General features: G+C 59.9%; 40 protein-coding genes and 1 pseudogene (2 of these 41 running past the window's edge). 16 read left to right on the top strand and 25 right to left on the bottom strand.

Translation table 11 applies throughout. The features are described 5' to 3' along the window. The 7 genes from B0D71_RS04065 to B0D71_RS04040 all read left to right on the top strand — a co-directional run. Positions 1-1,599, top strand: partial view of an MdtB/MuxB family multidrug efflux RND transporter permease subunit gene (locus B0D71_RS04065; RefSeq protein WP_103393589.1) — the 3' portion only. It extends 1,506 nt beyond the left edge of the window; 1,599 of the gene's 3,105 nt are visible here — the last part of the coding sequence; its start codon lies beyond the left edge, outside the window; the stop codon is at positions 1,597-1,599. Beyond that, the gene (locus B0D71_RS04060) at positions 1,596-4,703 is read left to right on the top strand and encodes an efflux RND transporter permease subunit (RefSeq protein WP_103393588.1); all 3,108 of its coding nucleotides are present in this window, start codon (positions 1,596-1,598) and stop codon (positions 4,701-4,703) included. Before B0D71_RS04065 ends, B0D71_RS04060 begins: the two co-directional genes overlap by 4 nt. Further along, positions 4,700-6,187: an efflux transporter outer membrane subunit gene (locus B0D71_RS04055; RefSeq protein ID WP_103393587.1), complete on the top strand. Its 1,488-nt coding sequence runs from the start codon at positions 4,700-4,702 to the stop codon at positions 6,185-6,187. The genes B0D71_RS04060 and B0D71_RS04055 overlap by 4 nt, the downstream gene beginning before the upstream one ends. A gap of 276 nt (positions 6,188-6,463) precedes the next feature. Continuing rightward, the gene (locus B0D71_RS04050) at positions 6,464-8,581 is read left to right on the top strand and encodes a putative bifunctional diguanylate cyclase/phosphodiesterase (protein WP_103393586.1); all 2,118 of its coding nucleotides are present in this window, start codon (positions 6,464-6,466) and stop codon (positions 8,579-8,581) included. Between the two features lie 85 nt (positions 8,582-8,666). Beyond that, on the top strand, positions 8,667-9,413 hold the full coding sequence (locus B0D71_RS04045) for an SDR family oxidoreductase (protein ID WP_103393585.1): 747 nt from the start codon (positions 8,667-8,669) through the stop codon (positions 9,411-9,413). A gap of 267 nt (positions 9,414-9,680) precedes the next feature. Next, on the top strand, positions 9,681-9,842 hold the full coding sequence (locus tag B0D71_RS31400) for a hypothetical protein (RefSeq protein WP_165798686.1): 162 nt from the start codon (positions 9,681-9,683) through the stop codon (positions 9,840-9,842). A 1-nt stretch (position 9,843) separates the two neighbouring features. Further along, positions 9,844-10,482, top strand: a complete 639-nt coding sequence (locus B0D71_RS04040; RefSeq protein ID WP_103393584.1) for a hypothetical protein — start codon at positions 9,844-9,846, stop codon at positions 10,480-10,482. Between the two features lie 83 nt (positions 10,483-10,565). Here the strand turns inward: B0D71_RS04040 and mapR are convergent, their stop codons facing one another. The 3 genes from mapR to B0D71_RS04025 form a co-directional block, all read right to left on the bottom strand. Further along, on the bottom strand, positions 10,566-11,975 hold the full coding sequence (gene mapR, locus B0D71_RS04035) for a GntR family transcriptional regulator MpaR (protein ID WP_103393583.1): 1,410 nt from the start codon (positions 11,973-11,975) through the stop codon (positions 10,566-10,568). Between the two features lie 80 nt (positions 11,976-12,055). Beyond that, positions 12,056-13,468: a cytochrome c oxidase accessory protein CcoG gene (ccoG, locus tag B0D71_RS04030; RefSeq protein ID WP_103393582.1), complete on the bottom strand. Its 1,413-nt coding sequence runs from the start codon at positions 13,466-13,468 to the stop codon at positions 12,056-12,058. Between the two features lie 195 nt (positions 13,469-13,663). Beyond that, positions 13,664-13,897 carry a DUF3203 family protein gene (locus B0D71_RS04025; RefSeq protein WP_103393581.1) on the bottom strand — a complete coding sequence of 78 codons (234 nt, stop codon included), beginning with the start codon at positions 13,895-13,897 and terminating at the stop codon, positions 13,664-13,666. 121 nt (positions 13,898-14,018) lie between these two features. On the opposite strand from B0D71_RS04025, the gene B0D71_RS04020 reads away from it, so the two are divergent. Further along, positions 14,019-14,519: an MgtC/SapB family protein gene (locus B0D71_RS04020; protein ID WP_103393580.1), complete on the top strand. Its 501-nt coding sequence runs from the start codon at positions 14,019-14,021 to the stop codon at positions 14,517-14,519. Between the two features lie 457 nt (positions 14,520-14,976). Here the strand turns inward: B0D71_RS04020 and B0D71_RS31395 are convergent, their stop codons facing one another. Beyond that, entirely contained in the window at positions 14,977-15,141 is a 165-nt protein-coding gene (locus tag B0D71_RS31395) for a hypothetical protein (protein ID WP_165798685.1), read from the bottom strand. 203 nt (positions 15,142-15,344) lie between these two features. On the opposite strand from B0D71_RS31395, the gene B0D71_RS04015 reads away from it, so the two are divergent. From B0D71_RS04015 to glgB, 3 genes are all read left to right on the top strand, one after another. Further along, entirely contained in the window at positions 15,345-17,342 is a 1,998-nt protein-coding gene (locus tag B0D71_RS04015) for an alpha-1,4-glucan--maltose-1-phosphate maltosyltransferase (RefSeq protein ID WP_103393579.1), read from the top strand. Positions 17,343-17,541: 199 nt separating this feature from the next. After that, positions 17,542-20,883 (top strand): maltose alpha-D-glucosyltransferase, encoded by a 3,342-nt coding sequence (treS, locus tag B0D71_RS04010; RefSeq protein WP_103393578.1) that lies wholly within the window; start codon positions 17,542-17,544, stop codon positions 20,881-20,883. Between the two features lie 2 nt (positions 20,884-20,885). Next, positions 20,886-23,123 carry a 1,4-alpha-glucan branching protein GlgB gene (gene glgB, locus B0D71_RS04005; protein WP_103393577.1) on the top strand — a complete coding sequence of 746 codons (2,238 nt, stop codon included), beginning with the start codon at positions 20,886-20,888 and terminating at the stop codon, positions 23,121-23,123. A 95-nt stretch (positions 23,124-23,218) separates the two neighbouring features. Here glgB and B0D71_RS04000 read toward each other — a convergent pair whose 3' ends face one another. Beyond that, entirely contained in the window at positions 23,219-25,915 is a 2,697-nt protein-coding gene (locus B0D71_RS04000; protein ID WP_103393576.1) for an RHS repeat domain-containing protein, read from the bottom strand. Between the two features lie 113 nt (positions 25,916-26,028). On the opposite strand from B0D71_RS04000, the pseudogene B0D71_RS03995 reads away from it, so the two are divergent. Next, positions 26,029-26,268: pseudogene (locus B0D71_RS03995) on the top strand (alpha amylase C-terminal domain-containing protein); the annotation flags it as partial. 137 nt (positions 26,269-26,405) lie between these two features. Here B0D71_RS03995 and B0D71_RS03990 read toward each other — a convergent pair. The 10 genes from B0D71_RS03990 to glgA form a co-directional block, all read right to left on the bottom strand. After that, the gene (locus tag B0D71_RS03990; RefSeq protein ID WP_240635664.1) at positions 26,406-29,327 is read right to left on the bottom strand and encodes an RHS repeat-associated core domain-containing protein; all 2,922 of its coding nucleotides are present in this window, start codon (positions 29,325-29,327) and stop codon (positions 26,406-26,408) included. Positions 29,328-29,408: 81 nt separating this feature from the next. Next, a complete protein-coding gene (locus B0D71_RS03985; RefSeq protein WP_103393575.1) occupies positions 29,409-30,476 on the bottom strand; it encodes an autotransporter domain-containing protein in 1,068 nt (355 codons plus the stop codon). A 358-nt stretch (positions 30,477-30,834) separates the two neighbouring features. After that, positions 30,835-31,635 (bottom strand): endonuclease/exonuclease/phosphatase family protein, encoded by an 801-nt coding sequence (locus tag B0D71_RS03980; RefSeq protein ID WP_103393574.1) that lies wholly within the window; start codon positions 31,633-31,635, stop codon positions 30,835-30,837. A gap of 78 nt (positions 31,636-31,713) precedes the next feature. Continuing rightward, a complete protein-coding gene (locus tag B0D71_RS03975) occupies positions 31,714-32,472 on the bottom strand; it encodes a PIG-L deacetylase family protein (RefSeq protein WP_103393573.1) in 759 nt (252 codons plus the stop codon). Positions 32,473-32,688: 216 nt separating this feature from the next. Further along, entirely contained in the window at positions 32,689-34,851 is a 2,163-nt protein-coding gene (gene glgX, locus B0D71_RS03970; protein ID WP_103393572.1) for a glycogen debranching protein GlgX, read from the bottom strand. Between the two features lie 247 nt (positions 34,852-35,098). After that, positions 35,099-35,434 carry a DUF2934 domain-containing protein gene (locus B0D71_RS03965; protein WP_103393571.1) on the bottom strand — a complete coding sequence of 112 codons (336 nt, stop codon included), beginning with the start codon at positions 35,432-35,434 and terminating at the stop codon, positions 35,099-35,101. Positions 35,435-35,454: 20 nt separating this feature from the next. Further along, complete coding sequence (locus B0D71_RS03960) at positions 35,455-38,250, bottom strand: malto-oligosyltrehalose synthase (RefSeq protein WP_103393570.1); 2,796 nt, start codon at positions 38,248-38,250, stop codon at positions 35,455-35,457. Further along, positions 38,247-40,325 (bottom strand): 4-alpha-glucanotransferase, encoded by a 2,079-nt coding sequence (gene malQ, locus B0D71_RS03955; RefSeq protein ID WP_103393569.1) that lies wholly within the window; start codon positions 40,323-40,325, stop codon positions 38,247-38,249. Before malQ ends, B0D71_RS03960 begins: the two co-directional genes overlap by 4 nt. After that, positions 40,318-42,117: a malto-oligosyltrehalose trehalohydrolase gene (gene treZ / locus B0D71_RS03950; RefSeq protein WP_103393568.1), complete on the bottom strand. Its 1,800-nt coding sequence runs from the start codon at positions 42,115-42,117 to the stop codon at positions 40,318-40,320. The genes malQ and treZ overlap by 8 nt, the downstream gene beginning before the upstream one ends. A gap of 12 nt (positions 42,118-42,129) precedes the next feature. Continuing rightward, positions 42,130-43,713 (bottom strand): glycogen synthase GlgA, encoded by a 1,584-nt coding sequence (glgA, locus tag B0D71_RS03945; RefSeq protein WP_103393567.1) that lies wholly within the window; start codon positions 43,711-43,713, stop codon positions 42,130-42,132. Between the two features lie 560 nt (positions 43,714-44,273). On the opposite strand from glgA, the gene B0D71_RS03940 reads away from it, so the two are divergent. Continuing rightward, positions 44,274-45,086 carry a crotonase/enoyl-CoA hydratase family protein gene (locus B0D71_RS03940; protein WP_103393566.1) on the top strand — a complete coding sequence of 271 codons (813 nt, stop codon included), beginning with the start codon at positions 44,274-44,276 and terminating at the stop codon, positions 45,084-45,086. A gap of 6 nt (positions 45,087-45,092) precedes the next feature. Next, positions 45,093-45,923: an NAD(+) diphosphatase gene (gene nudC / locus B0D71_RS03935; RefSeq protein ID WP_103393565.1), complete on the top strand. Its 831-nt coding sequence runs from the start codon at positions 45,093-45,095 to the stop codon at positions 45,921-45,923. Here the strand turns inward: nudC and B0D71_RS03930 are convergent. From B0D71_RS03930 to B0D71_RS03920, 3 genes are all read right to left on the bottom strand, one after another. Further along, complete coding sequence (locus B0D71_RS03930) at positions 45,891-46,670, bottom strand: TSUP family transporter (RefSeq protein ID WP_103393564.1); 780 nt, start codon at positions 46,668-46,670, stop codon at positions 45,891-45,893. The two genes, nudC and B0D71_RS03930, sit on opposite strands and share 33 nt — an antisense overlap. Positions 46,671-46,861: 191 nt before the next feature. Next, positions 46,862-47,338 (bottom strand): nuclear transport factor 2 family protein, encoded by a 477-nt coding sequence (locus tag B0D71_RS03925; RefSeq protein WP_103393563.1) that lies wholly within the window; start codon positions 47,336-47,338, stop codon positions 46,862-46,864. Between the two features lie 55 nt (positions 47,339-47,393). Continuing rightward, a complete protein-coding gene (locus B0D71_RS03920; protein ID WP_103393562.1) occupies positions 47,394-47,957 on the bottom strand; it encodes a TetR/AcrR family transcriptional regulator in 564 nt (187 codons plus the stop codon). Positions 47,958-48,172: 215 nt separating this feature from the next. On the opposite strand from B0D71_RS03920, the gene pssA reads away from it, so the two are divergent. Next, positions 48,173-49,516, top strand: coding sequence for a CDP-diacylglycerol--serine O-phosphatidyltransferase (gene pssA / locus B0D71_RS03915; RefSeq protein WP_103393561.1), 1,344 nt, complete (start codon positions 48,173-48,175; stop codon positions 49,514-49,516). 103 nt (positions 49,517-49,619) lie between these two features. On the opposite strand, the gene efeO (B0D71_RS03910) is transcribed toward pssA, so the two are convergent. Genes efeO (B0D71_RS03910) through efeU form a run of 4 tightly spaced genes read right to left on the bottom strand, consistent with a single transcriptional unit; the run spans position 49,620 to position 53,847 of the window. Then, the gene (gene efeO / locus B0D71_RS03910) at positions 49,620-50,444 is read right to left on the bottom strand and encodes an iron uptake system protein EfeO (protein ID WP_103393560.1); all 825 of its coding nucleotides are present in this window, start codon (positions 50,442-50,444) and stop codon (positions 49,620-49,622) included. Positions 50,445-50,471: 27 nt separating this feature from the next. Continuing rightward, positions 50,472-51,782, bottom strand: coding sequence for an iron uptake transporter deferrochelatase/peroxidase subunit (gene efeB, locus B0D71_RS03905; protein ID WP_103393559.1), 1,311 nt, complete (start codon positions 51,780-51,782; stop codon positions 50,472-50,474). Positions 51,783-51,799: 17 nt separating this feature from the next. Further along, a complete protein-coding gene (gene efeO / locus B0D71_RS03900; protein ID WP_103393558.1) occupies positions 51,800-52,999 on the bottom strand; it encodes an iron uptake system protein EfeO in 1,200 nt (399 codons plus the stop codon). Positions 53,000-53,007: 8 nt separating this feature from the next. Further along, positions 53,008-53,847 (bottom strand): iron uptake transporter permease EfeU, encoded by an 840-nt coding sequence (gene efeU / locus B0D71_RS03895; protein ID WP_103393557.1) that lies wholly within the window; start codon positions 53,845-53,847, stop codon positions 53,008-53,010. Between the two features lie 503 nt (positions 53,848-54,350). Here efeU and B0D71_RS03890 point away from each other — a divergent pair. After that, entirely contained in the window at positions 54,351-55,367 is a 1,017-nt protein-coding gene (locus B0D71_RS03890) for an AraC family transcriptional regulator (protein WP_103393556.1), read from the top strand. Between the two features lie 2 nt (positions 55,368-55,369). On the opposite strand, the gene B0D71_RS03885 is transcribed toward B0D71_RS03890, so the two are convergent. The 3 genes in view from B0D71_RS03885 to B0D71_RS03875 are tightly spaced (at most 58 nt apart) and all read right to left on the bottom strand, a layout consistent with a single transcriptional unit that may run on beyond the window. Then, complete coding sequence (locus B0D71_RS03885) at positions 55,370-55,915, bottom strand: GNAT family N-acetyltransferase (protein WP_103393555.1); 546 nt, start codon at positions 55,913-55,915, stop codon at positions 55,370-55,372. A gap of 27 nt (positions 55,916-55,942) precedes the next feature. Then, positions 55,943-56,413: an LEA/WHy family protein gene (locus tag B0D71_RS03880; RefSeq protein ID WP_103393554.1), complete on the bottom strand. Its 471-nt coding sequence runs from the start codon at positions 56,411-56,413 to the stop codon at positions 55,943-55,945. A 58-nt stretch (positions 56,414-56,471) separates the two neighbouring features. After that, positions 56,472-57,671, bottom strand: the 3' portion of a protein-coding gene (locus tag B0D71_RS03875) for a nucleobase:cation symporter-2 family protein (RefSeq protein WP_103393553.1). The gene runs 273 nt beyond the window's last position; 1,200 of the gene's 1,473 nt are visible here — the last part of the coding sequence; the start codon falls outside the window, past its right edge; it ends in the stop codon at positions 56,472-56,474.

The following is a 57,671-nucleotide window of genomic DNA, read 5'->3' as shown; positions in this document are numbered from 1 at the left end:
TACCGTGCCAGCGGTGCATTCATCGACTGGATGATCGCCGCCTACGGACGCAAGTTGCAGTGGGTACTCAAGCACCAGCCGCTGACCTTGATGGTGGCCATTGGCACGCTGGCGCTGACGGTGTTCCTGTACATGGTGGTGCCCAAGGGCTTCTTCCCGGTGCAGGACACCGGCGTTATCCAGGGCATTTCCGAAGCGCCGCAATCGATTTCCTTCGCCGCCATGAGCGAGCGACAGCAGGAGCTGGCCAAGGTCATTCTGACCGACCCGGCCGTCGAGAGCCTGTCTTCCTACATTGGCGTGGATGGCGACAACTCGACCCTCAACAGCGGCCGCTTGCTGATCAACCTCAAGTCTCACCACGACCGTGACCTGAGCGCTACGCAAGTGATCGCCCGTCTGCAACCGGAACTGGACAAACTGGTCGGTATCCGCCTGTTCATGCAGCCGGTGCAGGATTTGACCATTGAAGACCGGGTCAGCCGTACGCAGTACCAGTTCAGCATGTCGTCGCCGGACTCGGCGCTGCTGAGCCTGTGGAGCGGGCGGCTGGTCGATGCCTTGGCCGAACGGCCGGAGCTGACTGACGTCGCCAGCGATTTGCAGGACAAGGGCCTGCAGGTCTATCTGGTGATCGACCGCGATGCGGCGTCGCGGGTCGGTGTATCGGTGTCGAACATCACCGATGCCCTGTACGACGCCTTCGGCCAGCGGCAGATTTCCACGATCTACACCCAGGCGAGTCAATACCGCGTGGTGCTGCAATCGCAGGCCGGTGAGAAGATCGGCCCGCAGGCGCTGGACCAGATTCACGTCAAGACCACCGATGGCGGCCAGGTGCGCCTGTCTAGCCTGGCGCATATCGAGGAGCGCCAGGCGCAGCTGGCGATTACTCACATCGGCCAGTTCCCGGCGGTGATGATGTCCTTCAACCTGGCACCCGGCGTGGCGCTTGGGCATGCGGTCGAGATCATCGAGCAGGTGCAGAAGGACATCGGCATGCCGATTGGCGTGCAGACCCAGTTCCAGGGCGCGGCGGAGGCTTTCCAGGCTTCGTTGTCGAGCACCTTGCTGCTGATTCTGGCGGCGGTAGTGACCATGTACATCGTGCTCGGCGTGCTCTACGAGAGCTATATCCACCCGATCACCATTCTGTCGACCTTGCCTTCGGCGGCGGTCGGCGCCTTGCTGGCGTTGATTTTGAGCGGTAATGACCTGGGCATGATCGCGATCATCGGCATCATCCTGCTGATCGGTATCGTGAAGAAGAACGCAATCATGATGATCGACTTCGCCCTCGACGCCGAACGCAATCAGGGCATGGACCCGCAAACAGCGATCTATCAGGCGGCCTTGCTGCGTTTCCGGCCGATTCTGATGACCACCCTGGCGGCGTTGTTCGGTGCCGTGCCGTTGATGCTGGCCACCGGTTCCGGCGCAGAACTGCGCCAGCCGCTGGGTCTGGTGATGGTGGGCGGTTTGCTGCTGAGCCAGGTTCTGACGCTGTTTACCACACCGGTGATCTACCTGTACTTCGACCGACTCGGTCGGCGCTGGGGGCGCAAGCCTGAGTCCGTGGAAGCGGTAGAGCAGCCATGAACCTTTCGGGACCTTTCATCAAACGCCCGGTCGCGACCATGTTGCTGAGCCTGGCGATCATGCTGCTGGGCGGCGTGAGCTTCGGTTTGCTGCCCGTTTCGCCGCTGCCGCAAATGGATTTTCCGGTGATTGTGGTCCAGGCCAGTCTGCCCGGGGCCAGTCCCGAGGTGATGGCCTCGACCGTGGCCACGCCGCTGGAGCGCTCCTTCGGCACCATCGCCGGGGTCAACACCATGAGCAGCCGCTCCAGCCAGGGTTCGACCCGGGTGATCCTGCAATTTGACCTGGACCGCGACATCAATGGCGCGGCGCGGGAAGTGCAGGCGGCCATCAATGCCTCGCGAACCCTGCTGCCGAGCGGGATGCGCAGCATGCCGACCTACAAGAAGGTCAACCCGTCCCAGGCGCCGATCATGGTGCTGTCGCTGACGTCGGATGTTCTGGAAAAAGGCCAGCTCTATGACCTGGCCTCGACGATCCTGTCCCAGAGCCTGTCCCAGGTGCAGGGCGTGGGTGAGGTGCAGATCGGCGGCAGTTCCTTGCCAGCGGTGCGTATCGAACTCGAACCACAGTCGCTGAACCAATACGGCGTGGCCCTGGACGATGTGCGCAACACCATCGCCAATGCCAACGTGCGCCGGCCCAAAGGCTCGGTGGAAGATGACCAGCGGCTGTGGCAGGTCCAAGCCAACGACCAGTTGGAAAAAGCCAAGGACTACGAGTCGCTGATCATCCACTACAACGGCGGCGCGGCCCTGCGCCTGAAGGATGTGGCCAAGGTCAGCGACGGCGTCGAAGACCGCTACAACAGCGGTTTCTTCAACGACGACGCGGCAGTGCTGCTGGTGATCAACCGCCAGGCCGGTGCCAACATCATCGAGACGGTCAACGAGATCAAGGCGCAGTTGCCGGCGTTGCAGGCCGTGCTGCCAGCCAGCGTCAAGCTGAACCTGGCCATGGATCGCTCGCCGGTCATCAAGGCGACGCTGCACGAAGCGGAAATGACCCTGCTGATCGCCGTGGCGCTGGTGATTCTGGTGGTGTTCCTGTTCCTCGGTAACTTCCGCGCCTCGCTGATCCCGACCCTGGCGGTGCCGGTGTCACTGGTCGGCACCTTTGCCGTGATGTACCTCTACGGCTTTTCGCTGAACAACCTGTCGCTGATGGCGCTGATCCTGGCCACCGGGCTGGTGGTGGACGATGCCATCGTGGTGCTGGAGAACATTTCCCGCCACATCGACGAAGGCGTGCGGCCGATGAGGGCCGCGTACCTTGGTGCCCAGGAAGTCGGCTTTACCTTGTTGTCGATGAACGTGTCGCTGGTGGCGGTGTTCCTGTCGATCCTGTTCATGGGCGGGATCATCGAAAGCCTGTTCCGCGAATTCTCCATCACCCTGGCAGCGGCCATCGTGGTCTCGCTGGTGGTGTCGCTGACCCTGACGCCGATGCTTTGCGCCCGCTGGCTCAAGCCGCACACGCCGGGGCAGGAGAACCGTCTGCAACGCTGGAGCCAGCAGGTCAACGAATGGATGGTCGGCAAATATGCCACCAGCCTCGACTGGGTGCTGCGTCACAAACGCCTGACGTTGCTCAGTCTGTTTGTGACAATTGGCGTGAACGTTGCGCTGTATGTTGTTGTTCCTAAAACATTTATGCCTCAACAAGATACAGGGCAACTGATCGGTTTCGTACGCGGCGACGACGGCCTGTCGTTCAGTGTGATGCAGCCGAAGATGGAAATTTTCCGCCGGGCTGTGTTGAAGGACGAGGCGGTGGAAAGCGTCGCCGGGTTCATTGGTGGCAACAACGGCACCAACAACGCCTTCATGCTGGTGCGCCTGAAACCGATCAAGGAACGCAACATTTCCGCGCAGAAAGTCATCGAGCGCCTGCGTAAGGAAATGCCGAAGGTTCCCGGCGCACAACTGATGCTCATGGCGGACCAGGACCTGCAATTCGGTGGCGGCCGCGAGCAGACCACCTCGCAATACTCGTACATCCTGCAAAGCGGGGATCTGGGGGCGTTGCGTGAGTGGTATCCGAAAGTCGTCACGGCGCTCAGAGCCTTGCCGGAGCTGACGGCGATCGACGCGCGCGAAGGCCGGGGTGCCCGGCAAGTGACCCTGATCGTCGACCGCGACCAGGCCAAGCGCCTGGGTGTCGACATGGACATGGTCACGGCGGTGCTGAACAATGCCTACAGCCAGCGGCAGATTTCGACCATCTACGACAGCCTCAACCAGTATCAAGTGGTGATGGAGGTCAATCCGAAATACGCCCAGGACCCGATCACCCTCAAGCAGGTCCAGGTCATTACCGCTGATGGCGCGCGGATCCCGCTGTCGACCATCGCCCATTATGAAAACAGCCTGGAAGACGACCGGGTCAGCCACGAGGGCCAGTTTGCATCGGAAAGCATTTCCTTCGACATGGCCGAAGGCGTGACCGTGGAGCAGGGCACCGCCGCCATCGAGCGGGCGATTGCCAAGGTGGGCTTGCCCGAAGACGTCATCGTGAAAATGGCCGGTACCGCCGATGCCTTTGCCGCCACGCAAAAAAGCCAGCCGTTCATGATTCTCGGCGCGTTGGTGGCGGTGTATCTGGTGCTCGGCGTGTTGTACGAAAGCTACATTCACCCGCTGACCATTCTGTCGACACTGCCGTCGGCCGGGGTCGGCGCGTTGCTGTCGATCTATGCGCTGGGCGGCGAATTCAGCCTGATTTCGTTGCTGGGGCTGTTTCTGCTGATCGGCGTGGTGAAGAAAAACGCCATTCTGATGATCGACCTGGCGTTGCAGTTGGAGCGACATCAGGGCATGGCACCGCTGGAGTCGATTCGCAGTGCCTGCCTGCAACGTTTGCGACCGATCCTGATGACCACCCTGGCGGCGATTCTCGGTGCCTTGCCGTTGCTGCTCAGCCGCGCCGAAGGGGCGGAAATGCGTCAGCCACTGGGCCTGACGATCATCGGCGGGCTGATCTTCAGCCAGGTGCTGACGCTTTACACCACCCCGGTGGTTTACCTCTATCTCGACAAACTGCGCCATCGCTTCAATAAATGGCGTGGGGTGCGTACCGATGCTGCTCTGGAAACTCCGCTATGACTGAACGTTCGCTTTTCAACCTGGCTGCACCGCTGATCACGGCTCGAGGCTCGCGTCTGTTGAGCCTGTCACTGTGCGTGGCGATGCTCAGTGCCTGCGCCGTTGGCCCGGATTACCAGCGCCCGCAAACTGCCGAGCCGGCGCAGTACAAGGCCGCAGAGGGCTGGCGTCAGGCCAATCCGAGCGATGCCCTGGCACGCGGCGCATGGTGGGAGTTGTACGGTGACCGGCAGCTCAACGAGCTGATCGAAAAACTCAATAGCTCGAACCAGACCGTCGCCCAATCCGAAGCCCAGTACCGCCAGGCCCAAGCCTTGGTGCGCAGTGCCCGTGGGGCTTTTTTTCCGACGGTCGACCTGACTGCCGGCAAGACCCGCTCCAGCCAAGGCACTGGCAGCAGCAACTCCAGCCTCAGCAGCTCTTCCAGCGGTATCCGCGACACCTATACCGCCCAGGCCGGGGTCAGTTGGGAGGCCGACATCTGGGGCAAACTGCGTCGTGGCCTCGAAGCCGATACCGCCAATGCCCAGGCGAGCTTTGCCGACCTGGCGGCCATGCGCCTGAGCCAACAGTCGGAACTGGTGCAGAACTACCTGCAATTGCGGGTGATCGATGGCCAGAAGCGCTTGCTCCAGGACACGGTCGAGGCCTATCAGCGTTCGCTGAAAATGACTGAAAACCAGTACCGCGCCGGGGTTTCCGGCAAGGACGCCGTGGCCCAGGCGCAGACCCAGCTCAAAAGCACCGAAGCCGACATGATCGACCTGATCTGGCAACGCGCGCAGTTCGAGAACGCCATTGCCGTGCTGATCGGCCTGCCGCCGGCCGAATTCAGTCTGGCGGAAAGCACCGACATTCCGCAGTTGCCGCAAGTGCCGTTGGCACTGCCGTCGCAGTTGCTGGAGCGTCGGCCGGACATCGCTTCGGCCGAACGCTCGGTGATCGCCGCCAACGCCAACATCGGGGTGGCCAAGGCTGCCTATTACCCGGACCTGACCCTGAGCTTGAACGGTGGTTACAGCAGCAGTACCTCGAAAGACTTGTTCAGCTTGCCGAACCGCTTCTGGTCGGTCGGACCACAATTGGCCATGACCTTGTTCGACGGCGGCCAGCGCTCGGCGGAAGTCGACCGCAGTGAAGCGGCCTATGACGAAACGGTGGCCAAGTACCGCCAGACCGTGCTGGACGGATTCCGCGAGGTGGAAAATTTTCTGGTGCAGCTCAAGGTGCTTCAAGACGAGGCGGTCGTTCGGCAACAGGCTTTGGACGCGGCCCGTGAGTCCTTGCGCCTGACCCAGAACCAGTACAAGGCCGGATTGATTGCCTATATCGATGTGGTCGTGACCCAGGCCGCGGCACTGAACAATGAGCGCAGCAACCTGGACCTTTTGCAAAGCCGCCTGATTGCCAGCGTGCAATTGATTGCCGCATTGGGCGGTGGCTGGGATGGGCAGCTTCAGGTGAGCGATAGCCAAAACGATTGACCGCTGCAATCCCTGTAGGAGCTGGCTTGCCAGCGATAGCGTTGTGTCAGGCGAGAATAATGTTGGGCGTACTGTCCTCTTCGCTGGCAAGCCAGCTCCTACAAGGTTGTTGCTGTCGATGCGAGTTAATGTAAATCCTTAAAACAAGCGTTCCATCGGACTGGTGGCCTTTTGCTTATTTTGTGGGTGCGTTCTCATTTGGAATCAGTACAATCTCCGCATTTGCCCCCCAGCGAGAATCAATACCATTAATGGGGGCATGTGCGAGAAGTCCCCATGCTCATCGGTAGCTATTCCCCCACCCTGGTTATCATTTCGCTCTGTGTAGCGATTCTCGCTTCCTATACCGCACTCGACCTCACCGGACGCATTGCCACCGCCAAAGGCCGCGCCGTGCATTTGTGGACCGCGGGCGGGGCCATTGCCATGGGCGTTGGCATCTGGTCGATGCACTTTATCGGCATGCTTGCGTTCAACTTGCCGATCGATCTGGGGTACGACGGCACGATCACCCTGTTGTCGCTGCTGATTGGCGTTCTCTCCAGCGGTTTTGCGCTGTGGCTGGTCAGCCAGCCGCAACTGCCGGCCTGGCAATTGGCTTTTGGCGCGTTGGTCATGGGCGCCGGCATCAGCGCGATGCACTACACCGGCATGGCTGCGATGCGCATGCAGCCGGGCATCGATTATGACCCGACGCTGTTCAGCGCTTCGCTGGTGATCGCTGTCGGTGCATCGGGCGCGGCATTGTGGATCGCTTTCCATTTACGCCAGCAGACGCCTTATGTGCGCCTGATCCGTGGCGGTGCTGCCGTGATCATGGGCATCGCCATCGTCGGCATGCACTACACCGGCATGGCCGCCGCACGTTTTGCCGATGGCAGTTTTTGCGGGGCGGCGGTCAATGGCCTGAGCGGCAATGGCCTGGACAACCTGGTGCTGATTACAACGTTGGCGGTGCTGTGCATCGCCTTGCTGACCTCGATCCTCGATGCACGTCTGGAGGCGCGTACCGCGAGCCTGGCCCTGTCGCTGACCGAGGCCAACCGTGAACTGACCCAACTGGCCCTGCATGACACCCTCACCGGGCTGCCGAACCGGACGTTGCTCGCTGACCGTATCGAACAGGCGATGTCGCGGGTTCGGGAAGAGGGGGGCTGCTTTGCCCTGATGTTCATCGATCTGGACGGTTTCAAACCGGTCAACGATGCCTTCGGCCACCACATGGGTGATTTGCTGTTGCGCGAAGTGGCCTTGCGACTGCGCGAGGACCTTCGCAGCCAGGACACCCTGGCGCGGATCGGTGGCGATGAGTTTGTATTGCTGGTGCAATTGAGCGAACAGAACGACGCCTTGAACCTCGCGGCCCGTCAGGTCGGGTTGATCGCGCGGGCGTTTCGGGTTGCCGAACATGATCTGCATATTTCCGCCAGTGTCGGCATTGCGGTCTACCCGGGTAACGGGCAGTCCGCCCATGAGTTGCTGATGAACGCTGACGCGGCGATGTATCACGCCAAGGGTGCGGGTAAAAACGGTCACAGCTTTTTCGATGCGTCGATGAACAGCAACGCGCGCAAACAGTTGCAATTGCTGCAGGACCTGCGCAATGCCGTGGAGCATCAGGAGTTCAGCCTGTATTACCAGCCCAAGTTCGATGCCGCCAATGGTCGGCCAGTGGGCGCCGAGGCCTTGTTGCGCTGGGAGCACCCGACGCAAGGGATGCTGTTGCCCGACAAATTCATCGAACTGGCGGAAAAGACCGGACTGATCATTCCGATCGGCGAGTGGGTGCTCAACGAAGCCTGCCGCCAGATGCGCGAGTGGTACGTACTGGGCTACACCGATTGGCGCATCGCGGTGAACCTGTCGGCCATCCAGTTTTGCCATACGGGGCTGGTCCAGAGCGTCGCCAAGGCGTTGGCGACTCACCATCTGCCGGCCAACAGCCTGACCCTGGAGATCACTGAAACTACCGCCATGAGCGATGCCGATGCGAGTATGGCGGTGCTTCAGGAGCTCTCGGAAATGGGCGTTGACCTGTCCATTGACGATTTTGGCACCGGCTATTCGAGCTTGATGTACCTCAAGCGCCTGCCGGCCAATGAGCTGAAGATCGACCGTGGTTTTGTCCGCGACCTGGAGCGCGACAGCGATGACGCCGCCATCGTTTCGGCCATCGTCGCCCTCGGCCAGGCGTTGGGGTTGCGCATCGTTGCCGAAGGTGTGGAGACGGGCTCGCAGCAGGACTTCCTGACGCAACTCGGTTGCGATTCGTTGCAGGGTTACCTGCTGGGGCACCCGCTGCCGGCCGCAGGTTTCATGGTGGAAATCCATCGCGGGGAGCAATTGCTCGAGCAGATGAAAGCCAGTGCCGAGCGCGAACTGTCGATGACATGACAACTGATCTGAATCCATGCAAAAGCCGTCAATGACGGTTATTCTTGCCCCCGACCGCTTAAGCTTTGATTGGGAGAAAGCTCGCATGGATAAAGTCATCGTCATCACCGGCGGAAGCCGCGGCATTGGGGCCGCCACCGCCTTGTTGGCCGCCGCGCAGGGCTACCGGATCTGTATCAACTACCAGGCCGACGAACAGGCAGCGCTAGGCGTGCTGGAGCAAGTGCGTGCCCTCGGTGCACAAGCTATTGCGGTACGTGCCGACGTCAGCATCGAAGACGAAGTCATCGCGCTGTTCAATCGAGTAGACAGTGAACTGGGCCGGGTCACTGCGCTGGTGAACAACGCCGGCACGGTCGGGCAAAAGTCTCGGGTCGACGAGATGTCCGAGTTCCGCATTCTCAAAATCATGAAAACCAACGTCCTGGCGCCGATCCTCTGCGCCAAGCACGCGATCCTGCGCATGTCGCCCAAGCACGGCGGGCAGGGCGGCAGCATCGTCAACGTGTCTTCGGTGGCCTCGCGTTTGGGCTCACCCAACGAATACGTCGACTACGCGGCCTCCAAAGGCGCGCTGGACTCGTTCACCATCGGTCTGTCCAAGGAAGTGGCGGGCGAGGGAATTCGGGTCAACGCCGTACGCCCGGGTTTTATCTATACCGACTTCCATGCCTTGAGCGGTGACCCGGACCGGGTCAGCAAACTGGAATCGGCGATCCCGATGGCGCGTGGGGGCCGTCCGGATGAGGTGGCCGAGGCGATTGTCTGGTTGCTGTCGGACAAGGCTTCCTATGCGACCGGGACTTTTGTTGATCTGGGGGGCGGCCGCTAAAGTCAGACACGTCATTGCGAGCCACCGCTATGACACGCCTTTCGTTTTGCGTTCGCGAAACATTTAAGGATTTAACTCTCAAAAGTTACGCGCTTCGCTGAAAGAGGCGCGTTGATTATTGCGTTAAGGTTTTTAGTTAAATGCGAGTGGATATATTGCGTATTATATGTGCGAGTTACGTGCATTGAGTATGCGAAGTGTTGCAGTTATTGTTGGTCTTACTTCGCGGATTGTGAAGTTACTATTAAATCATGGAGGGTTAAGTGGATGGATATTTACAAGGATGAAGTCTCGTTTTGGGATGATTTTGTTATACGTTATTTGCACAAAAATTTCAGTCCCTCGTCGCCTATTGATTATTTGGCAAACGCGGCCCATCTGGCTGATCAGATGATTCTGGAACGTCGCAAGCGCAATGTGGTGGATTAACATGAGCCAGGATGATTTGAACAACTCCGTTGTCGGCCATCTTTTCCTGGCAGGAAAACCACTGGTGTTGAATTATCAGCTCATGGAGAACCGGCTCGCACGGCCGCGCCTCACACCGGCTCAGCGGGCGGAATATAACCGTCAGCTTAATGACGAAGGTGGCTTTTTAACCGTGGCGGATCGTGAGGGCGATGATCCATTGTTAATTCACTTTCGTTGGGAAAATCATCGATATACCTTGCGCGTGGCCACACCAGGAAGGTTTTTTGGTTATTTTCTGAGTATGGAGAAAATGCAAAACGCAGTGGGGGAGGAAACGGCAGTCGGAAACCTCATGGTCTTGCAAGAAGGCAACCCAACACGCTTTTATCTGGATGTGGCGGCCCCAGGTAATCATCGGTTGATGAATGTTTCTCGAAAGCCGGTTGAAAGTGCAAGTCAATCGCTCAATGTAGAGCAGGATCGGATATTGGGACCTACTTATCTTTACAGTCATGAAACACGACTCAGGAACGATGCGCAGCAATATTTTTCCGACACATTCCTGAAGTCTCAACACGTTATATGGGATCCCGTAGCCGTAGAACTTGGTGTGCAAGTCAGGGGCGCCGGTGTTCTGGAGTTCAGCGATATCGGCTGAGCGTGATCAAGCAACAGTGAACCGAGCATCGCCGCTCAGTTCACTGTTGCTGCGCAGTCCCGATAGGGATCAGGTCGGGGGTATCAGAACGACCTGACGATGCGCCCCAACGTCTCCATCGCCTTCTCCGAATCCTCGGTCCACGGGCTCCCATAATTCAACCGAATACAATTTCTGAACCGCTGCGCCGGCGAAAAGATCGGCCCCGGTGCGATGCTGATCCCCTGCGCCAACGCCATCTGAAACAGCTTCAACGAATCCATCTGCTCCGGTAATTCCAGCCACAAAAAGTACCCGCCCGCCGGTTGGCTGACCCGCGTCTGCGTCGGGAAATAGCGGGCGATGGCGGCGAGCATGGCGCTTTGCTGGTCTTCCAGTGCGTGGCGCAATTTACGCAGGTGGCGGTCGTAGCCCCCGTGTTGCAGGTAATCGGCGATAGCTGCCTGAGCCGGCATCGAGGCGCACAGCGAGGTCATGAGTTTCAGCCGTTCGATCTTTTGCGCAAAACGCCCGGCAGCGACCCAACCGATGCGGTAGCCGGGAGCCAGACTCTTGGCGAACGAGCCGCAATGCATCACCAACCCTTCGGTATCAAAAGCCTTGGCCGGTTTCGGTGCTTGCTGGCCGTAATACAGTTCGGCGTAGACATCGTCTTCGATCAACGGCACCTGGTGGCGTCGCAACAATTCCACAAGCTGCTGTTTCTTGGCCTCGGGCACCGTCGCGCCCATGGGGTTCTGGAAACTGGTCATGCACCAGCAGGCCTTGATCGGATGGCGCTGCAGGGTTTGCTCAAGCACGCCGAGGTCGATGCCGTCGCGCGGGTGCACGGGGATTTCCACGGCCTTGAGTTTCAGGCGTTCGAGCACCTGCAGGCAGGCATAGAACGCCGGGGCTTCGATGGCCACCAGATCGCCGGGCTCCGTCACCGCTTGCAGGCAGAGGTTGAGGGCTTCCAGCGCGCCGTTGGTGATCAGCAGTTCTTCCATGGGCAGCATCAGCCCACCGACCATGTAGCGCAGCGCGATTTGCCGGCGCAGTTGCGGGTTGCCCGGCGACATGTCGGTGACGACCATGCGCGGGTCCATTTCGCGGCTGGCGCTGGCCAGTGAACGGGACAAGCGTTGCAGGGGAAACAGGGTCGGGCTGGGGAACGCCGAGCCAAAAGGTACGGTGTTCGGGTCCTTGATCGAGTCGAGCACCGAAAACACCAGTTCACTGACGTCGACTTCGGTGGATTCATTGACCTGACTGCTGATCACCGGCTCGGAAAACGGCCGTGGTGCATGGGCATTGACGAAGTAGCCGGAGCGCGGGCGAGCACGGATCAGTCCGCGACGTTCCAGCAGGTAGTAGGCCTGGAACACCGTCGACGGGCTGACGCCGTAGGTCTGGCTGGCGTAGCGCACCGACGGTACACGTTGGCCTGGGCCGAGGACGCCGGAGCGGATCAATTCTGCGATGTCGTCGGCGAATTTTTCGTAGCGTTTCATCGGTATCCCGTTATGGAACTCATTCAATCAGCTTTTGTGGCGAGGGGGACCGCACTTCACAAGGACCGCAGTGTAAAGGCTCAGCGATTGATTGGCGCCACAAACCGGCTCTTCGCCACGCTGTAGACGCCAGGCTCATCGCTGTCGATCACCTTGAAACTGATGCTCTGCGAACTGCTGGCCGGACGCTCGCTCAGCATCGCCACAGACACCGGCACATCGACAATTTCGCCCGGCGCCAGGCTCAACTCAGTCTTGCCTTGCAACTCGAAATCATCGGCGTCGACAAGGCGCAGTTGGTAGTCCTGACGCTGCTGGGTTTTGTTGATTACTTTCAGACTGTAGATGTTTTCGATCTGCCCCTGGCTGTTCTCGCGGAACAGGCCCCGGTCCTTGCTGACGTCGAGGGACACCATCGGCCGTTCCACCAACGCCACCACCAGGGCGGCGATCATCACCAGCAGCACGACGGTGTAGCCGATCAGGCGCGGGCGCAACAGGTGTGTCTTGCCCCCCTGCAACTGATGCTCGGAGGTATAGCTGATCAATCCCCGGGCGTAGCCCATTTTGTCCATGATCGAATCACAGGCATCGATACAGGCGGCGCAACCGATGCACTCCATCTGCAAGCCATCACGAATGTCGATGCCGGTCGGGCAGACCTGTACGCAGAGCTGGCAATCGATGCAATCGCCCAAACCGACTTCGGCGGGTTTGACTTCGCGTTTGCGCGCGCCACGGTTTTCACCCCGGGCCACGTCGTAGGAAATGGTCAGGGTGTCCTTGTCGAACATCACGCTCTGGAAACGCGCGTAGGGGCACATGTGCATGCACACCGCCTCACGCAGCCAGCCGGCATTGATGTAGGTGGCGCCGGTAAAAAACAGCACCCAGAACAGGCTGACGCCGCTCATTTGCAAGGTCAGCAGTTCTTCGGCCAACGGCCGGATCGGCGTGAAGTAGCCAACGAAGGTCAGGCCAGTGAGCAGGCTGATGGCCAGCCACAAGGTGTGCTTGGCCGAGCGGCGCATCAGTTTGTTCACCCCCCACGGCGCGGCCTGCAATTTGATCCGCTGATTGCGTTCGCCTTCGGTGATCTTCTCGCACCACATGAAGATCCAGGTCCAGGAGCTTTGTGGGCAGGTGTAGCCGCACCAGACCCGACCGGCGAACACGGTGATCGCAAACAGGCCGAAGGCGGCAATGATCAGCAGCGCCGAGAGCAGGATGAAATCCTGCGGCCAGAAAGTGGCGCCGAAGATGTGGAATTTGCTTTCGGATAGGTCCCAGAGCACCGCCTGGCGGCCGCCCCAGTTCAACCACACAGTGCCGAAAAACAGCAAAAACAGAAAACCCGCGCCGCTGATGCGCAGGTTGCGAAACAGTCCGGTGAAGCTGCGGGTGTGGACCAGGTTGTCACTGGTTTTGGCCTTCATCTTTGGGCGTGAAGGCTCGAATGTTTCTACGGTTCGGACGGGGATTCTCTCGCTCATGGTCTTTCGCTCATCAGCCTCCATCAGGCATGAGCACTATGAGCGGCGATCTGTTTGCATAACAGACTCAGGTATTGCATTAAAAAGCGGATCAGATGGTACTGGGCGCCCGGCCTGCGACAACTTGAAGCACCCGCCGCGCAAGGGCGAAAACACCTGGCCAAAACAGCGGCGGAGGAAGTAGATCAATGCCAGTCAAATCACCGAACCACTGTCGGTGGCTTTCAGGTGCCGGCGTCCATCCACTGCACCGGCGACGGTCAAGGCGTCGGCCTCAGCTTCGGTGATGTAGATGCGGTGACCTTCGATGTCCACTGCCGACATGGCTTTGCGGCCATCGGTGACGATGGTCACGTCGGGACACAGACGAATGTATTCGCCATTTTCGGTGGTGAAAAAGCCGGTCTGGTTCTCGATGCGCACAGTCATGACGGAATCCTTTTTCCAGTGAAGTCTAAAGACTCAGGCCGCAACCGCCGGTCATCGTTCTGTGCAACCGATTAGTGGTCGCTGCGGTCCACCTTCCATGGCCCTTCACAAGGACAACCCCATGAACGCCTGGTGGCACGAAGTCTGGGTGACCCTGCAAGCCGAGTTCGCCGACATCACCGATGCCTCGCAACTGACGCGGATGACCGTGCGTCTGTTGATGGCCGCCGTGCTGGGCGGGATTCTCGGGTTCGAGCGTGAACACCAGGGCAAGGCCGCTGGCGTGCGCACCCACATGCTGGTGGCAATGGGTGCCGCGCTGTTCGTGCTGGTGCCACAGATGTCCGGCTCACAGGCCGATGCGATGAGCCGGGTGGTGCAGGGCGTGATCGCAGGGATCGGCTTTCTGGGGGCCGGCACCATCCTGAAAAACCATGAGGGCGACGAAGGCCACGTCAAAGGCCTGACCACCGCTGCCGGCCTTTGGATGACCGCCGCCATCGGCGTCGCGACCGGGTTGGGCCGGGAGGCGACGGCGGTGCTCAGCACGTTGTTTGCGCTTGGGGTGTTTAGTGTGATGCCGAGGATCGTGAAGTTGATTGACAAGGATCGCGGGCCGTAGGCGCTGCCGGTGATTCTTGCTCATTGCTCTGCTGTACTGAGAGTTCATGCTGGCTGTAGTCAACATCACTGTGCAGCAGATGATTTTCCAGATCCCTGATGATCGAGCTTTTGGTTGATGGTTCAGAGGGATCGCGTTCGGCTTCGAAGCAAAGAAATTCGTAGTTGAATATTTTCAAGGGAAAGCCAGCCGTCGATGGGGTGTTCACGGTTGAGCGCGTGGTGCTGTGCGCTAGCGTTGTCTGTGAATTCGCTGACGCTGGAAAAAAACGTTTTCATGGCTGGCCACGCTCAAGGCTGATGGAGTGGTGGCTATATAAGGCGCAGGGTGTAAGTTTCGTAAAGTGTCGAACGGGCAGAACGGGCGTTCTCGGATCGGTACTACGCGTTCTTGGGAAGTGTCATTCATTTTTTATGATCGTCCCTGGCTTTGAGGCAGGGACGATCAACTGTCTTCATTACGGGTTCACAATCACCGGCGGCATCGTTGTTGGCGGTTCTTCCCTTGGCGGTGGGGTTGTATCAGGCGGGTCCTGCTCGGGCTCCGGTTGTGGATCGCTGGGCGGGATCACCGGGTTGTCGATGTTTGGATCGGGGGTTTCAGCCGGGAATGGATTGTTCATTGTTTAAACCTCCGGTGGCACATGGCGTGAGTCGTGCTTAAGTAGGTGGACTGCGGCGCGCAGGATTTGATTCCGCAGATTGTCGATGAACTTTTCCCAACCACTGTCGCTCGGAACCTAAGTGAGTCCATCCCGGGGCGGATGCCCCGACGGGATGGCGACCAGACACAAGCGCGTCCATGGGGCGTAAGGAGAGAGGCTCGATGACGGCTGAAAAACCGACTGAGTTGAGCTACAACCCGCACATGCCGCTGTCGCAGGCGTTGTTGCTGCCGCGAATTGTCATAGAAAACATCATGCCGACCCTTGAAGGCGGGCAATTCGCGGTCAAGGCGGTGGTGGGGCAGGATGTGGTGGTGACGGCCAAGGTGTTCGCCGACGGGCATGACAAGCTGGCGGTTCGCGTGCGCTGGCGCGCCGAGGACGAGGACGTCTGGCAAAGCGCGGTCATGAACGATCTGGGCAACAACGGCTGGCAAGGGCAGTTCCGTGTCCACAGCCAGGGCCCATATCTGTTCTGTATCGAAGCCTGGATCGATCAGTTCGCCAGTTTTCGGTATGAGCTGGAAAAGAAACACGCAGCGGCGGTGCCCGTCAGCCTGGAGCTACAGGAAGGGCGGATTCATGTGCAGCAAGCCGCCGAACGTAGCGAAGGGCAACTCAGCGAGCAACTGGCGGCCTTGCACCATGAACTGTCAGGGCTGCTCGAAACCGAGCAGGTCGCACTGTTTTTGCACCAGCGTAGCGCCGACCTCATGGTTCGCGTTGATCATCGCGCCTATCTGAGCCTGAGTCCGGAGTACCCGGTGGATGTGGAGCGCGAGCTGGCGCAATTCGCCAGTTGGTATGAATTGTTTCCGCGGTCGATCACCGACAGTCCGGAACGCCACGGTACTTTCAAAGACGTGCATTCGCGGCTGGCGATGATCCAGGACATGGGTTTCGACGTGCTGTATTTCCCGCCGATCCACCCCATCGGACGCAGTTACCGCAAGGGCCCGAACAACTCGCTGACGGCGGGGCCCGATGATCCGGGCAGTCCCTATGCAATCGGCAGCGAAGAGGGCGGCCACGACGCGATTCACCAGCAGTTGGGGACCCGCGAAGACTTCCGCCGACTGGTAGCGGCCGCTGCTGCCCATGGCCTGGAAATCGCCCTGGATTTTGCCATCCAGTGCTCCCAGGACCATCCTTGGCTCAAGCAACACCCCGGCTGGTTCAACTGGCGTCCCGACGGCACGATCAAGTACGCCGAGAACCCGCCGAAGAAATACCAGGACATCGTCAACGTCGACTTCTATGCCCCCGAAGCGATTCCCAGCCTGTGGGTGGAACTGCGCGATATCGTGGTGGGCTGGGTCGAAGAGGGCGTGAAGATCTTTCGCGTCGATAACCCGCACACCAAGCCGTTGCCGTTCTGGCAATGGCTGATCGCCGATGTACGGGCGTTGTACCCCGAGGTGATCTTCCTCGCCGAAGCCTTCACCACCCCGGCAATGATGGCGCGCCTGGGCAAGGTCGGTTACTCCCAGAGCTACACCTATTTCACCTGGCGCAACACCAAGGCCGAACTGGCGACCTATTTCACGGAGCTCAACGAATCGCCGTGGCGCGAATGCTACCGGCCGAATTTTTTCGTCAATACGCCGGACATCAATCCAGCATTCCTGCACGAGTCCGGGCGCCCGGGATTTCTCATCCGCGCGGTGCTGGCGACAATGGGCTCGGGCCTGTGGGGCATGTACTCGGGTTTCGAGTTGTGCGAGTCGGCGCCGGTGCCGGGCAAGGAGGAATACCTCGATTCCGAGAAGTACGAGATCCGCCCGCGGGACTTCAATGCACCGGGCAACATCATTGCCGAGATCGCCCAACTCAACCGCATTCGCCGACAGAACCCGGCGCTACACACGCATCTGGGCCTGAAGGTCTACAACGCCTGGAACGACAACATCCTGTACTTCGGCAAACGCAGTGCAGATGGCAGCAACTTTATCCTGGTGGCGGTCAGTCTCGATCCGCACAACGTGCAGGAAGCGATCTTCGAGTTGCCGTTGTGGGAAATGGGCTTGCCCGACCACGCCAGTGCTCAGGGCGAAGACCTGATGAATGGTCATCGCTGGACCTGGTACGGCAAGCAGCAATTCATGCGGATTGATCCGGCGTACCAGCCGTTCGGGATCTGGCGTATTACCGCCTCATAAATACATCACAGGCACCCGTGGCCAGAGGGCAACGTAGACCTGTAGGAGCCGGCTTGCTGGCGATGGCTGCGCATCAATCTACATGGATGCCGCCTGACACATCGCTATCGCCGACAAGCCGGCTCCTACGGACGGCAGGCGTCCCATCCAAGGTTTCCCGGCTCTGTGGTGGTCATTTTGAATTGAACAGGAGTTTCCAATGGCGAAGAAACCCAAGGCAGCCACGTTCATCAAGGACCCGCTCTGGTACAAGGATGCGGTGATCTATCAGGTTCACGTCAAATCCTATTTCGACTCCAACAACGACGGGATCGGCGACTTTCCTGGCCTGATCGCCAAGCTCGACTACATTGCCGATCTGGGCGTCAACACCATCTGGCTGTTGCCGTTCTATCCCTCGCCACGGCGCGATGACGGTTACGACATCGCCGAATACCGCGGCGTACATAGCGATTACGGCACCATGGCCGATGCCAAGCGCTTCATTGCCGAGGCCCATCAACGCGGCCTGCGGGTCATCACCGAGCTGGTGATCAATCACACCTCCGACCAGCACCCGTGGTTCCAGCGCGCACGCAAAGCCAAAAAAGGCTCAGCCGCCCGGGACTTCTACGTGTGGTCCGATGATGATCAGAAGTACGACGGCACCCGCATCATCTTCCTCGACACCGAGAAGTCCAACTGGACCTGGGACCCGGTCGCCGGCCAATACTTCTGGCACCGTTTCTACTCCCACCAGCCGGACCTGAATTTCGATAACCCGCAAGTGATGAAAGCGGTGCTGTCGGTCATGCGTTACTGGCTCGACATGGGCATCGACGGTTTGCGTCTGGACGCCATTCCCTACCTGATCGAGCGCGACGGCACCAACAACGAGAACCTGCCGGAAACCCATGACGTCCTTAAACAGATCCGCGCCGAAATCGACGCCAACTACCCCGACCGCATGCTGTTGGCCGAAGCCAATCAATGGCCGGAGGACACCCAGCTGTACTTCGGCGACACCGACAAAAAAGGCCTCAACGGCGATGAATGCCACATGGCCTTTCACTTCCCGCTGATGCCCCGTATGTACATGGCGCTGGCCCAGGAAGATCGCTTCCCGATCACCGATATTCTGCGCCAGACCCCGGACATTCCCGCCAATTGCCAGTGGGCGATTTTCCTGCGCAACCACGATGAGCTGACCCTGGAAATGGTCACCGACAAGGAACGCGACTACCTGTGGAATTACTACGCAGCCGACCGCCGGGCACGGATCAACCTGGGGATTCGCCGCCGCCTGGCGCCGCTGGTGGAGCGCGACCGTCGCCGAGTCGAGCTGCTCAACAGCCTGCTGCTGTCGATGCCCGGCACGCCGACCCTGTATTACGGCGATGAAATCGGCATGGGCGACAACATCTACCTCGGCGACCGCGACGGCGTGCGCACACCGATGCAATGGTCCATCGACCGCAACGGTGGTTTCTCCCGAGCCGACCCGGCCAGCCTGGTGCTGCCGCCGATCATGGACCCACAGTACGGCTACCTGTCGGTCAACGTCGAAACCCAGGCCGGCGACCCTCATTCGCTGTTGAACTGGACCCGGCGCATGCTCACCGTGCGCAAGCAATCCAAGGCCTTCGGCCGTGGTACGTTGAAGATGCTGTCGCCCAGCAACCGGCGGATTCTGGCCTACACCCGCGAATACACCGGGGTGGACGGCAAGCACGAAATCATTCTGTGCGTGGCCAACGTGTCGCGCAGCGCCCAGGCCGCCGAGCTGGATTTGTCGGCCTACGTTGGCATGGTGCCTGTGGAAATGCTCGGGGGTAATGCGTTCCCGCCCATAGGCCAGCTGAATTTTCTCCTGACGCTGGCGCCTTATGGCTTTTACTGGTTTGGCCTCGCCGCGGAAAACCAGATGCCGAGCTGGCACGTGGAGCCCGCGCAAAGCCTGCCGGACTTCACCACGCTGGTACTGAAAAAACGCATGGAAGAGCTGCTCGAAACGCCGTCACGCACCACGCTGGAGCAAAGCATCCTGCCGAACTGGTTGCAGAACCGCCGATGGTTTGCTGGCAAGGACACTGCCATCGAACAGGTCGATCTGGCCTATGGCGTGCGCTTCGGCGATCCGCAGCATCCAGTGCTGTTCAGCGAGATCAATGTCACCAGCGGTGGCCACAGCAGTCGTTACCAGCTGCCGTTCGGCTTTATCCCGGAAGATCAGGTGGGTACTCCGTTGCCCCAGCAATTGGCGTTGTCGCGGGTACGGCGCGGACGCCAGGTCGGCCTGATCACCGATGCCTTCAGCCTGGAAACCTTTGTGCATGCTGTATTGCAGGGCATCCAGGCCGGTACCTTATTGGCCTCCAGCGATGGCGACATCCGCTTCGAGTCCACTGCCGAGCTGGAAAAACTCGGCCTCAATGCGCAGTCGCCGGTGCGTTACCTGTCCGCTGAACAGTCCAACAGCTCGGTGGTGATTGGCAACAGCCTGGTGTTGAAGCTGATCCGCAAGGTCGCCTCCGGGGTGCACCCGGAACTTGAAATGAGCGCATTCCTGACCGAGGCCGGGTTCAGCCATATCTCGCCATTGCTCGGTGCGGTTGTGCGTCGGGATGCGGCGGGTGAAGACAACCTGCTGATGATCGCTCAAGGCTACCTGAGCAATCAGGGCGACGCCTGGGAGTGGACGCAGAACAACCTCGAACGGGCGCTTCGCGATGAGCTGGCTGACGCCGTGTCCGAGCAGGAGCAACACTACAATGCGCTCGGCGAACTGAAAGATTTCGCCGCTATGCTGGGTCGGCGCCTGGGGGAAATGCATCAGGTACTGGCGGCGCCGAGTGCCAACCCGGACTTCTTGCCGCAGGTCACCACGCACAAAGAAGCCCAGGCCACGGCCAAGGATGTGGCGGTACAAATCGAGCATGCGTTGAACTTGCTCAAACAGCATAAAAATCAACTGAACCCGGCGGACCAGAACCTGGTAAGCCATTTACTGGACAACAAAAAAGCCATCCTTGGTCATGTACAAGCGTTGGCCAAACAGACTGCGGGCGGCTTGCGCATTCGTGTGCATGGCGATTTGCACCTGGGACAGGTGTTGGTCATCAAGGGTGATGCCTACCTGATCGATTTTGAAGGAGAACCGGCGCGGCCATTGCATGAACGACGGGGTAAGCACAGCCCGTACAAGGATGTCAGCGGTGTGCTGCGTTCCTTCGACTATGCGGCAGCGATGGCGATCAATGTGCAAAGCGTCGATAACACCGGGGCGGCGGATGCCGCGCGCTTGCGGGTGACCGAGCGCTACTTGAGCGAGGCGCGGCAAGCATTTGTCGACGCTTATCGGCTGGCGGCAGCTAGTCTTGCCCATGCGTGGCAAGATCCCGAAGGCGAGGATGCCGCGTTGGCGTTGTTTGGTCTGGAGAAGGCGGCGTATGAAGTGGCCTATGAGGCGGAAAACCGCCCCACCTGGTTGCCCGTGCCGTTGCACGGTTTATATGGATTATTGAGTGGGCTTAAACCCTTTTCCGGTCTTGGTGGAGAGTAGTCATGAGTGTCTCGAACAAGGAACAGGGTCATCACAAAGAAGCGCTACTGCCCGGCGCGCGGGATATCGATGCACTGGTGCGCGCCGAGCATATCGATCCTTTTGCGATTCTCGGCCCTCACGCCGATGGCGTTGGCGGGCAGTTCATTCGCGCTTATCTGCCGGGCGCCCTGAGTGTAGAAGTACTGGCCAGGGACTCGGGCGAAGCGCTTGGCAATCTTCAAGCCACAGAAACACCTGGGTTGTTTGTCGGGCATTTCCAGCGTGCACAAGCGTACCTGCTGCGCACCCGTTGGGCCGGCGGTGAGCAAACGGCCGAAGACCCTTACAGCTTTGGCCCGTTGTTGGGCGAAATGGATTTGTACCTGTTTGCCGAAGGCAATCACCGCGATCTCAGCGCGTGCCTCGGTGCGCAACTCAAGACCGTGGATGGCGTCGACGGTGTGCGTTTCGCCGTGTGGGCGCCGAATGCCCGGCGGGTGTCGGTGGTCGGCGATTTCAACGTCTGGGACGGGCGCCGGCATCCGATGCGCCTGCGTCATCCCACCGGTGTCTGGGAGTTGTTCATCCCGCGCCTGCAAGCCGGGGAGACTTACAAATACGAGATTCTCGGCGCCCACGGCATTCTGCCGTTGAAGGCCGATCCCATGGCGCTGGCCACCAGCCTGCCACCGGACACCGCCTCGAAAGTATCTTCACCCTTGAGCATCGACTGGCAGGACCAGGACTGGATGATGTCCCGGGGCGATCGCCACCGGGTGACGGCGCCCTTGTCGATCTACGAATTGCACGCCGGCTCGTGGCAATGTGAGCTGGATGACCTGGGCGAAGTGGCCCGCCAGTACACCTGGCCCGAACTGACCGAGCGGCTGATTCCCTATGTCAAAGACCTGGGCTTCACGCACATCGAACTGATGCCGATCATGGAGCATCCATTCGGCGGTTCGTGGGGCTATCAATTGCTGTCGCAATTCGCACCGAGTGCGCGGTATGGCACGCCGGACGAGTTCGCCGCATTCATCAACGCCTGCCACCAGGCCGAACTCGGGGTGATCCTCGATTGGGTGCCGGCGCATTTTCCCACCGATACCCACGGTCTGGCCCAGTTCGACGGCACAGCCCTGTACGAGTACGGCAACCCGCAGGAAGGGTTCCATCAGGACTGGGACACCCTGATCTACAACCTCGGCCGCACCGAGGTGCACGGCTACATGCTGGCGTCGGCGCTGCACTGGCTCAAGCATTTTCATGTCGACGGCCTGCGGGTCGATGCGGTGGCCTCGATGCTGTATCGCGACTATTCGCGCAAGGCCGGCGAATGGATACCGAACCGCCACGGCGGGCGCGAGAACCTGGAAGCCATCGACTTCCTGCGCCACCTCAATGACGTCGTAGCCCTGGAAGCGCCCGGTGCGCTGGTGATCGCCGAAGAATCCACCGCCTGGCCAGGTGTCAGCCAGGGCACGCAACAGGGCGGCCTGGGCTTTGCCTACAAATGGAACATGGGCTGGATGCACGACTCGCTGCACTACATCCAGCAGGACCCGGTGTACCGCGCCCATCACCACAACGAGCTGAGTTTCGGCCTGGTGTATGCCTGGTCCGAGCGCTTCATCCTGCCGATCTCCCACGACGAGGTGGTACACGGCAAGCACTCGCTGATCGACAAAATGCCCGGCGACCGCTGGCAGAAATTCGCCAACCTGCGGGCCTACCTGAGTTTCATGTGGGCGCATCCGGGCAAGAAGTTGCTGTTCATGGGCTGCGAATTCGGCCAGTGGCGCGAGTGGAACCACGACCAGCAACTGGACTGGTACCTGTTGCAGTACTCCGAGCACAAGGGCGTGCAGAAACTGGTCGGCGACCTCAATCGCCTGTACCGCGAAGAGCCTGCGCTGCATGAGCAGGATGACGTGCCCCAGGGTTTCCAATGGTTGATCGGCGATGATGCGATCAACAGCGTTTATGCGTGGTTGCGCTGGAGCAAGGACGGTAAACCGGTGTTGGTGGTGGCCAACTTCACGCCGGTGCCGCGCGAGGCTTATCGGGTGGGGGTGCCGTTTGCCGGGCAGTGGAGTGAGGTGCTCAACAGCGATTCGTCTATCTATGCGGGGTCCAATTATGGGAACAGCGGCGGGGCGCTGGCCGAGGAAACGCCGAGCCATGGGCAGGCGTTGTCGTTGGTGCTGAATTTGCCGCCGTTGGCGGTGTTGATATTGAGGCCGGGCGATTTAGGATAGCTAGCAGAGTCTAAGCGGGTGCTTCCCCATTAAGTTATGTATCGATGATGGGGAGGTGCCTGAAAGGGTAATGGTTTTTAATGTTTAGAGAGTTCCTAGACGAAACCGAACATTGACAGGGCATTTTGCTTGTTTTGGCTCGGTTTGAATTTAAATAAGTCGAAATCAATAATAAGTGCTCTGTCATTAATTATTTTTACATTGTCGGCTTTGTTGTCGCCAAGTTCTCTGTCCATGCTTTCAAGTTCGGCAAGTAGCTTTTCTTTTTGTTTGCTGGTTCGATATTGCGATTCATTCATAGTCATCCCTTCAATGAAAGGAGTCTTCATGATCAAAATACCTTCCAGTGTGCGGATTGCAGATGCCGTAGCATATTGTTTGTAAGTGCCGCTGTAAGCTTTCTGGAAGAAGTAATTCCATCCCTCCACTGCGTGATTGATATTTGAAGTTGTATCGTTTTTTATAGAGTTTGAGGCTGCGATATCTGTGGGGGTGGTCTTGTAGATTTTATAGGCTGTTTGGCCGACTTGCCATACTTCGCCAAATCCTCCAGCACCCAGCGCCTTACCCTCTAATCTTATATTGTTGAGTGAGATTGTTTCTTTGGTTATGTCTGCTCTTCGTTTGGCAATAGTATTTTCAGGAGTGGTTGAAGTCTGCTTGTTAGTCAGCTCTGATACATCAATAGTTTCCCTCCTGTTCTGCTGGTAGAGTCTGTTCCTTCTTGCCGGAATGTAGAGTCCGGGAACTTCTGCTTCACGCTCCGAAGCTGACGAAGGACGCCGAGTCATCCGACCATCTGGATCAAAAAAAACCGTGGGTGCGTTCTTCATCGCGATGAACAGATTCATCCCATCTACATACCCCGCCGGATCCGGATTAATCCACCGCTGCAACCATGGCGCGTAATACCTGAAACCATAATAATAAAGTCCCGTCGCATCCCGCTCCTTACCCGAATAACGCACGTTCTTGTACTTGGCCTCAGTTGCGGATCGCGCCGCCCAGCAAGCCGTGCCGCCAAACGGGTAATACCATTCCTGGCTGATCAGGTCGCCGTTTTGATCCAGCTCCAGTGCGCTGGATTGCAGGTGGTCATTGAGGTTGTAACGCACCTGGTCGTTGGTAATGTTTTCCGGTTTTTTGGCGATCCAATGCAGCACCTGCACGCTGTTATTGCCAGTGCTGGCTGTGATCACGTGGAGAATTTCACCGGTGCCGCCATGGCTGTGGATTTCCAAACCTGGCAGGTAGCGCACCTCGCTGATCAGCGTGCGCGCATTGGTCTGGTTTACACGAAGCTTGCGAACCCGTTGGCCGCCGCCGTCGTAGAGGTAGCGCTCGTAGTCGTCATTACCACTGTCGCGGACCACCGGGCGTACGCTGGACAGTTGATTGCGCAGGTCCCAGCCGAGCGCTTGGCCCGCTTGCAGCTCGTATAAGTTGCCGTTGGCGTCGAAGCCCGCGGCCAGCTCTTCTTCAGTCGGAGGCCGATCATTGCGTTCGGGCAGGCAGCGGTTGCTGTATTGGGCGCGGGTCAGGGTTCGACTGTGGGACTGAGCCCCGACATGTGTCAGGTCCAGCAGATTACCGCCTGCGTCGTAGTGGTAGGTCTGGGTGTAACTGGCAACATGGTCTGGATCGAGGGGCTGGGGTTGAAGGTCGGGCAGGGCGGGACCGCCGCCACCGGTTCTGCCCTCCCAACCCGTGGCTTCGATCAACTGATCGAGGGTGTCATAGCGGTAGGTCTTGATCGGTTCGATACGCTGGTTGTTGAAGTAGCGGATCGGCTGGGCGGTGTCCTTGAGAGTTCGCACGTTGCCGGCGGCGTCGTAACGGTATTTCAGATTTTGCAGCGGCGTGCCGTTGGCTTTGTGGGCACTCAAGACGATGAGGCGGCCATCCGCAGCTTCGTAGTGGTGGCGGGTGATCACGCCGTTGCCGGCGGTTTCCGACTCGATCTGGCCGAAGGCGTTGTACTGTAGATCGCTGACCAGCATTCGTTCTGTCTGGCCGGGACCGGCCAAGGTCAGTCGCGTGTCGTTCAATTCGCCCGCGACGGTGTAGGTAAAACGCTGATGATTGCCCAGTGCATCGATTTGTCGGAGCAGTTCACCGCTGGCGGCAAAATGCAGCGCGGTACTGGCACCCTCAATGGGTTCAAGTAACGCATCGCGCGCGGGTACGCTTTCGGGCCAGTCGGGCGGCAGAGTGTCGAGCAAAAAATGTCGGGTCTGTTGTAGCACCACGCCAGCAATGCCGAGTTCGCGCAGGTGCAGCGTCCCGGCCGGATCGTCATGGCGAATCAACTGGCCGCACAGATTATGCGAGGCGGCGTCGGCATCGACTCCCGCATACGTAAAACGCTCAAGCACACACTTGGCGATATCTTCACCGTCTTCATGCACGGCCACCGGTCGCAGCAGTTCATCGAACTCTGAGAACGAGTGACTACCACGGCCATCCCAAGCCTCAACACGCTGCCCGGCAGCACCCGGCAACGCCACCCGCCAACCCGAATCCACGCTGTCACTCGACAACGGAACAGCAGACAAACTGAATAACTGACTGAGATTGGCCGGCACCGACAAATCGTTCTGCGCCAAGGCAAACAGATGCGGATCACGGCTAGCCACGGGCCGGCCAGCGGCATCGAAGCGTTGATGCGTCACCCGCGCTTCGAGCGGATCGGCTGCCTCGCGCCGATGGTACTGAATGGCCCTGACCGCCAGCCCGCGTGCGTCTGAAACCGCAAGGGTTGGCGTGCCGTGATGCGCATAGTCCACAGACATCCGTGACGACCTTGATCAGGGTGACTTGCCCATCACAATGCATCATCGCCAATGCTGTGGAAACTGTAAGAAATACCAGTTTTTACCAACATATTCGCGGGTTGCTGCGCTGAAGCAAGGACGGTAAACCGGAGCTGGTGGTGGCCAACTTCACGCCGGTGCCGCGCGAGGCTTATCGGGTGGGGGTGCCGTTTGCCGGGCAGTGGAGTGAGGTGCTCAACAGCGATTTGTCTATCTATGCGGGGTCCAATTATGGGAACAGCGGCGGGGCGCTGGCCGAGGAAACGCCGAGCCATGGGCAGGCGTTGTCGTTGGTGCTGAATTTGCCGCCGTTGGCGGTGTTGATGGTAAGACTACCTTCGGTTTCTCTATGGAGCAGGCTTGCTATGGAAGGCATCGAGCCTGTCGCGTGGTGGGGTAATCTCGCTAGTGCTCAACTTGCTTTTGTTGAGGATGTTGATATTTCGGCCTTGAAAAGTAAAAGCTATTTCTAGTTTTGGCGCGAGGAAGCTCCGGTTTGCGTCAATTTAAATTGAGAGGCTGTAAATTTTGTCATCCTAGGGGTGAGGACTTGAGGGCGACCAAGTGCATTGATAACTTGGCCTATATTTTCAATGGGTTGAGAGGTAATGTATTTTTTTAACGCTTTCCTTGTGGCTGATGAAAATTGTGGAAGATCGGCAGCAACACGCAAGCCTATGCCGTTGAGCATGTCGCTGCCAAAAAATAGTAGGTCTTTCGGTGTTAGCTCAGGCAAGTCGGTTCTGTGAACAAAGTTGTAATGAGTTAGTACGGTCTGCTCATTTTCGCTCAATAATAGACGCTTGAAAAAATTAGGGCGTTCTTTGAGCCACGGCAATGTAGATAAACGTTGGTGGCTAATTTGTCGTAGATTAGGATTAAGTAAATCTGAAAACTCGACGTGTGAGTGCCCTTTAAGACTTTCAAAAGAAGCGTCGTAACGAAAACTGCCGAAAGTTGAATTTGACTTAAGCGAGGCTCCTGTTTCTAGCGAAAAAAACGTGAAATCGTCAGTCGCAAAATACATGAGGTCTTCAGGTGCGGTATGTTCTGTGGTGTTTGGAGCTAGTCTTCCCGTTTCCTGGAGTTTCTTTCGCGATAGAAAATCTATGCTGCCGTCTAAGTTTCTGAAGTCGCTTTTACTAAAGTGAACAACTTTGTAGTCGAAGGGTGATAAATTGGCGATCGTCGACGCCACCTTACTTTGTGAAATGTCGTAGATGTCCAATTCAGCCAAGAGATTGTCGATGTTCTGATTTGAAATTCTACTGATTGCTTCAATACCCGACTCTCCCTCAGCCCTCAGGCCCTTGAGTCTGGATCCAAGCGAAAACATTCTGTTGTATGCTGCTTCACCATAGGTATTCATCTCTTCCTGAGTAAGGGTATTGGTACCGTTTGGATCGCCCCATATAATGGGATTGTTGCGCACAAATCTGTATAGATTGAGACCATCAATTTCAGCGGCAGGATCTGGATTAATCCACCGCTGCAACCACGGTGCGTAATACCTGAGCCCATAATAGTAAAGCCCCGTCGCATCCCGTTCCTTGCCCGAATAGTGCACAGTTTTGTATTTGGCTTGGGTGGCCGAGCGTGCCGCGAAGCAAGCGGTACCGCCAAACGGGTAATACCACTCCTGACTAATCAGATCGGCGTTTTGGTCCAGTTCCAGTGCACTGGATTTCAAGTGGTCACTAAGGCTGTAACGCACCTGATTATTGGCGATGTCTGCGGGCTGCCCGGCCACCCAATGCAGCACCTGCACGCTGTTGCTGCCTGCGCTGGCGGTAATTACGTGAAGGATTTCCCCGGTGCCACCGTGACTGCGGATCTCCACTCCTGGCAGGTAGCGCACTTCACGGACCAGTGTGCGGACGTTGGTTTGAGTTGCGCCTAGTTTGCGGACCCGCTGGCCACCGCCGTCGTACAAATAGCGCTCGTAATCATCATTGCCGTCTGCGCGAATGACAGGGCGCACCGTTGACAGTTGGTTGCGCAAGTCCCACTCCATCACCTGGCCGGCTTGCAACTCACGCAGGTTGCCATTGGCATCGAATCCGGCGGCCAGTTCGGCTTCGGTCGGTGGACGGCCGTTGCGCTCGGGCAGGCAGCGGTTGCTGTATTGGACGCGGGTCAAGGTGCGGCCTTGAGGTTGGGGGCCAGCGTGCACCAGTTCCAGCAGATTACCGCCAGCGTCGCAGTGGTAAGTCTGGGTGTACTGGGCGATCTGGTTGGGGTCGAGAGGCAAGGGATGCAGGTTGGGCAGGGTGGGGCCGCCGTGGCCGTTTTTGGCTTCCCAACCCGAGGCTTCGATCAATTGATAGAGGGTGTCGTAGCGATAGGTCTTTATCGGTTCGATGCGCTGGTTGTTGAAGTAGCGGATCGGCTGGGCTTCGTCCTTGAGGCTCAGCACGTTGCCGGCGGCGTCGTAACTGTATTTCAGATCTTGCAGCAGTGTGCCGTTGGTTTTGTGGGCGCTCAAGACGATGAGGCGGCCATCCACAGGATCGTAGTGGTGACGAGTGATCACCCCATTGCCGGCGGTTTGCGCCTCGATCTGGCCGAACGCGTTGTAACGAAGATCGCTGACCAATGTCCTCTCTGGCTGAACATCGCCGGTCAGGGTCAGACGGGTGTCTTTCAACTCGCCAGCGACGGTGTAGGCGAGACTCTGCAGGTTGCCCAAGGCGTCAATTTGCTGGAGCAGTTCCGTGCCGGGTGCGTAGGTGTGAGACGTGGTCGCACCCTCGCCGGGTTCGAGCAAAGCATCGCGCGCGGGTACGCTGTCGGGCCAGTTAACCGGGTCGGTACCCAACAAAAAGTGCCGGGTCTGTTGCAGTAGCGCGCCAGCGAGGCCTAGTTCATTCAGATGCAGTGTTCCCGCCGGGTCGTCATGGCGAATCAATTGGCCGCACAGATTGCGCGAGGCAGCATCGGCATCGATTCCCGCATAACTAAAACGCTCAAGAACCTGCTCGGCGACATCCACGCCACGTTCAATTACGACCACCGGCCGCAACAGCTCATCAAACTCAGACTCAGAGTGGCTGCCACGCCCGTCCCAAGCCTCGACACGTTGCCCGGCCGCACCGTACAAAGCTACTTGCCAACCTGCATCCACGCTCTCGCTCGACAGCGGAACAGCAGACAAACTGAACACCTGGCTGAGATTGGCCGGCACCGACGCATTGTTCTGTGCCAAAGCAAACAGATACGGATCACGACTGGCCATCGGCCGCCCGGCGGCATCGAACCGTTGATGCGTCACCCGCGCTTCAACCGGATCGCCCGCCAGCCGCCGATGGTACTGGATAGCCCTGATCGCCAGTCCCCGCGGATCTGATACCGCAAGAACGGGTGTGCCGTGATGCGCATAGCCCAGTGACATTCGTGATGCTCTCGATCAGCGTGACCTGCCATCACAATGCATCAGCCGCAGGGCCGCGGATACTGTAAGAAATGCCAGTTTTCACCAGCGCATCCGCACACCCAGGCTGCCAATCAACCCGTTCAGGTCATTGTCGTCCACGTCGCTGCTGTAGTCGGCGCTGACGTACAGGCTCACGGTCGGGGTCACCCTGGCGACCAGACCCAGGCCCAGTTCAACGGTCGAGGACTTGCGGCTACTGCTGATCTTGTCGACCTGATCGAGGGTCACCGTGTTGCCGGTGTACACGGTGTGCCACAAGTTGGTCCGCACGTAAGGTTCCACCGGCATCCCTTTGATGTCGTAACTGCCTTTCAAGCGCGCACCGACCCGGCCACTCCACGAGGTCAGGTCAGTAGAAGATGCGCTGCCCGAACCGGCATATGGGGTGTCCAGGGTGATGCGCTGATTGATCAATTGCGCTTGGGGTTCAATCACCCAGTTTTCGCCCAGACCGATAGGGAAGCCACCTTCCACCGACAGCGTCATCGCGCTGCCCTCTGTGGCTCTTCGAGTCCCTTGTTCGTTGCGGCTGAAACCGCTGACCCGGCCACCGCTGGCTGTCAGGTCGACGTACCAGCCTTGTGGCCCGGTCAGGCTCCAATAGGCGCCGAGGCTGTGCCCCTGGAGGTTGAGCGTGTCGCGGTTGGGGTCGGACATTGCCGGGGTGATCTGTGCACCGTTGTTGTTTATCTGGTACTGGCTCGTGCCACCGACCAGGCCAACCCTCTGCGTATGGCCGCTGGCGCTTTGCAGGGTGAGGATCGCCGGGCCTTTGAGTTCGTGGGTGCCGGGACCGGCCAGCCCCTGGGAAAGGTAATCGGTTTGTGCCTGGTAAGAGGGCTGGCCGTAGAGTTGGTCCCAGGCCGCAGGTGCGGCGTCTTCGGTGGTCAGGCTGGAGCTGCGCAGATCGGGATGAGTGCTGAATTGACCGGGCCAGGTTGCAACAAAACTAGACAAACCGGGCGTCGGGATGTCCTGTCGATACCACGGCGTAGCTTCCTGCTCGGCAGTAGCGGCTTGCACTTCCATGGAGGAACACAGCAGGAGTGAAATAGATACAGTGCAAAAAGTGATTTTGATCTCTTGTGAGGTGAGTGAAGTTTTCATGGAGGTCTACCTTGCAGTCGCATGAGGTATCTCGCTCTGGCGTCTCTCCTACTCCGAATGAGGGGCGACCGAATGGATTAGGGGTCATCCCGGGCCGCCCGTTTTTACGGGAGCCTGAGGCTCGTCCTGGTGGTGTTTCCGGGGGTAGTCAGGTGAGTCAAGAAGACCGAAACGGTCGCGTCAAGACGATGGCCGATAAATGGTAATGGATTAAAAGAGTGATTGACGGTGTGTCTACAAGTGCTTGTTTTTCCTAAGGATCGACAAAAAAATCCTGGGGATGGAGCGGTTTCGACCCTCACCACTTCACCTGAACCCCAGGTTACCGAACGTTCCCTTTGTTGGGTTTCGACCTGATTCAAAGATGCACTTCCACCGCCAGCGGCAAATGGTCTGAAAGGTGCGTCCAAGGCTTGTGCCCGAGTATTTTCGGCTCGTGGCTGCTGGCATTGCGCAGGTAGACGCGATCCAGGCGCAACAAGGGAAACCGCGCGGGGTAGGTTTTGGCCGGGCGGCCATGGTGGCGTTCGAAGGCTTCGTGCAAGTAATCGCGGCGGGCCAGGGCGGCATTGCCTTGCATCTGCCAATCGTTGAAGTCGCCGGCAATGATCACCGGCGCCTGTTCAGGCAGGGACTCAAGGAGCTGACAGAGCAACTGCAACTGCAACTGACGATGGCTCTCCAGCAGGCTGAGGTGCACGCAGATGGCGTGGACTTCGTTATGCCCCGGCACGTCCAGCACGCAGTGCAGCAAGCCGCGGCGTTCCGGGCCGGTAATGGAAACATCCAGGTTTCGGTACTCGCGGATCGGGTATTTCGACAGCAGGGCATTGCCATGATGACCGTCGGGATAGACGGCATTGCGCCCGTAGGCGAAGTCACTCCACATGCTGTCGGCGAGAAATTCATACTGCGAGGTTTGTGGCCAATCGTTGTAGCGGGAAGAGTGACGATCGTGCTCGCCGACGACTTCTTGCAGAAACACCAGGTCTGCCGACGTACTGCGCACCGCTTCACGTAGCTCGGGGAGGATGAAGCGCCGATTGAGCGCGGTAAATCCCTTGTGGGTATTGACCGTCAGCACGCGAAGCCGATGAATCGCCGGGGGCGTGTTCAAAGGTGTTGATTCGGCTGCCTGTCGTGATGGATGACTGGCCACATGCACTCCTCTGATTCAGGGCTGCTTATGTATGCGACTGATGCGACGGCATGCAGTTCAGTCTGATGGATTGCGCTTTCAAACCAACACGATTTCATAAGGCAAACGGATACGCTCCAGCAGCGTTCGCGGCAGCAACGGCGCAAGGCCGATGGCCGGTTCGCCGTCGAGCTGGCTGGCGTAGGCGTGGATGGCGTGGCTTTTGCGGGCAATGGTCCAGGTGTCGAGACGTACCTTGCGGGCACGGTGCCAGGGAATCAGCTCCCGGTCCCGTGCCGGCCAGTGCCAGGCCCAGAACGGTACGTCGTTATAGCTTGCCCCTGCATTGGCTGCCGCCCTGGCGCTGGCACGGCCAACGGTGTCGTGGTCGACGTTGCCGTCCTGGCGCCAAGTGCTGAACACCACATCACCGGGGCGCAGGTAGCGCGTGATGAACTGGACGATCTGATCTTCGTGCTCTGCCAGCGCGTTGTCGGTAAACCCGCCACGAATCCACTTCAGGCTGTGCATCGGCAACCCGAGTCGGCGGATGGCTTCGACGCTTTCCTGGGGGCGAAACACGCTGAGGCGTTTTTCCGACCACTGGCGGGAGCCCGGATGGCTGGCGCTGCCGTCGGTGATCGAGATCAATTGCAGCGGGTGGCCCAGGTTGCTGAGCAATTGCAACAGGCCGCCGCAGGTCACGACTTCATCGCCGGGGTGCGGGGCAATGAGCACCGCGCGTGCGCCCCTGGGCACCAGGGATTGGAGGCTGATGACTGGAATGTTGTCCAGTTGCGGGGCACTGTTCCAGATCTGTGATGGCAGGCTGGTTTCGCTGACGGAAACGGATTTCATGGGTATTACGTCCTTGTTCTGCTTCGCCTTCAGTCGTGCGCGGGTCTAGCCCGGCCGACCCGTGAGGGCTGGTGGATAGCGTGGTGCGACAACCCCAACCCTGGAGGGTCGCGAATCGAGTATTGACTATGTCACGCTATTCGTCGCGTCGCGAACTCCACCCAAATGACTTTTCCGCTCTGCGGCAGTAGCGCGGTGAATTCCTCGACCTCGTCGTTACTCCTCTTCCTCATGCTGCAACTCGAACAGCAGCATCGAGCGGCCGGTGACCGAGTACTCGTGGCCAAACTCGAAGCGCTCCTGGCCACGGATCGACGGCTGGTTGGTGTCGATCATGCAGGTCCAGAAACCACCGTCAGGCACTTCCGGCAGGCGGAAATTGACGATGTCGTGATGGGCATTGAACACCAGCATCAACGTCGCGTCGGCGCCTTTGCGGCGAATGCCGGTTTCCTGGGCACGGCCATCGAGCAACATGCCCAGGCAGCGATTGTGCGCATCGTGCCATTGCTTGGTGGTCATTTGCGAACCGTCCGGCGCCAGCCAGGTCACGTCCTTGACGCCGATGTCTTCGTTGTAATTCCCCACCAGAAAACGCCCACGGCGCAGGATCGGGTAAGTCAGGCGCAACTTGATCAGGCGTTTGACGAACTTGAGCAGGGCCTTGCCGTCTTCGCTGAGGTCCCAGTTGACCCAGCCGATCTCGCTGTCCTGGCAGTAGGCATTGTTGTTGCCGTCCTGGGTGCGGGCGAACTCGTCGCCGGCCACCAGCATTGGCGTGCCCTGGGCCAGCAGCAGGGTGGCGAAGAAGTTGCGCATCTGCCGATGGCGTAGCGCGTTGATCTCGGGGTCGTCGGTGGGGCCTTCGACGCCATGGTTCCACGACAGGTTGTTGTTGCTGCCGTCCTGATTGTCTTCGTCGTTGGCTTCGTTGTGCTTGTCGTTGTACGACACCAGGTCATTGAGCGTGAAGCCGTCATGGGCGGTGACGAAGTTCACGGATGAGTAGGGCCGCCGGCCACGCTGATTGAACATTTCGCCCGACGCGGTCAGGCGGCTGGCAAAGTCCGCCAACTGCCCGTCATCGCCTTTCCAGAACGAGCGTACTGTGTCGCGGAATTTGTCGTTCCACTCGACCCACCCCGGCGGGAAGCGACCGACCTGGTAACCGCCGGGACCGCAGTCCCAGGGTTCGGCAATCAGTTTGACCTGGCGCAGTACCGGGTCCTGGCGGCAGGCGACAAGGAAACTGTGGCGTTCATTGAAACCGCCGTGGTAACGCCCGAGAATGGTCGCCAGGTCGAAGCGGAAACCGTCCACGTGCATTTCCGAGGCCCAGTAGCGCAGGGAGTCGGTGACCATTTGCAGCACACAGGGGTGGCTCAGGTCCAGGGTGTTGCCGGTGCCGGAATCGTTGATATAGAAGCGTTTGTCCTCCGGCATCAGGCGGTAGTAGGACGCGTTGTCGATGCCACGCATCGACAGGGTCGGGCCTTGTTCGTTGCCCTCGGCGGTGTGGTTGTAGACCACGTCGAGGATCACTTCCAGATTGGCTTCGTGCAGGTGCGCAACCATTTCCTTGAATTCGGCAATCTTGCCGCTGGCCAGGTAGCGCGGGTCGGGGGCGAAGAAGGCAATGCTGTTGTAGCCCCAGTAATTGGTCATGCCCTTGTGCAGCAAATGCTGGTCGTTGACGAACGCGTGTATTGGCAGCAACTCCACGGTCGACACGCCGAGCTTGCGGATGTGTTCCACCACATCATCGACCATCAACCCGGCAAAGGTGCCGCGCACGTTTTCGGGAACCGAGGGGTGGCGCATGCTGAAACCGCGGACATGGGTTTCATAAATGATCGTCTTGTCCCATGGCACGCTGACTCGATGATCGTGGCCCCAGGTGTGCGCCGGGTCGATGACCTTGCACTTGGGTACGAAGGGCGCGCTGTCTCGTTCGTCGAAGCTGAGGTCGGCGTCGGGATGGCCGATGGTGTAGCCGAACAGCGCTTCGGACCATTTAAGCTTGCCGACCAGTTGTTTGGCGTAGGGATCGATCAGCAGCTTGTTGGGGTTGAAGCGATGGCCGTTGGCCGGGTCGTACGGACCGTAGACGCGATAGCCGTAGATCTGCCCTGGATGGGCGTCGGGCAAGTAGCCGTGATAGATCTCGTCGGTGTATTCGGGCAGTTCGATGCGTTCGAGCTCCACCTCGCCGGTGTCGTCGAACAGGCACAGTTCAACCCGGGTGGCGTGGGCGGAAAACAGGGCGAAGTTGACTCCCAGTCCATCCCAGGTGGCACCCAGCGGGAAGGGCAGGCCTTCACGGATTCGCGTGGCTTCAGCGCGAGGGGCTGGCGCGGCGGCTTTCTTTGGACTGGTCATAGGTACTCCTGTTGTTGCGAGCCTGCTCTGGGCGGCGTTCCGACGATGGCGGTGTGTCAGCCAACCTTGGCATTGAATGTTGAAGCGCTTTCGCGAGCAGGCTCGCTCCCACAGAAATCGGGAACGGACCGCAGGTTAGTGAGCGACGCTGATCCCTTGTGGGAGCGAGCCTGCTCGCGAAGAGGCCATCAGACTCAATACCCATGTTGACTCTTTACGAGCCCCATCAGGACAAAGGCTGGCGGCCTCAAATTGCGGGCGGTTTTCGCGGCGCCCGAGGCTTTTTCTCGGCGGCCTTTTCTCCCGGCGGGATCACTTTCGAAGCCGCCGCTGGTTTGGCCTTGGTCTTCGGCGCGGCGGTCTTGCCGTTGAGTGTCTTGTCCGGGACGGGTTTCGCGTCAGCGGATTTCTTCGGCGCAGCTTTGCTGGCGGCGGCCTTCGGTGACTTTTTCGGGGCCAGGGCTTCGGCCTCTGCCAGCTTGCGCGCCATCTCCCAGTGGCGGGCTTCCTGACCTTCGGGTTTTCCTTCGGACTCCCAGATCTGATAGGCGAATTCGCGGATGCGTTTATCGTCGGTACTCATCGCAATGCTCCTGAACTGACTCAAGTGTGGCTCGTTTGAATAATGAGATTGACCGGGAAATCCCCCAGCGCGGCGCTGACCAGCAGCTCCCTGTGTTTTGTGACTGTGACGCCGGAAAAAAGTCCCTTCAGATGTTCGTCAGGGACGGTGAACGGCAATTTGATCCGGGTATCGCCCCACAGCGGCGCGTGGATCTGTGGCTCGGCACTGTTTTCCAGCAGTTCGGCACAACGTATCGGCACAATCACGATGGCGCGTTTTCCCTCCCGTTCACGGACAAAACCCAGCACTCGATGGGCCTCGCTGCCCACCACTTCCAAGGCCTGGTAGGTGCCACGCCGAAACAGCTCGGCGTGCTCGGCACGCAAACCCAGGGTGCGCGCAATCAAGGCCTGCTTGATGCGCCCGTCACGCCAGTTCGGCAGCAGATCGGGTAGATCCGCAGGTTGCTGCATCGCCTGCTGGCGGCTGGCGTAATCCACCGATCGACGGTTGTCCGGATCGACCAGGCTGAAGTCCCAGAACTCGTTGCCCTGATACAGATCCGGCACGCCCGGCACGGTCATGCGCAGCAAGGTTTGCGCCAATCCGTTGAGCGCGCCGGGGACGGCGATCGACCGGGCAGCCTTGGCGAGGGCTGTACGCAAAAGCACACCTTCGGGGCTAAGCAGCAGGCGTTGGATGAAATCCTCGGTCGCTTGCTCATAAGCGTCATTCGGAGCGCTCCAGCTGCTTTGCAGTTTGGCTTCGCGCAAGGCTTTGCGTTGCCACTGCCAGAGGCGTTTTGCGTAGTCCTCCAGCGACGATGGATGATCGATACCCAACTCCAGCGGCCAACTGCCGAGGAGCGTCTGATACAGAATCAACTCGTCACCCGCCGACGGCACTTGATCGTCACTGCGCAATGGCCGGGCGAGGGCGCGCCACAGGCCGATCTGGTCGGTATACCAGCTATTGCGTTCGCTCAAGACCGCCAGCCGCGCCCGCGTATCTTCGCCGCGCTTGTGGTCATGGGTGGCGCTGGCCAGCAGATTGTCCGCGAAGCTGTGCAGACGCTCGATGCAGGCTTGATGAAAGTCGGCAACCGGCGCACTGAACTGCCCGGTGTTGAACCCCACGTCATTGCGCGAGAGCAGGACGGCCGACCGATAGAACGCGGTGTCTTCCACCGCTTTCGCCGCGGCCGGTGAGGTCAGTTGCTGGAAACGTACGCAGGCGTGCTTGAGCCGTTTGCGCGCGCGACCGGCCGGGCGTTGCCGCCAGGGCTCACCGCCAAGCCAGCCGGCCAGGCAGTCGAGCACCGGCCAGTCTGCCTCACCCAGGGTTTGGCGGGCGCCGTCCATGGCCTGCTGGAAAAACACCTCGCCTTGGGCTGAACGGCCAAGGGCACTGATGTAGGTGCGGTACACCGGGAAATGCACGATCAACGCCTGCAAGGCCCGGCGAATGGCGCCGAGGGTCAGGTCGCGGGTCATGAGGTTGTCCCGTGCCACTTGCAGCAAGGCCTGGGCGACGCTTTCGCAATCCCCGGCCAGGGAACCATTGAGGATCTGCTGGCGCGCGAGCTGCGCCTCGAGGGAAAAGTCGGCGGACCGCTCGCTGTGACGCTGCCAGCGTTCGGCCAGTGCCTGCTCACCCCGGGGATCATGTTGCAGCAGTGACAACTGGTTCATGAACTCGTAGCCGGTGGTGCCATCCACAGACCAGTCGCGAGGCAGGGTTTCGCCTGCGCCGAGGATCTTTTCGACATAGATGGGCAGATGGCGCCCCGGGGACAGACTGTCGACCCGACGGCGCAGTTTTCGGCAGTAGCCCCGCGGGTCGGCAAGGCCGTCGATGTGGTCGATGCGCAACCCGTCGATCAGCCCTTCAGCCACCAGTTGGAAGATTTTCCCGTGGGTGGCTTCGAACACAGCGGGACGCTCGACACGCAGTCCGCCGAGCTCATTGATATCAAAGAAGCGCCGCCAGTTGATGTCATCGGCGGCGGTGCGCCAACTGGCCAGGCGATAGCTCTGGCGCTCCAGCAGGTTGTGCAGGCGCTGGAAGCCTCCGCCGGTCAGTGAATCGTAGTTTTTCAGGTGCTGCTCAATGGCTTGGGCAATGGCCGGATCGCTGATCAGGTCGCGTAGTTCTGCCTTCAGTGGAATGGCCAGGCTGTGGGCGTCGGTCTGGTAGCTCAGGGTGCTGAAGCGATCGGCCAGGGACTTGAGTTGTTCGGTCTGTTGCGTCTCGAGAGGCGCATCGACCTTGAGCAATTCGCCGTAATCCCAAGGGCAAATGGGGAAGCGGTGTTCGTAGTGCTCGACATGAAAGCTGCCGTGCCAGGCATCGAAGCGCAGGGGCAGGGTGCCGTCCTGCAACGCGACGCCGTAGTCACTACCGAGAAACGGCAGGAGTAACTGGCCCTCCATCAACGGATCAGGTGAGTGCCACTGGATATCGAAAAACTCGCCATAGGGGCTCAAGCGTCCCCACTCCAGCAAATCCAGCCACCAGGGATTATCACTGCCGCCGACCGCCATGTGGTTGGAGACGATGTCGAGGATCAAGCCCATGTTCTGCGCATGCAATGCGCTGACCAGGCTGCGTAGTGCAACCTCGCCGCCCAGTTCCGGGTTGACCCGGGTCGGGTCGACCACGTCGTAGCCATGCATCGACCCGGCGCGAGCACGAAGCAGCGGAGAGGCATAGATATGGCTAATGCCGAGGCGGGCGAAATACGGCACCAGTGGCACGGCATCTTCGAGCGTGAAGCCTTTGTGAAATTGCAGGCGCAAGGTGGCGCGCAGTGGTCGGGTCGGCACTTGAGTCATCGATCACGCTCGGCCGCCTGGAGTCGCGCACAGGCGAGCAGTTCCAGGCGCCGCGCGGCATCCGCGCCATCGAGCAGGACTTCGCTGTAACCGGGCAGGCGCCGCGACCAGTTCGGGTGGGTGTCGATGGTGCCCGGCAGGTTGGCCTGTTGTTCCACGCCAAGGGCATCTTCCAGCGGCAGCAGCACCAAGGGTGCCCGGGTATGACCGAGGAAGCGCACGCTGGCGTCGAGCACCTGGTCGGTTTCGTGGGACTCTTCGCGAAAGTTCTGCGGGTCCTGGCTCAACGCCCGGCGCAGGCCTTCGCGCTCACGTTCACGGTGCTGGCGCCATTCGATTTCACCGCTGGCATCGACCATGCCGAGCCGGGCGTTCCAGTCGATATCACGACCATGCCACCAGCCGTTGAGGGTGGGCAGGTCATGGGTGCTGGTGGTCGCCAGGGCGTTGTCCGGCCAGTCGAGGATCGGCTTGAAGTGCGTGTTGTCCTGTTCGAACAGCAACACCCGCATGCCGAGCATCGAACGGGCGATGAGCTTTTCCCGCAGGCCGTCCGGTACGGTGCCGAGGTCTTCGCCGAGGACGATGGCCTGGTGACGATGGGACTCCAGGGTCAGCAAGCGCAGCAGATCGTCCACCGGGTAATACAGGTAGGCGCCGTCGGCCGGCGGAGAGCCGTTGGGGATCACCCACAAACGCTGTAAGCCCATGACGTGATCGATGCGCAAACCACCGGAATGGGCGAAATTGGCCCGCAGCATTTCGATGAAGGCACGGAAACCATTGCGCACCAGGCCTTCGGGGGAAAACGCGGAAATCCCCCACCCTTGGCCGCTGCGGTTGAGAATGTCCGGCGGCGCACCGACAGTGAGGGAGGCTAGCAGTTCGTCCTGACGACTCCAGGCCTGGCTGCCACCGCCATCGGCGCCAACGGCCAGATCGGCGATCAGGCCGATACTCATGCCGCTGGCGCGAGCGGCGGTTTGCGCGCGTTCCAGACAACGCGTGATCAGCCACTGACAGAAGGCAAAGAAACCGATTCGCCCGGCGTTCTCTTCGGCGAATGCCGCCAGTTCGGCGCTGCGCGGGTTGCGCCAGGGTTCGGGCCACTGCCGCCAATCGAGGTGTTCGCCGCGGGCGGCGCGAGCCTCCTGGATGGCTTCGAAGCGACAGTGGTTTTCCAGCGCTTCGCCAGCGGCGTGACGAAAACTGCTGAAGTCCTCGTGCAACGGGTGTTCACCCTGGACGAAACCTTCATAGAGCGACTGAAGTAACCGGTGCTTGGCTTCGGCGGCGGCCGGCCAGTCGATCAACGGGCGCTCTTCCAGCGCCTTGAGTTCAATGGCCAGGCCGGTGGTATCAATGGCGGTACGCAATGCGCGTTCACCGAGAATGGTGCCGGGGGCGCAGTAAAGGCTGTTGAGAAACAAACGGCTGGACGGCGAATAGGGGCTGTAGCGTTGGGTGTCACTGGAAAACATCGCATGCAACGGGCTGATTGCCAGCGCCTCGGCACCACGTTCACCGGCCACCCGGGCGAGATCCTCCAGCGCCTGGGTGTCACCAAATCCGCCATCGCCGGGGCGGCGTAATCCATACAGCTGCACGCTCAGGCCCCAGGCACGCGGGATCGGGTTGTCCACGGCGTCGGCCACGCTGTAGCAACGGGGCGGGGCCACCGCCAGAGTGAAAGTTTGCCCGTCGATGCTGACCTGTTGATAGCCGATCGGTACCAGCCCAGGCAGCACCGAGTTGGCGTCCAGTTTCAGGTTGAGCCGCGAGCCGTCCTCAAGGTGGATTTCACAAGGAGTTTGGGGCTCGAAAAAACGCGCCAGGTCCAGGCCGGCACCCACATCGACGGTCATCAAAGGCGGCAAGTGCGAGGTCTGTTGCGCCGCCTGCAATTCCAGCAGGCTGGCGTCGATTTCCTGGGCACTGCCGGCCGGGTGGCCAAGTCCGGTCAGCACGTTGCGCAACACTGACGGCGCGACTTTTTGCGGGCGGCCGTTGGCGTCGATCCAATCGACCGCGAGGCCGGCACGGCTGGCCAGGATTTCCAGTTGCGCATCACTCATGGACGCTCTCCAAACGAGGTACAAAGGGGGCTGCGGCCGTGAGGCTGACGAGCGCGCAATACGGGGCAAGGGTGTTTTGGTCCAGCAGCCCTGCGTTCTGTGGCGGGTATTCGAACAACCGTGTGGCAGCGGACTGTGAGGTGTGGACTACGGGCCTGGCGCTCAGGTTCAGGTCAATGCGCAGTTGGCTGCCGTCGCCCAAGCGCCAGGATGCACTGACCGCGCCTTGGCCCAGCACATCGGCGCCCAATGCCTGGGCTCCCGGCAGGCGCGGGATGATGTGTCGGTGACGGATCTGCAACAGTCGGCGATACAGGTCGTGCATCTCGCAGTGGCCGGTCGATGGCAGGACAGGGCGGGACGCTGAGAACGTCTGCGGATCATTCGGGTCCGGAATGTGTTCGCGCAGGATCGGGTCGGCAAAGGCGCTGAACGCCGCGAACTCGTTGCGCCGACCGTCGCGAACCTGTTTGGCCAATTCACCGTGATGGCTGGTGAAAAACAGGAAGGGTTGCTCGACGGCAAACTCGTCGCCCATGAACAGCAGCGGAATCATCGGCGACAACAGCAGCAACACCGTGGCGGCCCGTAGCGCTTGCGGGTGGGCCAGTTGATGCAGGCGCTCGCCGAAGGCCCGGTTGCCGATCTGGTCATGATTCTGCAAAAACAGGATGAATGCACTGGGTGGCAAATGCCCGCTGGGTTCGCCGCGCGCCACACCATGCCGGTTGATATGACCCTGGAACACGAAACCCTGACTCAGACAGCGCGCCAGCTGTTCGGTGGGGTTTTGCGCGTAGTCGGCGTAATAGGCCTCGGTTTCACCGGTGAGCAATACGTGCAGGGCGTTGTGGCCGTCGTCATTCCATTGCGCGTCGTAATCGTGTTCGAGCAGGCTGGCCTGGTTGTGTTCGTTCTCCACCATCAGCCAGACATGCCGCGCCGGTCCCGTCTGCTGGTGCACCCGTTGGGCCAGCTCCTGGAGGAAATCCGGGTCTTCGATGGCGTGCACCGCGTCCAGGCGTAAACCGTCGAAACGGTATTCCAGCAGCCACATCAAGGCGTTTTCGATGAAGAAGTCTCGTACTTCGCGACGGCCCAAGTCGATGGCCGCGCCCCACGGCGTGTGTTTGTCTTCGCGAAAAAAGCCCTTGGCATAACGATGCAGGTAATTGCCGTGCGGGCCGAAGTGGTTGTAGACCACGTCGAGAATCACCGCCAGCCCATGGCCGTGGGCGGTGTCGATCAAGTGCTTGAGCTGCTCGGGGGAGCCATATGAAGCCTGGGGCGCGTAGGGCAGGACGCCGTCATAACCCCAATTGCGCTCACCGGGAAACTGCGCGATGGGCATCAGCTCGATCGCGCTGATGCCGAGTTCGACCAGCCGCGCCAGGTGCTGCTCGACGGCACTGAAGCCGCCGAGCGCACCGACATGCAACTCGTAGATCACCGCTTCGTTCCATGGCCGTCCCAGCCAGGCACTGTGCTGCCACGCATAGGCCAGCGGATCGACCACCACACTGTGCCGGTCAATATCGCCTGCCTGGGCGCGGGAGGCCGGGTCGGGCACTTCCAGTTCGCCGTCGATGCTGTAGCGGTAACGCGTACCTGCCGGGCATCGGGTGTTGATCACGAACCAGCCGTCGGCCTGGGGCAGCAACGGCAAGGACTGTCCATTTTCCAGTTCGACACTGACGTAAAACGCATCTGGCGCCCACAACGCGAATCGCGTGTGCTCTGCGTCCAGCATGATTGCGCCGTGGGGCCAGGTCTCAAGGGTCCGTAACGGCATCTTGAAAGCCTCTTACTGTTTGTGCGATTTCCCCAGCGCTTTAGCCACAAGCTGTTCGTAGAGTTCGGCGTAGGGTTCGACCGCCTTGCACCAGTTGAACGGTGCTGCCATGGCCCGGCAGCGCATGGCGTGCAGCAGGTCGGGAAAGGCGAACACCTTGAACGCACGGCTCAGGGCTTCCTGATAGCTCTGCACCGTGGATTCATCGAACAGGAAACCGGTCACGCCGTTCTCGATGGTGTCGGCCAGGCCACCGGTATTGCGTGCCACCGGCAACGAGCCGAAGCGCTGGGCGTACATCTGGCTCAGGCCGCATGGCTCGTAACGCGAGGGCATCAGCAGGAAGTCACTACCGGCGAACATGCGCCGGGCGTCGGTTTCGTTGAAGCCAATGCGCACGCCGATCTGCCCGGGGAAGCGCAGGGCCAGTTCGCGCATCGACTGTTCTTCTTCTGGCTCGCCACGGCCGATGATCGCGATCTGGCCGCCGGATTTGACGATGAATTCGGAGACCGCCTCAGTGAGGTCCAGACCTTTCTGATAAACCAGTCGCGAAACGACCGCAAACAGTGGGCCTTCGGAGTCTTCCAGGCCGAACAGCTCGCGGACATGGGCGGCGTTGACCGCCTTGCCATCCCAGTCGCCGATCTCGAACGGGCAGAACAGGTGCGGGTCGGTCGCTGCATCCCAGCTTTCATCGATACCGTTGGGAATCCCGCTGAGCAGGCCTTGCTGGGTCTTGGCGGCGAGGAAGCCGTCGAGACCGCAGCCGAAGTCCGGAGTGGTGATTTCCTGGGCGTAGGTCGCGCTGACCGTGGTGATGTGGCTCGAATAGGCCATGCCGGCCTTGAGGAACGACATCTTGCCGTAGAACTCCATGCCTTCCTGTTGCAGCGCGTGATGAGGGATGCCCAGTTCGGGGCACGAGCCCAGGCTGGTCACGCCTTGATAAGCCAGGTTGTGAATGGTGAACAGCGTCGGCGTGCGCTGCCCGCGCCAGTGCATATAGGCCGGGGCCAGGCCGGCTGGCCAGTCGTGGGCATGCACCAGATCCGGGCACCAGTGGATTTGCGCGAGGTTGGCGGCGATATCGGCTGCCGCCAGGCCCAGGCGGGCGAAACGGATATGGTTGTCCGGCCAGTCGCGACCGTTGTTGGCGCCGTAGGGCGAGCCTTCGCGCTCGTAGAGTTCGGGGCAGATCAGCACGTAAATGACCAGACCATCGGGCATGTCCATGCGCCCGATCTTGCACGGTGGCAGCGCAGCATGGCCGCCGAGTTCGCCGATGATATGGATCGGATTTTCGCTGTGCAGCACCTGCGGGTAACCCGGGATCAACACCCGCACATCGTGCAGATGAGCCATGGCCCGTGGCAGCGCCGCGGAAACGTCGCCCAGGCCGCCGGTTTTCACCAGGTCGGCAATTTCCGAGGTGACGAACAAGACCTTCTTACGGTTCGGATTCTGGTTGGCTGCCGGGGTCAGCGTCCTGGTGCCAGGAACGTTGACGGGTTGGGTGTTTGCGGCAGTCACGGCGCTCGATTCGCCGACCTGATGAGCACGCTCTCCCTGTATTTCCAAAGCCGTACTGATCATATGAATCTCCCGTGTTGTTGATCTAATTCTTAGGTCTGGCAAACGGTGTTTCATGGCCAATTCACGTGGCCGGGCGCAATCGCGCTACGCATCAGTGAGCAAGCGCTGCCCAATGCGCTGAAGCAGAATGGGTGAATGAGCCGTTGCAAAGATTGCACCAGTCGTAACGCACCTTCTTGTCAGAGGACCGATCGGGATTGGAAAAAGTTTCGACTATTTTTCCACTTTGTGACCGACCGGTTTCGCTTCGAGAAAATGAGTCTAGGCCAGAACTTAGAGCGGTAAAGGCCAGATGGCAAAATTGTTCGACAATCGGTTTGTAGCGGTACGGACGTGCCTGATCCGGGTGCAAACGCCCCGACGAAGTGCATGTTTTTTTGCGTTTTGGCCTCAAAAAGTCACCGGGCAGTCACATAAATGTGCGACACGCTTTGGCGGCGTTGCACTATTGTGGTGCGCTCATGGCAGTCCCGCATTTGGCCGAAGCACTGCCTTACTGCCCACCTTGATGCCTTGTTATAGTTCGGGCCTCATTTTTTGCCCGCAAAAGGATCACTGGCATGTCTCAGTACAGCGCGTTCAACGTCGAACTGGTCGATAAAATCGCCCATGTGCAGATCAACCGCCCGGAGAAGATCAACTCGATGAACGCCGCGTTCTGGAGCGAGATCGTCGAGATCTTCCAGTGGATCGACGACACCGATGAAGTGCGCGTGGTGGTCCTCAGCGGGGCCGGCAAGCATTTCTCTTCGGGCATCGACCTGATGATGCTGGCCGGCGTGGCCAATGAACTGGGCAAGGACGTGGGCCGCAATGCGCGCCTGTTGCGGCGCAAGATCCTTACCCTGCAAGCGTCGTTCAATGCTGTCGATAACTGCCGCAAACCGGTGCTGGCAGCGATTCAGGGATACTGCCTGGGCGGCGCCATCGACCTGATTGCCGCGTGCGACATGCGTTACGCCGCCGAGGACGCACAGTTTTCGATCAAGGAAATCGACATCGGCATGGCCGCCGACGTCGGCACGTTGCAACGCTTGCCGCGGATCATCGGTGACGGCATGCTGCGTGAACTGGCTTACACTGGTCGCACCTTCGGCGCCGACGAAGCGCGGGGCATGGGCCTGGTCAATCGCGTCTACAGCGACAACGCCAGCCTGCTCGACGGCGTCATGGGCATTGCCCGGGAAATCGCCAGCAAGTCGCCGATTGCCGTCACCGGCACCAAGGAGATGATCAGCTACATGCGTGACCATCGTATTGATGACGGCCTCGAATACATCGCCACCTGGAACGCCGCCATGCTGCAATCCACCGATTTGCGCGTGGCCATGGCCGCCCATATGAGCAAACAGAAACCTGAATTTCTGGATTGATTAACCATGATTCCTCGCTGGACCACTGCAGTACTGGACACCGATCAACCCGGCGGCTGGGCCGTTGCCCGCAGCCCCGAAGGCTTTCTGTTCGATGACAATGGCGCACTGTTTGCGCGTGAATGGCTCAAGCGTCAGGACCTGTCGATTATTGCCGAACATGGCATCGGTCATCTCGATGGCGAACCGGTCTACCTGCTGGAGCTGCGCAGCCAAAGCGAGGTGCCGGGCTGCAACTGGAAAGGCCTGCGGGCGTTCATGCTGGAAGGCGATCACACGGTCTACAAGGTGCTCGGTTACGCCGCGCAAATCGGCACCTGGGCCCGCGAGCACCGCTTTTGCGGCAACTGCGGGCAGGCCATGACGCAAGTGCCGCGGGAGCGGGCAATGTATTGCCAGCCATGCGATTTGCGCAGTTATCCGCGAATTTCGCCGAGCATGATTGTATTGGTCACTCGTGGTGATGAAATCCTGCTGGCGCGTTCACCGCGTTTCGTCACGGGCGTCTACAGCACATTGGCAGGTTTTGCCGAACCGGGGGAATCGGCCGAGGACTGCCTGATTCGCGAGGTTCGCGAAGAGGTGAGCATCGAGGTCAAGAACATCCAGTATCTGGGCAGCCAGTGCTGGCCATTCCCGCACTCGATGATGCTCGGCTTTCATGCCGAATATGCCGGAGGCGAGATCGTCTGTCAGGAAGACGAGATCGAGGACGCCCAGTGGTTCAACGTGCATGAGCTGCCGCCGTTGCCGGCGTCACGCTCGATTGCCCGTTACCTGATCGACGTCTACGTGGCGCGGCGCTTAGGCCACGCTGAACCAGTGCTGCCAGGCTAGACGCACGGTCAAGCCCAGCACCACGGTGATGAACACCGGTCGAATGAATTTCGCACCGCCGCTGATGGCGGTGCGGGCGCCGAAAAAAGCGCCGACCATCAACGACGAGCCCATGCACAGGCCGATGATCCAGTCCACCTGACCGGAAAAGATGAAGATCGACAGCGCCGCCGCGTTGCTGACGAAGTTCATGCTGCGCGCCACACCGCTGGCCTTGACCAGGTCGATGGGGTACAGCAGCAGGCTGCTCACGGTCCAGAACGCGCCCGTACCGGGACCGGCCACGCCGTCATAGAACCCTAGGCTGAAGCCCTGGGTCGACTGCCACTTTTTCTTGATCGGTGCGTTGTTGTCCAACGGTGCTTTCGGCGTGCCACCAAACAACAGGTAAACGCCACAGGCGAAGACGATCACCGGCAGCATTTTGTTCAGCCATTCCGCCGGCAGATAGTGCGCGACGACGGCGCCGGTCAGGGCGCCAACCAAGGTGCCGACGATGGCGTGCACCCATTGTGCGGGGTGGAACAGTTTGCGTCGGTAGAAAGTGAAGCTGGCAATGGCCGAACCGAAGGTCGAACTGAGCTTGTTGGTGCCCAGCACCAGATGCGGTGGCAGGCCGGCAGTCAGCAGGGCCGGCGTGGTCAACAGTCCACCGCCACCAGCGATGGCGTCGATGAAGCCGGCAACAAAAGCGACAATGGCCAGGATGGCCAGGGTGGAGAGGTCAACGCTGAGTTCGAAAGGCATGGGATCGGCTTATTCGGCGGGTGCAGAAAGAGGCTGCGGGGAAGGGGCGACATCTTACCCACCCGAACAACACAACACCATTGTAGGAGCTGGCTTGCCAGCGATGGCGTCATCAAATTCAACATTGATGTTGAATGTCAGATCGGTATCGCTGGCGAGCCAGCTCCTACAGGGATCAGCGTCAGGTCGGATTACAGGCCCAGATCCGACAAACCCGGATGATCATCAGGACGACGCCCCAGCGGCCAGTGGAACTTGCGCTCGCTTTCCTTGATCGGCATGTCGTTGATGCAGGCGAAGCGGCGGGCCATCAGGCCGTCCTCGTTGAACTCCCAGTTTTCGTTGCCGTAGGAGCGGAACCAGTTGCCCGAGTCATCGTGCCATTCATAGGCATAACGCACGGCGATGCGGTTGTCGGTAAAGGCCCAGAGTTCCTTGATCAGTCGATAATCCAGTTCCTTGGCCCATTTGCGGGTCAGGAAAGCCTTGGCTTCTTCGCGGTTGTGGGCGAACTCGGCGCGATTACGCCATTGGGTGTCCAGGGTGTAGGCCAGGGACACGCGCCCGGGATCGCGGGAGTTCCAGCCGTCTTCAGCCAGGCGAATTTTTTCAATGGCTGATTCACGGGTGAAAGGGGGCAATGGTGGACGAACTTCTGCATTAGACATTTCAACTCTCCGTATCAAGTTAAAGTTAAAACAACTGTCGAGCTTGATCAGGTTGCTACAGGTCCAATAACTTTCGCGCCATGCATTGCGCATTATCGGCGGCACTGTGATCACCCATTACAAGTGCTACGGTAATGGCACCATCGATCAGGATCAGCAGTTGTCTGGCCAGCATCTGCGGATCCTCGGCACCCTGTTCGGTACACAGCTCGCACAGGTAGTCGAGCAGCTTTTGTTTATGGTCTTTGGCGACCAGGCGCACCGGGTCTTGCGGGTCGCCGGTTTCACCACTGGTGTTGATGAAGGCGCAGCCGCGAAAGCCTTCGCTGGCGAACCACGACTTGAGCACGCTAAACAGGTTGAGCAGGCGTTCGGCCGGGGTTTGTGCCTGGTCGACTTCGCCTCTGTACCAGCGCATCCAGCGCTGGTCGCGACGTTGCAGGGCGGCCACCACCAGATCGTCCTTGTTGGCGAAGTAGCGGTAGATACTTTTTCTGGAGACGCCGGCGGTCTTCACCAGGAGATCCATGCCAGTGGCGGCGATGCCACTTTTGTAGATCAACTTTTCGGTGACATCCAGAATGATGTCGCGTGTGTCATTGATAGTAATTTCGTTCATGCGGCCAACAGTAGAACGATCGTTCTCCTTGGTCAATTGTTATTTTTGCGTGACCCAGGCATTGCTATCGCTGGCAAGCCAGCTCCTACAGGAGCGCGCGTTCTCCTGTAGGAGCTGGCTTGCCAGCGATGGCGTCAGGACAGACGCCAACAAGACCCAAACCCATCGATGGTGTAAGCTCTCGGGTTCTTCGGATTCGACCCATTGCGAGCCCTATGCCGTCGCTTTTCAAACGCTCCCTGCTGCCCAAACTGCGCAGTTTTCCGCTGAAGGCCGATGCCGTCAGCATCCTCTCTGGCGCCGCTGAATTCCGTCGTTGCCTGCTGGAGAAAATCGCCAGCGCGACACGGCGCATTTATATCGTTGCGCTGTACCTGCAACAGGATGAAGCCGGCCAGGAAATTCTCGATGCCTTGCACGCGGCCAAGCTGGCGCGTCCGGAACTGGACGTGGTGGTGGTGGTTGACTGGTTGCGCGCCCAGCGCGGCCTGATCGGTGCCGGCAAGCAACCCGGCAACTCGGCCTGGTATCAGGAAATGACCCGCACCCACGCAAGTGAAGTGCCGATCTATGGCGTCCCGGTACAGACCCGCGAGCTGTTCGGCGTGTTGCACCTTAAAGGCTTCGTGATCGATGACTGTGTGATCTACAGCGGCGCGAGCCTGAACAACGTCTATCTGCACAAGTTCGACAAGTACCGCTACGACCGCTATCACCTGCTGCACAATCGCGAACTGGCCGATTCGATGCAGCACCTGGTGCAGCACGGTCTGGTGGCTTCCAAAGCGGTGCACCGCCTTGACCTGCCGAACCTGCCGACCACCCGCAGCCTGCGCAATGACATCGGCGACCTGCGCAGCCGCCTCAAGCACGCGGCGTACGACACCACGCTGGGCACCACTGACAGGACGGGTTTGTCAGTCAGCCCGCTGCTCGGCGTTGGCAAGAACAATCCGCTGAACCGGGTGATTTGCGAGCTGATCGCCAGCGCCCAGCAGCAGCTGACCATTTGCACGCCGTACTTCAACCTGCCGCTGGCGATCATCCGCGAGATCAACCGCGCGCTGGCCCGTGGGGTGAAGATCGACATTGTGGTCGGCGACAAGACGGCCAACGACTTCTACATTCCGCCGAGCGAACCGTTCCGGGTCATTTCGGCGCTGCCGTACCTGTACGAAATCAGCTTGCGTCGGTTCGCCAAGCGCCATCAGCGCAACATCGACAGCGGCCAGTTGAACCTGCATTTGTGGCGTGATGGCGACAATACCTATCACCTCAAGGGCATGTGGATCGACCAGCGCTATACCTTGCTGACTGGCAATAACCTCAACCCGCGGGCGTTTCGACTTGATCTGGAAAACGCCTTGTTGATCGATGATCCCCAAGGCGAACTGCTGGAACCGCGTCGTCATGAGCTTGCAGAAATCTTCCAGCACACCCGTCGTATCGAGCGCTTCCAGAACCTGGAAACCCTCGCCGAATACCCGATGGGCGTGGCCAAGTTCCTCAAGCGCGTGAGTCGTGTGCGGATCGAGCGGTTGCTTTACCGAATCCTCTAAGGTCTGAAAAAGCTTCGCTGGCAAGCCAGCTCCTACAGGACATATACGATTAACCTGTAGGAGTTGGCTTGCCAGCGAAGGGGGCCGCTCAGGCGCTGAAAAACTAGTTCAAACCGAGCTTTCCGCGCAAAGTCGACAAGTCTTCAGCCAGGGTGTTGACCGGGCCGACGAGGGCTTTACGGTCGGCGTCCTTCACCTTGTCATAGGTCTCGAAACCGCCATCCTTGGTCTTGTACCTGGCCAGGACCTTGTCCACGGTGGCGAAGTTCTTGTCGACCTTGGCCACGAACGCCGCGTCCTGCTTCTCGATCTGCGGACGGAACAGGTCGACGATTTTCTTCGCGCCGTCGATGTTGCCCTGCAAGTCATAGAGGTCAGTGTGGCTGTAGCGGTCTTCTTCACCGGAGATCTTGGTCGCCGCCACTTCTTCGAGCAGCGCAGCGGCGCCACCCACGACTTTCTCAGGCGGGAAGGTCAGGCCGGCCACACGGGTTTGCAGGTCTTTCACGTCTTTGTTCAAACCGTCAGCCAGTTCACCCAGGTCTTTGATGCTCTTTTCCGAGAACAGCGAGTATTCGAGGCGGTGGAAACCGGTGAAGTCTTCGGCTTTCACGCCTTTTTCGTGGTCGTCGACGCGAGAGTCGATGGACGCATCCAGATCACTGAATAGCTCGGCGATCGGCTCGATCGACTCGTAGTAGACGCGAGTCGGCGCGTAGAGTTTTTGCGCGGTGGCCAGGTCGCCCTTTTTCACGGCGTCGGTGAATTGCTGGGTGTGGCTGGCCAGCTCGTCCAGTTGTTCGGTCACGTAAATCTTGTAGTCCGAGACCGGCCCCACCAGGTCCAGCGGCGCTGTCGCAGCGAAGGCCGAAAGCGAAGTGTTGAGCAAGCCAAGGGTCAGCATTAACGCGAGAGGTGACTTTTTCATGGGGCGGTTCCGTGAGGGATGTGTTGGTTAGGCGGTTGCTTTTGATTGACGAGCGGGTTGTGTGGCATTGAGCAGCGAGCGACCGATGAAATCCTGTTCGCTGGTGACACCGGGCAGCGTGAAGAAGTAGCCGCCGCCCACAGGCTTGAGGTATTCCTCCAGCGGTTCGCCGTTGAGTCGGGTTTGCACGGTGATGAAGCCTTTCTCCAGGTCGGCCTGGTAGCAGATGAACAGCAGGCCCATGTCGAGCTGGCCGTTCTTGTTCACGCCGTTGGAGTAGTTGAACGGCCGGCGCAGGATCAGGTTGGCCTGGGTCGCGGCGGTGCGCGGGTTGGCCAGGCGGATGTGCGCGTCGAGCCGGGTCAGCTTGCCTGCAGGGTCTGTGCTGTAGTCCGGCACTTCGGTTTCGTGGGCACCGCCCATGGGTGCGCCAGTGCTTTTGACCCGGCCGAGAATGCTTTCCTGTTCCTGCAACGGTGTGCGGTCCCAGCGCTCGACGAAGTTGCGGATGATCCGCACGGCCTGATAGCTGCCGTTGGCGGCCCACGCCGGTTCATCGCTGCCGGGTTGCACCCAGACAATGCTGTCCATGGTCTTGGCGTCGTTGGAGTCGGGGTTGGCCGAACCGTCGCGAAAACCGAGGAAATTGCGTGCGCTCTGTGCTGGCACGCCGGGTTTCGCCGGGGCCTGGGGCGGCACGCTGCCTTCCTGTTTCCAGCGCACCAGCAGCAGGTCCGGCAGGTTTTTCACGATGTCACGCAGGGCGTGGATGTTGGTGTCGGCGGTGTTGGAGCAGAACTGGATGCTCAAGTCGCCATGGCAGCAATCGGCTTCCAGCGCGTCGTTGGGGAAGCCGACCATGCGTATCAGCCGCTTGGGCTTGGCGTTGGTCAGGCCAAATCGCTCGTCGAACAGCGATTCACCCACTGACACTGTGATGGTCAGGTTATCCGGGGTCACCACCGGACCGAGGATGCCCGAGTCCACGGGTGGCAGTTTCGGATCGACCTGGGTCACCGGACCGCCTTTCATCAGGAACTCAATCCGCTGGTTCAGGGTGCGAAACAGCCGCTCAAGGTCCTCACGGTCGCTGGCCAGCACATCGAACGACACCAGCATGCCGGACGCCGGGCGTGGCGTGACAATGCCGGTCTGGTGTTGGCCATGGAACGCGTGGCGGTCCAAGGTCTTGTCGCTGCTCGGCGCTTCGGCGACTTGCGCGGGGCTGGCGGCCATGGCCGGGCAACTGAGTGCTGAGCCTGCAAGGGCGACACCGGCGGCGCCCATGCCCATCAGTACACGGCGACGCTGGAGGTTGAATTGCTCTGGATCATTCATAGGTTGGCGTCTTCTGCTTACAGGCCGGAAAGGCCAAGGGCGGGATCGATTGCGTCGAGGGCGGCGGCCAGTGCCTTGGCCTTGTCGGCGATCTGTTTGCGCTGCCCGGCGTTGACGCTGTCGTAGCTGGCGTAACCGTCGCTGACCTTCAAACCATTGAGTTCGGCATCGAAGGCGTTGAGGGCACTGTCGATTTTCGGCAACAGCCCGGCCGCGGATTTGCTCAGCAACGGACGCAACAGGTCGACGGCTTTGAGGGCGGCATCAAGGTTGGCGGCGAAGCCGTTCAGGTCGCTATGGCTGTAACGTTCTTCCTCGCCGCTACTGGCACGGACATCGGCAATGCTGTTGAGATTGCGCACCATGATGCTCACCAGTTGCTCCGGCGGCAGTGACTGGGCCAACAGCTGTTGTTTGAGGGTGGTGACATCTGTCAGCAGGCGCTGGGCAATCGGCGCCAGGTTCGCGAGGCTGCGCTGTTGAAACAATGCGTATTCGATGCGGTGAAAGCCCACGAAGCCGGGATCCTGTTCACGTTGTTCGAAATAGTCGGCGCGGGCATTGATGGCGTTGTCCAGTTCCGCCAGGCGTTGGGCGGCAGGCGCCACACGCTGATAGGCGGCGCGGGCCGGCACATACAAGGCTTGCGCCTGGTCCAGGTCACCGGAGTCGATGGCTTGCTGCAGGGCGGTGACGGCCTTGATCAGCGCGGTGCCCTGGCTGCTCAGGTACACACGGAACTCCGACAGTGGTCCGACAAACGCGACCATCGATGGCCGGGCGCTGGCGGCGGCCTCGGAGGCCGCTGTTGGCGTGACATGCAAGGTGCCACGCGGGTTGCTCAGCAGTCCGCAAGTGATGGTGTAGTCACCGGGCAGCAGGTTGGCATTGATGACCTGGCTCAAACCGGGTGCGATGTTTTCCCGCTCTTCGATGACCAGCACGCCGTCGAGGATCTCCCATTCCACGGCCCGGTCGGAGCGGTTGACGATCCGAAAGCTGGCGCGCCCGGCCGGGACGGTGAGGGCATTGGGTTCGCAACTGTGCGGGTGGATGGTCACCACCACTTCGTCGTGGTTGGCCTGGCGTTTGGCCGCCGCCATTTTCGACGCGTAGTAGAACAGGCCGCCGGCGGCGATCATCACGATCACCGAACCGGCCAGCGCCCAGCGCAAGGCGCGGGGAGGGGAAGCCTGGATTGGGGCTTGGTTTGGCATGGGAGCCCTTACTGGCTGGAAGCGGAAGAAGGTTGCTTGGCAGGTGCGCCGGCCGGGGAGAAGAACATCACCAGCGCCACCAGCAGATAGATCAGGTACGCACCCAGGGTGCTGACGGTCGGCGCATCCTGGTAACCGAACATGCCGGCCAGCACCGAGCCCAGCGGGCCGTCCATCGGCAGGGTTGTGCTGAAGTCGAACAGCACGGTTTGCAGGTGATTCCAGAGCCCGGCTTCGTGCAGTGCCTGCACCGAGTTGGCGAGGATGCCGGCTGCCACCACCAGGATGAACAGGCCGGTCCAGCGAAAGAACGCCGCGAGGTTCAGGCGCATGCTGCCGCTGTAGATCAGGAAACCGATGACGATGGCCAGGACCAAACCGAGCAGGGCGCCGATCGGTGCTGCCGGGCCTTCGCTTTGCTGGAATACCGCGAGCAGGAAAAACACTGTTTCCAGGCCTTCGCGGGCCACGGCGAAAAACACCATGGCGATCAGTGCGATCACCTGGTGTCCGGAACCGGTCAATGCGTGGTCAAGGGACTGGTGCAATGAATGCTTGATCGAACGCGCTACCTTGCGCATCCAGAACACCATGGAGCTGAGAATGCCGACGGCGACCAGTCCAACAATGCCCTCAAATAGCTCCTGTTGTTTCTGCGGAAACTCGGCACTGACCAGTTCCAGACCACCGCCTACCAGCAGGGCGAGCGTGATAGCAAGAAACACCCCGATCCACATCGCCGGCAGCCATTGGCCGCGACCGGTCTGTTTGAGGTAACTGGCGATAATGCCAACGATCAGCGCGGCCTCGACACCTTCGCGCAGCATGATCAGGAAAGGAACAAGCATTCAGCGGCGTCTCGAATTTAGATAGGGAGCTAATTTGTAACATAATGACACTCATTCCCATATGGCATTGATTGACAATTACCTGAACCTAAGCTGAACGGTCCTGAAGATCACGCTTTACCCGGTAGGAGCTGGCTTGCCAGCGATGGCGGCCTGATTGCCGACTATTTTCCATGAGGTGTACATATCCATTGCTGCCCCTTACGGCGGGTCACTTGGAAAAACGGAATGCCGCCCAACCCCAAGTAACCAAGGGCTCTTGCCCGTTTCGTTCGGCCTCTCGAGGGGGCAAGAAGATCAAAAACCAAAGCCAAAGCGAGGCGGCCTACCGGCCGGCCTGATCGCGGAATTTGTTCGCCTGTGAAGAACCTGGTCGGCTGGTCGGCCGTCATCGCTGGCAAGCCAGCTCCTACAGGGGTTGATTGCCCACAGGAACAGCGCCAGGTGGGTGGTTTCAGCTAATATGCCCCCCACTCGAACAAGAACAGGCCTTGCCGCGATCCATGTCGGAAAAAGACACCATCTCCGCACAACTGCTGCGTGAAGCACTGCTGCAAAGTTGCGCCCCGGGAGCCGCCACCGAAGAGGTGTTGCTCAAGCTCGGTATCGACCCGCGGTTGCTGGACAGCAGCTTTGCCCGCCTGCCGGCCACGACCTATGCGAAGTGCTGGCGGCTGTTGGCGCGTCGCGGGGATGACGAGTTTTTTGGCATGGACCCGCGCAAGCTAAAGTCCGGCAGTTTTGCCTTTCTGTGTCGTACGGCCATGCTCCAGCCCAACGTCGCGGCGGGACTGACCTGCGGCCTGGACTTTCTGTCGTTGATGCTTGAGCGCCTGCCGGCGCAGCTGGTGCGTCAGCAAAGCCTGGCGGAAATCGTCTTGTTGGAGGACGACAACGATCCACGCCGGGCCTTCACCTATTTCACCTACTGGATGATCGTCCACGGCGTTGCCTGTTGGCTGGCAGGACGGCGGATTCCGATTCTGGCCATCGAACTGCGCTGCGCGAAGCCGGAGTTCTGCGATGACTATCAGGTGATGTTTTCCGAGAACCTGCGTTTCGAGCGTCCGCGCACGCGGATGATTTTCTCCGCCGATTACCTCGATTTGCCGATCAAGCGCAGCCCCGAGGAGCTCAAGCGATTCCTGGCCCATGCGCCGGCGAACATTCTGGTGAAATACCGCGACCCCGAGAGCCTGGCCAGCCGCATCAAACACGACCTGCGTCACCTGCCGGCCGAACACTGGCCGGAAACCGAAGCCCTGGCGCAACGCCTGTGCATGTCGGCGTCAACCTTGCGCCGCCGACTGGCCGAAGAAGGGCAAACCTATCAAGGCCTCAAGGACGGTGTGCGCAAGGAACTGGCGATTGTCTGGCTGGCCGAACCCGCGATCAGCTTCAGTGAAATCGCCATGCGGCTGGGGTTCGCTGACGTCAGTTCGTTCTACAAGGCGTTTCGCAAATGGTCGGGGTCGAATCCGGGACATTACCGCAGCCTGATTCTCAATGACACCGAGTAGGTTCAGCGGCGTGATAACCATTCTTCACGGGTGATCTCCCAGGTTTCCTTCGGGAAAACCCCACCGACAAACCGTCCTTCATCCGTGCGAACCAGGCGCATGCCCGTCCGTTGCGAAAGCTTGCGCGAGCCAACGTTCGCTGCCGCTTTCGGCACACGCAGCACGGTGCGGCCCAGAGTGGTGAACCAGTACTCGGTGACCACGGCGCTGGCTTCATTGATCAGTCCACGGCCCTGCCACTGCAGGCCGAGCCAGAAACCGCGGTTGTTGTCCTGTTCGTTCATCAGGCTGATGTTGCCGATCAACTGTTCCGGCGCCGATTTCAGGCGGATCGACCAGTGCCATTCCTCGCCACGGGCGATAGCGGGCAGGGCATTGTCACGCAGGTAGACCTGCGCACCATCGGCCGGATAAGGCCAGGGCACCAGGGCGTTGAGGTAGCGCACCACTTCCCAGTGCGGGAAATGTTGCTGGATGGCATCGGCGTCGGCCAGTTCCAGCGGGCGCAGGATCAGGCGCTCGGTGTAGAGCGTGGGGGTGGCTTCCATGGCGGGTGTTGCTCCATCAGTCAGGTGTCAACGGCTGCCAGTGATCGGTCCCGGCAGATTGAGCGTGCCACTGTCCACAAAACGCATCGTGTTGAACACCCCACCCGAGAGTTTGCCGCGCAGGATATAGGGCATGTTGTTCAGCGTTTTCATCTGGCTGATGCCATAGGTCTGGCGGATCACCGAAAACGCCGAAACGCTGACTGGCACGCTCACGACGACGTCGGAAAAGCGCCCGATCGAGCCCCTTTCATCGGTGACACCAGAGGCGAACGGCTGGCCGTTGATGTCCAGATCCAACGCAACCCCGCTGTAGGTGAGGACGTTGTCATTGGGGTTCTGCACGCGGATTCTCACGGCAAAGCGTACTTCCATGCCCTCGCCTTGCAGGGGCTCGACGCCCACGACGTTGATTTTCAACGGATCTCGGTTGGGCAGGGAGGAACAGGCGCTCAGGCAGAGCAGGAGGGAAATCAGGACCGCGTGGACGCTGCGCATGGACGTGCTCTCATCTGAAAAAGGGCTGAGCCGCCAGCGGCTCAGCCCTTGAGCCCGTCTAGCGGTTTGACGGTGCGACCACCGCAGCCTTTGCGGACTCATCCCTGGCGGTCACATCGGGGTTCTGCATCACCTGAAGCACGGAGGCCTCCGGATCGAATTCGTCTTCTTCCAGCTCGATGAATTCCTCGGGCAGGAAGATATTAAGAACGATAGCGCACAGCGCGCCGACGGTGATGGGCGATTCGAAAATGTTGTGCAGGGCCTTGGGCAGTTCACGCAGTACTTCCGGAACGGCGGCCACGCCCAGGCCCATGCCGAGGGAAATCGCCACGATCAGCATGTTGCGCCGGTGCAGGCCAGCCTCGGCGAGAATCTTGATCCCGGCCACGGCGACGGTGCCGAACATCACCAGTTCCGCGCCACCGAGCACCGGTTTTGGCATCAGTTGCAGTACCGCGCCGATCATCGGGAACAGGCCCAGCACCACCAGCAATCCGGCGATGAAAAATGCCACGTAGCGACTGGCCACGCCCGTGAGCTGAATCACCCCGTTGTTCTGGGCGAAGGTCACCATCGGCATGCTGTTGAACACCGCTGCCATGGCCGAGTTGAGGCCATCGGCGAGCAGACCGGACTTGATCCGGCGGATGTACACCGGGCCTTTGACCGGTTGCCGGGAGATCATCGAGTTGGCCGTGAGGTCACCGGCGGCTTCCAGCGGCGAAACGAGGAAGATCACAGCCACCGGAATGAATGCCACCCAATCGAAGGAGAACCCGTACTTGAACGGCACCGGTACGCTCATCAGCGGGACTTCGGGCAGGCTGCCGAAATCCACCTGGCCCATGAGCCATGCCACCACGTAGCCCAGGGTCAGGCCGATGACAATCGCCCCCAGGCGCAGAAACGGCACGTCGACCCGGTTCAACACCACGATGGTTCCCAGTACCAGCGCCGCCAGGGCCAGGTGACTGGCAGCCCCCAGGTCCGGGGCGCCGAAGCCTCCGGCAATGTCGGTCATGGCGACCTTGATCAGCGACAACCCCATCAGTGTGATGATCGTTCCGGTCACCACCGGGGTGATCAGCATGCGCAGTTTGCCGATGAACTGGCTCAACACCACTTCGATGAACGCGGCAAAAAAACACACGCCGAAGATGGTCGAGAGAATTTCGTCGGTGCCGCCCCCCCGGGCCTTGACCATGAAACCGGCGCTGAGAATGACGCTGATGAACGAGAAACTGGTGCCTTGCAG

This window comes from Pseudomonas laurylsulfativorans (genome assembly GCF_002906155.1).
Lineage (GTDB): Bacteria > Pseudomonadota > Gammaproteobacteria > Pseudomonadales > Pseudomonadaceae > Aquipseudomonas > Aquipseudomonas laurylsulfativorans.
The sequence above is the reverse complement of the archived record's forward strand: the minus strand, read 5'-3'. Positions and strand labels throughout refer to the sequence as shown.

Coding starts and splice junctions, on each gene's coding strand:
- B0D71_RS04060 (WP_103393588.1), top strand. CDS start 1,596: ATGAACCTTTCGGGACCTTTCATCAAACGCCCGGTCGCGACCATGTTG.
- B0D71_RS04055 (WP_103393587.1), top strand. CDS start 4,700: ATGACTGAACGTTCGCTTTTCAACCTGGCTGCACCGCTGATCACGGCT.
- B0D71_RS04050 (WP_103393586.1), top strand. CDS start 6,464: ATGCTCATCGGTAGCTATTCCCCCACCCTGGTTATCATTTCGCTCTGT.
- B0D71_RS04045 (WP_103393585.1), top strand. CDS start 8,667: ATGGATAAAGTCATCGTCATCACCGGCGGAAGCCGCGGCATTGGGGCC.
- B0D71_RS31400 (WP_165798686.1), top strand. CDS start 9,681: ATGGATATTTACAAGGATGAAGTCTCGTTTTGGGATGATTTTGTTATA.
- B0D71_RS04040 (WP_103393584.1), top strand. CDS start 9,844: ATGAGCCAGGATGATTTGAACAACTCCGTTGTCGGCCATCTTTTCCTG.
- mapR (WP_103393583.1), bottom strand. CDS start 11,975: ATGAAACGCTACGAAAAATTCGCCGACGACATCGCAGAATTGATCCGC.
- ccoG (WP_103393582.1), bottom strand. CDS start 13,468: ATGAGCGAGAGAATCCCCGTCCGAACCGTAGAAACATTCGAGCCTTCA.
- B0D71_RS04025 (WP_103393581.1), bottom strand. CDS start 13,897: ATGACTGTGCGCATCGAGAACCAGACCGGCTTTTTCACCACCGAAAAT.
- B0D71_RS04020 (WP_103393580.1), top strand. CDS start 14,019: ATGAACGCCTGGTGGCACGAAGTCTGGGTGACCCTGCAAGCCGAGTTC.
- B0D71_RS31395 (WP_165798685.1), bottom strand. CDS start 15,141: ATGAACAATCCATTCCCGGCTGAAACCCCCGATCCAAACATCGACAAC.
- B0D71_RS04015 (WP_103393579.1), top strand. CDS start 15,345: ATGACGGCTGAAAAACCGACTGAGTTGAGCTACAACCCGCACATGCCG.
- treS (WP_103393578.1), top strand. CDS start 17,542: ATGGCGAAGAAACCCAAGGCAGCCACGTTCATCAAGGACCCGCTCTGG.
- glgB (WP_103393577.1), top strand. CDS start 20,886: ATGAGTGTCTCGAACAAGGAACAGGGTCATCACAAAGAAGCGCTACTG.
- B0D71_RS04000 (WP_103393576.1), bottom strand. CDS start 25,915: ATGTCTGTGGACTATGCGCATCACGGCACGCCAACCCTTGCGGTTTCA.
- B0D71_RS03990 (WP_240635664.1), bottom strand. CDS start 29,327: ATGTCACTGGGCTATGCGCATCACGGCACACCCGTTCTTGCGGTATCA.
- B0D71_RS03985 (WP_103393575.1), bottom strand. CDS start 30,476: ATGAAAACTTCACTCACCTCACAAGAGATCAAAATCACTTTTTGCACT.
- B0D71_RS03975 (WP_103393573.1), bottom strand. CDS start 32,472: ATGAAATCCGTTTCCGTCAGCGAAACCAGCCTGCCATCACAGATCTGG.
- glgX (WP_103393572.1), bottom strand. CDS start 34,851: ATGACCAGTCCAAAGAAAGCCGCCGCGCCAGCCCCTCGCGCTGAAGCC.
- B0D71_RS03965 (WP_103393571.1), bottom strand. CDS start 35,434: ATGAGTACCGACGATAAACGCATCCGCGAATTCGCCTATCAGATCTGG.
- B0D71_RS03960 (WP_103393570.1), bottom strand. CDS start 38,250: ATGACTCAAGTGCCGACCCGACCACTGCGCGCCACCTTGCGCCTGCAA.
- malQ (WP_103393569.1), bottom strand. CDS start 40,325: ATGAGTGATGCGCAACTGGAAATCCTGGCCAGCCGTGCCGGCCTCGCG.
- treZ (WP_103393568.1), bottom strand. CDS start 42,117: ATGCCGTTACGGACCCTTGAGACCTGGCCCCACGGCGCAATCATGCTG.
- glgA (WP_103393567.1), bottom strand. CDS start 43,713: ATGATCAGTACGGCTTTGGAAATACAGGGAGAGCGTGCTCATCAGGTC.
- B0D71_RS03940 (WP_103393566.1), top strand. CDS start 44,274: ATGTCTCAGTACAGCGCGTTCAACGTCGAACTGGTCGATAAAATCGCC.
- nudC (WP_103393565.1), top strand. CDS start 45,093: ATGATTCCTCGCTGGACCACTGCAGTACTGGACACCGATCAACCCGGC.
- B0D71_RS03930 (WP_103393564.1), bottom strand. CDS start 46,670: ATGCCTTTCGAACTCAGCGTTGACCTCTCCACCCTGGCCATCCTGGCC.
- B0D71_RS03925 (WP_103393563.1), bottom strand. CDS start 47,338: ATGTCTAATGCAGAAGTTCGTCCACCATTGCCCCCTTTCACCCGTGAA.
- B0D71_RS03920 (WP_103393562.1), bottom strand. CDS start 47,957: ATGAACGAAATTACTATCAATGACACACGCGACATCATTCTGGATGTC.
- pssA (WP_103393561.1), top strand. CDS start 48,173: ATGCCGTCGCTTTTCAAACGCTCCCTGCTGCCCAAACTGCGCAGTTTT.
- efeO (WP_103393560.1), bottom strand. CDS start 50,444: ATGAAAAAGTCACCTCTCGCGTTAATGCTGACCCTTGGCTTGCTCAAC.
- efeB (WP_103393559.1), bottom strand. CDS start 51,782: ATGAATGATCCAGAGCAATTCAACCTCCAGCGTCGCCGTGTACTGATG.
- efeO (WP_103393558.1), bottom strand. CDS start 52,999: ATGCCAAACCAAGCCCCAATCCAGGCTTCCCCTCCCCGCGCCTTGCGC.
- efeU (WP_103393557.1), bottom strand. CDS start 53,847: ATGCTTGTTCCTTTCCTGATCATGCTGCGCGAAGGTGTCGAGGCCGCG.
- B0D71_RS03890 (WP_103393556.1), top strand. CDS start 54,351: ATGTCGGAAAAAGACACCATCTCCGCACAACTGCTGCGTGAAGCACTG.
- B0D71_RS03885 (WP_103393555.1), bottom strand. CDS start 55,915: ATGGAAGCCACCCCCACGCTCTACACCGAGCGCCTGATCCTGCGCCCG.
- B0D71_RS03880 (WP_103393554.1), bottom strand. CDS start 56,413: ATGCGCAGCGTCCACGCGGTCCTGATTTCCCTCCTGCTCTGCCTGAGC.